This is a genomic window from Streptococcus mitis subsp. hohhotensis, assembly GCF_020089495.2.
Classification (GTDB): Bacteria; Bacillota; Bacilli; order Lactobacillales; family Streptococcaceae; genus Streptococcus; species Streptococcus hohhotensis.
The window spans coordinates 1-57,671 of sequence record NZ_JAIRCA020000007.1; the positions used below are offsets into that span (position 1 = coordinate 1).

Below are 57,671 nucleotides of genomic sequence, written 5' to 3' on the forward strand. Positions count from 1 at the left end.
CTGGATCAAAACGATAAAGATTATGATATTAAAGCTGAAATTCAAGCTATTTTTACCGAACAAAAAGGAAATTACGGATATCGTCGAATCCATTTAGAATTAAGAAATCGTGGTTATGTGGTCAATCATAAAAGAGTTCAACGCTTGATGGAAGTACTCAATTTACAAGCTAAAATGCGACAGAAACGAAAATATTCTTCTCATAAAGGAGATGTTGGTAAGAAGGCAGAGAATCTCATTCAACGTCAATTTGAAGGCTCTAAAACAATGGAAAAGTGCTACACAGATGTGACAGAATTTGCCATTCCAGCAAGTACTCAAAAGCTTTACTTATCACCAGTTTTAGATGGCTTTAATAGCGAAATTATCGCCTATAATCTTTCAACTTCACCCAACTTAGAACAAGTAAAAACAATGTTGGAACAGGCATTCACAGAGAAGCACTACGAGAATACGATTCTCCATAGTGATCAAGGCTGGCAATATCAACACGATTCTTATCACCAGTTTCTTGAGGGTAAGGGAATTCAAGCATCCATGTCACGTAAGGGTAACAGCCCAGACAATGGTATGATGGAGTCCTTCTTTGGGATTCTGAAATCGGAAATGTTTTACGGTTATGAGAAGTCGTTTCAGTCGCTTAAGCAATTGGAACAAGCTATTGTAGACTATATTGATTACTACAACAATAAACGAATTAAGGTAAAACTAAAAGGACTTAGCCCTGTACAATACAGAACTGAATCCTTCGGATAAATTAATTGTCTAACTTTTTGGGGTCAGTACATCCTCTACAAAGGCTTTTAATTTTTCTAAAGAGATCTTCCGCTTTTTAACGACTCGCTTTTTCCGCTCTAAGTATCCTTGTTCACGTGTTTCTTTTCCCACGTGAAGAGAGTTCTGCCGCCAACATCAAAAACTTTAGCTGCCTCGACATGGCTGTGTCCTTCTTTGATGTAATCTAAATGCCTTAGCTTTATTATAAGCTGCTTATTTTAAACTAAGCAACTATACCATCCAATCTAAAGAATTGTGAAGAGCTACAGTAGTTGTCCCAAAAGTTGTCCCAAATTTCTTCTGAATTTTCTTTGGTTTATTGTTATTTAGTAGACCATCTAGAATACAACAAACAATGGATTTTTGGTGGACATCAATACCACAACACGTTTCAATCATGACTTCCATTATAAAAACCTCCTGTTAACTATTTGAACAATAGAACAAGAGGCTACTAGTAAGATATTTTCATGCTCAAGGCATATTCGAGTTATTTCATGACTCTGGTTCATCCAGTTTTTTGTACAGGCTAGGAAAAGCCCTATTAAACACCACTGATTGGTATTGTTCATCTTCATTATAAGATAAACTTCTTTTTCTGTCATGAGTTAGCAGGCTCTGCCTGCTTAGAGTTTGTTATGAACTTGGTTTGCTTTTTAAAACACGCGATACACATAGGGATTCTCTGGTTTATCGACTTTGGTAAAGCTATCGATTTCCAAGGTTGGGAGGTTTTGTTTGAGTTCTTTATGATAGTGATTGACCAGTTTTCCTTTGGCCGTTATCCAAGTGTTATTTTCATACTGACGGGTATTTCCCTTGGTCAGCAATCCATAGACACCAGAATCCGCGATACAGTGAATAATGCCGAAGCGGAACAGAAATTGACTATTGGCATGACTGGGGTCATTATAGACAAAGCCAGTGAACTGGACTGTCTTGCCCTCAAACTCATCTGGATAGTCGTAGATAGCCTCCATGACTTCCATATAGTTTTCGTTGGTGATCTGAATACTATCTTGCGACAAGTATTTATCCGCCGCGGTTCTCATTTCCTTTTCATAGGCTGATTTTGAAAAATAAGAACTGGTATCTGGTTTCAAATATTGGCTTGTTGTCCCTTCACTTGTCTGAATGGCTTGATCCGTTCCTTCCGATAAGGGGAAATGATAGCCTTTGGCTGAAACGGTCTGAGAATCCAAGCTAACAGTTGGAAAAGTTAAACCGACGACAATAGGAATAGCCAGAAGAGCAACACTAGTAACCTTCGCTAATCGGCTATTCAGATGACTGTGGGTTTTGACTTGCTTCATCCAGATATACAATTGAACGATTGCCAAGATAAAAGAAAGCACCATGGAAATATAGGCTAGATAGGAATAGTGCATGTTGATGTACTGGTTTAATTTTCCGGACAGATGGAGATAAATGGTCAATTCAAAATAGCCAGCTAAAACTAAAAACCGAATCATAGGATGACTCCAATCAAGAGAGCATAGACTAAGACGACAAGAGTTACAATCATTATGAAGTGACTGATAAATCGTGCTTTCAAGTAATTTTTCATCATGAGAATATTTTTGATATCCAGCATTGGGCCAATGACGAGAAAGGCCATAACTGGTGCTAAGCCGAAACTTGAGAGAAGAGAAGCACCGATAAAGGCATCCGCCTCACTACAGAGCGACAGAAGAAAGGCCAAAAGCATCAAGAGCAAGATGGCAAAAAGAGGGGTCGCACTGATAGAAGTCAAAATGCGTGTCGGAACATAGACCTGTATAACAGAGGCAAAGAGACAGCCGAATACCAAATAACGTCCCGTATCAAAAAATTCATCAATTGCTTGCACAAAGACCTGAAAAACTTTTTTTGCAGAGCTCAAGTGAGAAAAATTGTGCTCATGACAGGCCAACCGATTTTCTTTTTGAATTGGTTCTTGCCAGAAAAATCCTAGAAAAATCCCAAGTATCACAGCTACAAGAATGGAACCAAGAGCTCGTAACAGGGCGACGTGGAATGAGTTACCAAAGGCAGAATAGGTCGCAAAGAGAACAATGGGATTGATAACAGGTGCTGTTACAAGAAAGGGAACAGCCGTGTAACTAGGAACCTTCTTTTCCAGGAAACGATTGATAATGGGGACGATTCCACATTCACAAGAAGGGAAAAGTATCCCAACGAAGGTCCCAAAAAAGATTTTCCCCCAACGATTTCGAGGGAGAAAATGATAAACCTTGTCAGGTGTGATATAGACCTCAATCAGCCCTGAGACAATACTTCCTATCAGAACGAAGGGTAGGCCTTCAATGATTATAGAGATAAAAATAGCCCCAGTCTGAAGCACACTAGACGGGAGTTGTTGGAAAGCAGTCATCTAGTTTTTCTTTTCTGCTTTGGCTTTTTTCTCTTTGTCATCAGGGAAAGTGACCTGCTTCAAATCAGGGAGTTTCGCAAACTCTTCAAACATCTTGTCCAAGTCGTCTCGTTTTGTAAATTTTACAGCCATAGGTGTACCTCGATTCTAAATTCTACCTCTATTATACTATTATTTTGAGGAAAAGGGAAAAGTTAAAATTGAGTATCTAACGAATCATAGAGCTTTATAAATCCTGATTAAGTCTGGTAGATTGAGAAAGTTTGACAAAAAAAGTAGATGGTGCTAGAATAACATTAACGAAAGACATTTGAGGGCAGAAAGGTTCCTGCCGCACCTTGAAAAAGGTATCTGAGATGCTGGGTACACCGACCAGCCAAGTGTCCGTTATTTCAAAGGAGGGGCTTAAATGCTCCTTTTTTATTTAAAATTTCAAAATAGATTATCCCCACCGCAGGCTCAGGCTTGTGGTTTTTTATTTGCTCTGAAAATTGATTCGTTAACTTCAACAAATAGCTTTATAAAGCGTTTTGTAAAAAATAAAAACAGTACATTAATCACTAGTCCTTTTGTAAACTATTAGAATTAAATTGCAACCTTCTCAATAAATAGAATATTGAAATGAAGTAAATTTATTCCCCAACTTATATTTTTAAATTGTAAGAGCTAATTTGAAACGTTTAGCTTGTGGTATAATAGATTCATGGATAAAAAATATGAAAAAATCTCCCAAGATTTGGGAGTGACGTTAAAGCAAATTGATACCGTTCTAAGTTTGACAGCTGAAGGGGCGACTATTCCCTTTATCGCGCGTTATCGCAAGGACATGACTGGTAGTCTGGATGAGGTGGCAATTAAGGCTATTATTGACTTGGATAAAAGTCTGACAAACCTCAATGACCGTAAGGAAGCTGTTTTAGCTAAGATTCAAGAACAAGGCAAGTTGACCAAAGAGTTGGAAGAAGCTATCTTAGCTGCCGAAAAATTAGCAGACGTAGAAGAACTCTATCTTCCGTACAAGGAAAAACGTCGAACCAAGGCAACCATTGCCCGTGAAGCCGGACTCTTCCCACTTGCTCGCTTAATCTTGCAAAATGTAGCGGACTTAGAAAAAGAGGCTGAAAAGTTTGTTTGTGAAGGATTTGCGACTGCTAAGGAAGCCTTAGCTGGTGCAGTTGATATCTTGGTTGAAGCCTTATCAGAAGATGTGACCTTGCGTTCCATGACTTATCAGGAAGTGCTGAGACACTCTAAACTCACTTCCCAAGTCAAGGATGAGAGTCTTGATGAAAAGCAGGTTTTTCAGATTTATTATGATTTTTCAGAGACGGTTGGAAATATGCAGGGTTATCGTACCTTGGCTCTCAATCGTGGGGAGAAGCTAGGTGTCTTGAAGGTCGGTTTTGAACATGCGACGGACCGCATTCTTGCCTTCTTTGCAGCTCGTTTCAAGGTAAAAAATACCTATATTGATGAAGTTGTTCAACAGTCAGTTAAGAAAAAAGTCTTGCCTGCTATCGAGCGCCGCATTCGGACAGAATTAACTGAAAAGGCAGAAGAGGGAGCTATTCAACTCTTTTCTGACAATCTGCGCAATCTCCTCTTGGTTGCTCCACTGAAAGGGCGTGTGGTTCTTGGATTTGACCCAGCCTTTCGTACAGGTGCCAAGCTAGCTGTCGTGGATGCAACAGGAAAAATGCTGACAACTCAGGTCATTTATCCTGTCAAACCAGCATCAGCTCGTCAAATCGAAGAAGCCAAGAAAGATTTGACAGATTTGATTGGTCAATACGATGTAGAGATTATAGCCATCGGAAATGGTACTGCTAGTCGTGAAAGTGAAGCCTTTGTGGCGGAAGTTCTGAAAGATTTTCCTGGGGTTAGTTATGTCATCGTAAATGAAAGTGGTGCTTCTGTCTATTCTGCCAGCGAACTTGCTCGTCAGGAATTTCCAGACTTGACCGTTGAAAAACGCTCTGCCATCTCTATCGCCCGTCGTTTGCAAGATCCTCTTGCAGAGTTGGTTAAAATCGATCCTAAGTCAATCGGTGTCGGTCAATACCAACACGATGTCAGTCAGAAGAAACTATCTGAGAGTCTGGACTTTGTTGTGGATACGGTAGTTAACCAAGTCGGTGTCAATGTCAATACAGCCAGCCCAGCACTTCTTTCCCACGTAGCTGGACTCAATAAAACTATCTCTGAAAATATCGTCAAGTACCGTGAGGAAGAAGGAAAAATCACTTCACGCGCCCAAATCAAGAAAGTTCCGCGTCTGGGGGCCAAGGCTTTTGAACAGGCAGCTGGTTTCCTTCGTATCCCTGAAAGTAGCAATATCCTTGATAATACAGGAGTTCACCCAGAAAACTATGCTGCAGTTAAAGAGCTCTTCAAACGCTTGGATATCAAGGACTTGAATGAAGAGGCTCAAGGCAAACTCAAGTCGCTATCAATCAAGGAAATGGCGCAAGAGCTAGACCTTGGTCCAGAAACTCTTAAAGATATCATTGCAGATCTTCTCAAACCAGGTCGAGATTTCCGTGATTCCTTTGATGCACCTGTGCTTCGCCAAGATGTCCTAGATATCAAAGACTTAGTGGTTGGTCAGAAGCTAGAAGGTGTGGTGCGTAACGTCGTTGACTTCGGTGCCTTCGTTGATATCGGGATTCACGAGGACGGATTGATTCATATTTCCCATATGAGTCGCAAATTTATCAAACACCCTAGCCAAGTGGTGTCAGTTGGAGATTTGGTGACCGTTTGGGTCAAGAAAATTGATACTGAACGTGAAAAAGTTAATCTGTCGCTCCTCGCTCCAAATGAAACTGACTGATTACGTCAAGCAAGTTTCGCTAGAAGACTTCGGTAGACCTTTTATCCATCAAGCCCAGTGGAATAGGCGTCTACGTTCGACAGGTGGGCGATTTTTCCCAAAAGATGGGCATTTGGATTTTAATCCCAAGGTTTATCAGGAACTGGGGTTGGACGTTTTTAGGAAAATTGTCCGCCATGAACTCTGTCATTATCACCTTTATTTCCAAGGGAAGGGCTATCAACACAAGGATCGGGATTTTAAGGAACTTTTGAAAGCAGTGGATGGATTACGCTTTGTGCCATCCTTGCCCAATAGCAACTCCAAGCCAATCAAACTCTATCGTTGCCAGTCCTGCCAGCAAAGTTATCATCGCAAGCGAAGGATTGATACCAAACGCTATCGCTGTGGACTTTGTCGAGGTAAATTACTACTGATAAATCAGCCTGAGGACTGATGAAAGCCGAGCCTACCCGTGATATACTAAGTCTAACCTAGTAGAAAGAGGTAAAACCATGAACAGTAAATTTTATAAAATGAGACGAAATCGCATGATTTCAGGAGTTCTGGCAGGTCTAGCAGACAAATGGAACTTTGATGTTACCCTTGTTCGTTTCTTGTTTGCCATTTTTACAGTCGCAAACTTTGGACTTGGTGTGATTATCTATATCATCCTAGCTTCTATCACGCCAACCAAAGAAGAAATCGAAGCAGAAATGTACGGAACAGGCCCACGAAAACGCAAAGAAGCACAAGCAATTGACGATAATGAAGGCTGGTTTTGGTGAGGTTTAACAGGAAATATTTATTATTTGCACTATGTTACTTAAAAGAAGTAGCATAAATGATGAAAATCCCTTGTGGCTATTTAGCTACAAGGGATTTTGGTATTTAATTATAATCTGTTTCGTCTTTAGAAAGCCGAATTACTTGATCAGCCATTTTCCAAATACTAGGATTGTGAGTTGCGATGATAATTGTTCTATTAGCATTACGAAGTTCAAGGAGAATTTCCATAATTTCCTTGGAATTTTTAGGATCTAGTGAGGCGGTTGGTTCATCAGCTAGAATTAAAGGAGGATTTTTTAGGATAATCTTGGCAAGTGCCACGCGTTGAGCTTCACCACCAGATAATTCATAGATTTTTTGGTTGAGACTTAGATAATCCAGTCTTACAGTTTGCAATGCTTGAAGAAGAAGTCTCTCTTTTTCTTGTTTCTTGTTCTTTTTTTTACCAATCATTCCCAGCTCAAGGTTTTCTCGAATGGTCTGACTTTCTAATAGTCCAAAGTTCTGGAAGAGATAGCCAAGTTCGTTACGATAAAATTCCTCATTTTTTATTGAAGTCAAAGGATTTCCTTTGTAAAATATTTCCCCTTTATCGAAAGTCTCTAGTTTTGCTAGCATATTCAGCAAAGTGGTTTTGCCACAACCACTATCTCCTATCAATGCATACACCATACCACTTTGAAAATTAAGACTCAAGTCTGAAAAAATGACACGAGAATCAAATTGTTTCCAAATATGTTGTAATTCAATCATACTATCCTCCTTTGATGATGCTAGCATAAGTTTTACTTTCCTTTTTATCACAGATTTTCAATAGAGAAACAGCTAAACCTGAAAAACTGAGAAATAAAATCAGGGTAATCCAGATATTCTTAGAAATAATGAAAGCTAGACTACTTCCGACAAAGAGAGCTATTATTTGAGAAATGATATATCTGCTATGTAATTCTAAGAAATAATAGCCAGCTATTTTTTTCAAGAATATGGTTTTGCGAAAGGCTTCAAAATAGAGTAAGTTTAAACTTGTAAAAAGTAAAATTGAAGTCAAGATAGCAAAAATACCACTCGCTAAATTACTATAAATTTCGATTTTAATTTTTTGATTTAACTGGAGGTAGGTCTCTCTAGCAAAGGATAATCCTGAAATCATAGGATCAAGTTGATAGTACTTCAAAAGTTCTTGTGTTTGCTGTAAATCGGTAAAATAGAGATATTCTAGATTCGTAAACCAAAATATAGAAGAACCTTTTCCAAGTGCCTTAGGAGAAACTACGATAAAAATAGGGGTTGACAACCATTGATCATAAGAAATATGGGTAGTATTATAAATGAATACATCTTTTTTTTGATCAGTATAAGTTATACTAACTTCGACTCTATGCTTTGTATCACTACTGTATAATCGATTAGTTAAATCTTCTTGTATGTTTTGTTTTATTTGTTCCTCATTTTTCTTTTGTTCTTGAGGTAGTATTACAAGGACCTGTCCATCTTTTAGATTATTGATTTTTTTAAAGGTTTCTGATGTTAACTCTATACCTTCTTTTTTGAAGTAGTCAGGTGTTACATAGAGAATATTTTTCCCTTCCAAGTCATAGGGATTTTGTTCAGAATCATTATGAGTTGAAACAGAATGTTTTATAGCTTGAATAGCGAGATTATGTTTGACTAGAAAGGCATTTCCATTTTCTAAAGAATATTGAATAAAGTCAAACCATTTATTAGCATCCATTTTGAGTTCATCTATATTTTTTCTTTGACTTGAACGACCTGTTTGAAGATTAACAATATTGGAGTGTTGTTTCCAAGTAGCTTGTCCAGCCTCATTTTTCATAAATATATGATGATAAATGGACAAGCGCCCAAATCCTACAATAACTAATAAGATAGACAGAGCTTGACCAAAGTAAAGAATACGTAAAATTGACTTAATTGGTAATTTTCCTTTAATGATAGAGATAAGATGAACTCTTTTCAAAGAAATAGTAAAAAGAAAAGCGATGAGAAGACTTAGCAAGAGAAGCAGGCTATTATAAAAAATAAATAGTATTACTAAAAAAGTCTGAATTTCATAAGGATAGCCTAGGTAAATTACTAAAACACTAGCTATTAGGAAAGCAGGCAAGCCGAAAAGAAGGATATCAAGTCCGTCTCTTATGATAGAACGAAAGAAGAGATTTCTGAGACGTTCTCCATTAATCAGTCTTATTCCTGATTGAGAGAGAGATTGAATCTGTCCGATAACAATAAGTGATAAAAAGGTTAATAAAAAAATGAAAAGACTAGTAAGTTGATTGGGTTGGGCAATGAGGGTCAATACGAAGGAGACTCTATTATTTTCAAATGTGTTAACTTTTTCTAGTCCAAGTTGTTTAAGGTGAATAGCTAATTCTTGATTTGTTAGCGATCCACTGATAATATTGTAATTGTTGAGAAGATTACTTTTATTGATACTTTCTTGACTTGCTTGAGGCATCCAGTCTGGAAGTTTCCCATCTCCAAAAACTTCGTAGTAAGTTTGTGATTTTCCATCACTATCTACTTCCCAAATGGTTCTTGCGATAAGACTATTATGTTCTTTAGCAAGACTATTTAATTCTTCTTTAACGGTAGAATAATCTGCTTGACCGCTTAATACTGCTGCACCTGGGAACAGGATTTGTGGAAGAGAGTCTTTCCAAAAGGACAAAGCACCAATCAGAAAGAGTGCCAGAAGAAGATTGCTGATGAAGAGAAATATACGTTTCATAGGAACCTCTTTCTAAAAAAGAGGGAGATCAACCTCCCTCTTCATTGCAGTTATGCGAATTATAGCTTACTACTTTTTAAAATAAGCACTAAAAAACTAAAGTTTTACAAGGTATCGAAGAAAACCCTTTCACAATTATATTTTACTCCTTTTTTAAAAATAAAACAAGTGATTATAGGACTTCGTATAGTAGATATTTTCAAAAAACTCTCCAATCTTACAAAAATGTGATTTAAAAATACTTTCAACTTAATATTGTTACTGTCCGCTTGACAAAACACTAATTTTATTTATTTCTACCCTAATCAGTCACATCTGAGAATAAAAATCATGTTTTTGAACTCATGTTTCTAATCTATTTTTGTTGCTGAGACAATACATTTTTTGAAAAATGGTGGATGCTGATAACAACTGATAGCCAGCAAATAGCATAAGCAGTAGCTGTAAATTCTGTACCGATAAAGTATGTTTTTTCAACTAAGAGCTGACCGATGAATGGAGAGAGGAGATAGAGAAGTCCGATGAGTATATGTTCTTTGTGTTTCATTAAGGCGCACCTTCTTTCCTTATAGGTAGTTCGATTTGAAAGTGTTGAATTTAATGGTATGTTATCTAGGTAAGCTTACCCAAATGATAGTTCCCACTTCCTCCTTTCCAAAGTAAGCCTTTTCACACTTATATTTTACAATTTTAAAAATAGGAAATCAAATCATTTTCTAAGTAATTTTGCCTACATTTCCCCCAATCTTACAAAAATGTAAGATTAAAGTCCTTTTTGTAAGGTTAGGTTATGGCAAGCGGTCTTTTTTTGATGTAAACTAGACTCATAAAGAATAAAGGAGTAACATCATGAAACAAATCTTACATAAGAAAACAAGAAAACCAAGCCATAAAGATATCGAGCGTGTTCAACTGGGATGCGCTATGATGCAAGCAACATTTCATTTGATGGGATATTAAGAAAGGAGATTCTCATGACACTTTTAGATGTAAAACACGTTCAAAAAATTTATAAAACTCGTTTTCAGGGCAACCAAGTAGAAGCCCTCAAGGATATTCACTTTACCGTCGAAAAGGGGGACTACGTTGCTATCATGGGTGAGTCTGGTTCTGGTAAATCAACTTTGCTCAATATTCTAGCTATGCTTGATAAACCAACACGCGGTCAGGTTTACTTGAATGGAACTGACACCGCAACCATTAAAAATTCACAGGCTTCTAGCTTCCGTCGTGAGAAGTTGGGCTTTGTCTTCCAAGACTTTAACTTGCTAGATACACTGTCTGTCAAGGACAATATCTTGCTTCCGCTTGTCTTGTCAAGAAGACCTATTACGGAGATGATGAAGAAATTGGTGGTGACAGCTGAGAATCTGGGTATCAACCAATTGCAAGAGAAGTACCCTTACGAAATTTCAGGTGGTCAGAAACAGCGTGTAGCAGTAGCCCGCGCCATCATCACAGAACCTGAAATTCTCCTTGCGGACGAGCCAACAGGTGCCCTTGACTCTAAGTCATCTGCAGCTCTTCTTGATGTTTTTGATGAAATCAATGAACGCGGTCAAACCATTCTCATGGTAACCCACTCAACAGCAGCAGCTAGTAGGGCCAAGCGTGTGCTCTTTATCAAGGACGGCATTCTTTACAATCAAATCTACCGTGGAGAGAAGACAGAGCGTCAGATGTTCCAAGAAATTTCTGATACCTTGACTGTCATGGCAAGCGAGGTGAATTAGTATGTTTCGATTAACCAATAAGTTAGCGGTATCGAACTTGATTAAAAACCGCAAACTCTACTATCCTTTTGCACTGGCTGTTCTCTTGGCAGTCACCGTCACCTACCTCTTTTACTCTCTGACCTTCAATCCTAAGATTGCGGAAATTCGTGGAGGGACAACGATTCAGGCTACACTTGGATTTGGTATGTTTGTCGTCACCCTTGCGTCAGCCATTATCGTCCTCTATGCCAATAGTTTCGTCATGAAAAACCGATCCAAGGAGCTAGGGATTTATGGCATGCTGGGTTTAGAGAAGCGTCATCTGATCAGTATGACCTTTAAGGAGTTGGTGCTATTTGGAATTCTAACTGTTGGAGCAGGTATCGGTATTGGAGCCTTATTTGACAAGTTGATTTTCGCCTTCTTACTCAAACTGATGAAATTGAAGGTTGAACTGGTCGCTACCTTCCAGATGAAAGTTGTCATTTCAGTGTTGGTAGTCTTTGGATTGATTTTCCTAGGCCTCATGTTCCTGAATGCCCTACGAATCGCCCGCATGAATGCTCTCCAGCTCTCTCGTGAAAAAGCTAGTGGGGAGAAAAAAGGTCGCTTTCTTCCTCTCCAAACCATTCTTGGATCCATTAGTTTAGGGATTGGATATTATCTTTCCCTTACTGTAAAAGACCCCCTTACAGCCCTAACAACCTTCTTCTTAGCTGTTTTGTTGGTTATCTTTGGTACTTATTTATTATTTAATGCAGGGATTACAGTCTTCCTTCAAATCTTAAAGAAAAATAAGAAATACTATTACCAACCAAATAACCTCATCTCTGTTTCCAACTTGATTTTTCGTATGAAGAAAAATGCAGTTGGACTAGCAACTATCGCTATTTTGTCAACAATGGTTTTGGTAACCATGTCAGCAGCGACAAGCATTTTCAATTCCGCAGAATCCTTTAAAAAAGTTCTAAATCCTCATGATTTTGGAGTTTCAGGGCAAAATGTTGAAAAAGAAGACTTGGACAAACTCTTGAGCCAGTTTGCAAGTGACAAAGGTTATAAGATTAAAGAGAAAGAAGTGCTTCGTTACACTTACTTTGGTGTTGCGGCCCAAGAAGGAAATAAGTTAACCCTTTTTGAAAAAGGACAAAATCGTGTCCAACCCACAACAGTTTTCATGGTATTTGACCAAAAAGATTATGAAAATATGACTGGTCAAAAACTGTCTCTATCAGGAAATGAGGTCGGACTCTTTGCAAAGAATGAGGGAGTTAAAGAACAGAAAACTCTAACTCTGAATGATCATCAATTTTCTGTCAAAGAAGAATTTAATACAGATTTTATTGTCAACCATGTCCCAAATCAGTTTAATATTTTGACTGCTGATTACAATTACCTTGTTGTACCTAATTTACAAGCCTTTTTGGATCAATTCCCAGATTCGGCTATCTATAATCAGTTTTACGGTGGCATAAATGTAAATGCCAGTGAAGAAGAACAACTCAAGGTCGCTGAGGAGTATGATAAATACCTCGATCAATTTAATGCTCAATTAAACACTGAAGGTAGCTATGTTTATGGTAGTAATTTATCAGATGCTAGTACTCAGATGAGTGCCCTATTTGGTGGTGTCTTCTTTATCGGTATTTTCCTATCCATTATCTTTATGGTCGGAACCGTTCTGGTCATCTACTACAAACAAATTTCTGAAGGCTACGAAGACCGTGAGCGCTTTATTATCTTGCAGAAAGTCGGTTTGGATCAAAAGCAAATCAAGCAAACCATCAACAAACAGGTTTTAACTGTATTCTTCCTTCCTTTGCTCTTTGCCTTCCTACATCTAGCCTTTGCCTACCATATGCTTAGTCTGATTTTAAAAGTAATTGGTGTACTGGATACGACTATGATGTTGACTGTAACCTTGTCTATCTGCGCTATCTTCCTCATCGCCTATGTGCTGATTTTCATGATTACTTCAAGAAGCTATCGCAAGATTGTGCAAATGTAAAAAAAAAGATACCTCGACTTCAAAATCGAGGTATTTCTTGTATTTTATACTCAATGAAAATCAAAGAGCAAACTAGGAAGCTAGCCGCAGGTTGCTCAAAGCACTGCTTTGAGGTTGCAGATAGAACTGACGAAGTCAGTAACCATATATACGGCAAGGCGAAGCTGACGTGGTTTGAAGAGATTTTCGAAGAGTATTAAATGCTGAAAAGTTGTCCAAGTAAGAAGGTAACTCCCATAGTTAAGAGACCAATAGCAAGGTTCCGAATCATAGCTGTTTTGGTTGGTGCTTTTCCAAGTTTGGCGCTTGTGTATCCAGTGAGAAGAAGGGCCACACCGACGATAAGGACAGTAGCAGGGATGCGGTAGTCACTTGGGAAAATGGTCACTGAGAGCATTGGAGGCAAACTTCCAAGGAAAAAGGCAACAAAGCTGGAAATGGCAGCGTGCCAAGGATTGGTAAACTCTTCATACTCTATCCCATATTTTTCCTCTACCAAAGCCTTGAGTGGATTTTTAAGAAAGGCCTTGTTGGTCAAGAGTTGAGCAGAGGTTTCACATTCTCCATTTTGGATATAGGCAGCATAGAGAGAATTTTTGGCTAATTCCATATCTTGGTCTAGCAAGAGTTGCTCACGCGCAACGGCTGCTTCCTCGGTATCTTTTTGAGTTGAAACAGATACATATTCTCCACCAGCCATTGAAAAGGCACCTGCTAAAATCGCCGCAAATCCTGATAAAAAGATAATCCAGATATTACTCGTAGCACTAGCAACCCCGATAACCACACCAGCAATGGAAATAATTCCATCATTGGCACCAAGAACACCCGCACGCAGGATATTTAAACGACCTGCAAAATTTGAATCGATTTCGTGATTTGTTTCTGACATACTATTCTCCTTTTTATCCAGTATAAAGGAAAAATATAGGGAAATCAATCTTTTAAAAGTATCTGAAAAAAGTTGCACGATTTTAATGATATAAAAATGTCGACATCTTCTCTAATAGATCAAACACCGAGGGTAAAGTGTATAGAATATCATAAAGAATTTTAAATTAAATATGAAAATCATTTTGTTCACTTTATAATCGTTTACAAGAAAATATTTATCGATATTTTTACATAAACTAAACAATTTGCGAACATATTTTTGTTTTTTATCAAAAAATGCTTTACAAGTTCTTAAAAACATGTTATAGTAATAAAGCTTAGAAAATGAGATGATGTTTTCTAGCAAATATAAACCCGAGTAAAAAATGCCTACGGACAGGCAGGGTTGAATGCCGAAGCGTGGTTGAAAAACCACATTATTGATAGGGTTAAAAGCCTACTTTTATAAGTTGATGTTAGGACGTTTGTCCTAATTCATAAATTTTTAGTGTGGTGAAAGCACACGTCATCTTGTGAAACGATCAATAAAGTACGTAATATTTGCTACTAGAGAGTTAGGAAACATCAGGAACAGACATACTCAAAAGAAACAAACATAAAAACGTCAGAAGATTGCAGAGCAGGTGAAAACCTGCTCTTTTTTCATGAGTCAACCTTTAGTTCCTTAGTTTTCATAAGGTCCTAAAAATATTGAAAGGAGTATGTCTTGAAAGAGTTAGATCAAAACCAAGCCCCAATTTATGAGGCCTTGGTGAAGTTACGCAAGAAAAGGATTGTTCCCTTTGATGTTCCAGGTCACAAGCGTGGACGGGGAAATCCAGAACTTGTCGAACTGCTAGGTGAAAAATGTGTTGGCATTGATGTCAATTCGATGAAACCCTTGGATAATCTTGGCCATCCTATTTCGATTATTAGAGATGCAGAGGAGCTGGCTGCAGATGCTTTTGGGGCTAGCCATGCTTTTCTCATGATTGGTGGAACAACCTCATCGGTGCAGACTATGATTCTGTCAACCTGCAAGGCTGGAGATAAGATTATTCTGCCACGTAATGTCCACAAATCTGCTATTAATGCGTTGGTTCTATGCGGTGCTATTCCCATCTATATCGAGATGAGTGTAAATCCTAAGATTGGTATCGCTTTAGGTCTTGAAAATGACCGAGTAGCACAGGCCATAAAGGACCATCCAGATGCTAAGGCCATTTTGATTAACAATCCTACTTACTACGGAATCTGTTCAGACCTAAAGGGGTTGACAGAAATGGCTCATGAAGCTGGTATGATGGTTTTAGTAGATGAAGCCCACGGAGCACATTTGCATTTTACTGATAAACTTCCAATTTCTGCTATGGATGCAGGGGCTGATATGGCGGCGGTTTCTATGCATAAGTCTGGTGGGAGTTTGACCCAAAGTTCGATTCTGTTAATTGGAGAGCAGATGAATCCTGAGTACGTTCGTCAGATAATCAACCTGACCCAGTCAACATCCGCCTCTTACTTGTTGATGGCTAGTTTGGATATTTCACGTCGCAATTTGGCCCTTCGTGGTAAAGAATCCTTTGAGAAGGTTATTGAACTATCAGAGTATGCTCGTCGTGAAATCAATGCTATCGGTGGATACTATGCCTACTCAAAAGAGTTAATAGACGGAGTGTCGGTTTGCGATTTTGATGTGACCAAGTTGTCAGTTTACACTCAGGGTATTGGCTTAACAGGTATCGAGGTTTATGACCTCCTACGAGACGAATACGACATTCAGATCGAGTTTGGTGATATTGGCAATATCTTGGCCTATATTTCGATTGGTGACCGCATCCAAGACATCGAGCGCTTGGTTGGTGCTCTTGCTGATATCAAGAGACTCTATTCACGAGATGGGAAGGACTTGATAGCTGGAGAATATATTCAGCCTGAGCTAGTCCTGTCTCCTCAGGAAGCCTTCTATTCAGAAAGAAAAAGTTTAACCTTGGATGAGTCTGTTGGACAGGTCTGTGGGGAATTTGTCATGTGCTATCCTCCAGGGATTCCTATCTTGGCTCCTGGTGAACGCATTACACGTGAAATTGTAGACTATATCCAATTTGCCAAGGAACGTGGTTGCTCCCTTCAAGGGACGGAAGATCCTGAGGTCAATCATATCAATGTCATTAAGAGAAAGGAGAACTAGATGGATTTATGGTTTTCTGAAGTTCATACTCCAGATGTCAAATTGTCCCTGAGAACAGCCAAGCAACTCTATGCTGGAAAAAGTGAATGGCAGGATATCGAGGTTCTTGACACTCCCGCTTTTGGAAAGATTTTGATTTTAAATGGGCATGTTTTGTTCTCAGATGCGGATGATTTTGTCTACAACGAAATGACGGTTCACGTTCCCATGGCTGTCCACCCAAATCCCAAGAAAGTATTGGTTATTGGGGGTGGTGATGGAGGTGTTGCCCAAGTATTAACACTTTATCCTGAACTGGAACAAATCGATATTGTAGAACCTGATGAAATGTTGGTCGAGGTTTGTCGTGAGTATTTTCCAGATTTTGCTGCGGGACTTGATGACCCTCGTGTTACCATTTACTATCAAAATGGGCTACGCTTTTTGCGAAACTGTGAAGATGACTATGATATTATCATCAACGATGCGACAGATCCATTTGGACATACGGAAGGGCTCTTTACCAAGGAATTTTACGGTAACAGTTATAGAGCCTTGAAAGAAGACGGTATCATGATTTACCAGCATGGGAGTCCCTTCTTTGATGAGGATGAGTCAGCTTGCCGAAGCATGCACCGCAAGGTCAATCAAGCCTTTCCAATCAGTCGGGTTTATCAGGCCCATATTCCAACTAGCCCAGCTGGCTATTGGTTGTTTGGATTTGCATCGAAAAAATACCACCCTGTCAAAGATTTTGATAAGGAAGGCTGGAAAAAACGCCAGCTTTTCACAGAATACTACACTGCAAACTTACACGTGGGAGCCTTTATGTTGCCCAAGTATGTTGAGGACATTTTAGAAGAAGAGGAAGGAAAAAAATGAGTCGTTTATTAGTTATTGGATGTGGGGGCGTTGCCCAAGTTGCTATTTCAAAGATTTGCCAAGATAGCGAAACATTTACAGAAATTATGATTGCTAGCCGTACCAAGTCAAAATGTGATGACTTGAAGGCTAAGCTAGAAGGCAAAACAAGTACAAAAATTGAAACTGCAGCACTTGACGCTGACAAGGTAGAAGAGGTCATTACCTTGATTGAAAGCTACAAGCCAGAAGCTGTTTTGAACGTAGCTCTGCCTTATCAAGATTTAACCATTATGGATGCTTGTTTGGCTACAGGTGTCCACTATATCGATACAGCTAACTACGAGGCAGAGGATACAGAAGACCCTGAGTGGCGTGCTATCTATGAGAAACGTTGTAAGGAACTTGGATTTACTGCCTACTTTGACTACTCATGGCAATGGGCTTATCAGGAAAAATTCAAAGAAGCAGGTTTGACTGCTCTGCTTGGTTCTGGTTTTGATCCAGGTGTGACTAGTGTCTTTTCAGCCTATGCCCTCAAACACTATTTTGATGAAATCCATTATATCGACATTTTAGACTGTAATGGTGGTGACCACGGTTATCCATTTGCGACAAACTTTAACCCAGAAATCAATCTCCGCGAGGTTTCTGCGCCAGGTTCTTACTGGGAAGATGGGAAATGGGTTGAGGTTGAAGCCATGTCTATCAAGCGTGAGTACGATTTCCCTCAAGTTGGACAAAAAGATATGTATCTCCTTCACCATGAAGAAATTGAATCATTGGCCAAGAACATTCCAGGTGTCAAACGCATTCGTTTCTTTATGACTTTTGGTCAATCATACTTGACGCACATGAAATGCTTGGAAAATGTCGGTCTCCTTCGTACGGATGCCATTAACTTTAACGGCCAAGAAATTGTTCCAATTCAATTTTTGAAAGCCTTGCTTCCAGATCCAGCCAGCCTTGGTCCACGCACGGTTGGTAAAACCAATATCGGTTGTATCTTTACAGGTGTCAAAGATGGTGTTGAAAAGACCATTTACATCTACAATGTTTGCGACCATCAGGAATGTTACGCAGAAGTTGGTTCACAAGCCATTTCTTACACGACTGGCGTTCCAGCCATGATTGGGACAAAATTGGTTATGAACGGTACTTGGAAACAAGCTGGAGTGTATAACCTTGAAGAATTGGATCCAGATCCATTTATGGAAGCTTTGAATGAGTATGGTTTGCCATGGGTTGTGGTTGAGAATCCACAAATGGTGGACTAATGAAGCTAGAACAAGTACCAACACCAGCCTATGTTATTGACTTAGCCAAGTTAGAAGCCAACTGCCGCATTTTACAATATGTACAAGAAGAGGCTGGTTGCAAGGTTTTGCTTGCCCAGAAGGCATATTCTTTTTACAAGACCTATCCCTTGATTAGTCGCTATCTATCAGGGACTACTGCCAGTGGTCTCTACGAGGCCAAGCTAGCTAGAGAGGAGTTTCAAGGGGAAGTCCATGTATTTGCACCTGCTTTCAAGGATGCAGACTTGGAGGAATTGCTTAAGATAACAGACCATATCGTCTTTAACTCTGAGAGACAATTGCGTAAACATGGGGCCCGTTGTCGAGATGTTGGTATCAGTGTTGGTTTGCGCCTCAACCCTCAGTGTTCAACTCAAGGAGATCACGCTCTCTATGATCCTTGCGCCCCTGGCTCCCGTTTCGGAGTTACTCTAGATAAAATACCAAGTGATTTGCTGGATTTGGTTGACGGACTACATTTTCATACTCTTTGCGAGCAGGGAGCAGATGATTTAGAGACAACTTTGAAAGCTGTAGAAGCACAGTTTGGTTCGTACTTACATGAGGTCAAATGGCTCAATATGGGGGGCGGACACCACATCACAAGAGAAGGTTACGATGTGGATTTGCTGATTTCTGAGATCAAGCGTATCCGAGAAACTTACAATCTTGAACTCTATATCGAGCCGGGTGAAGCCATTGCACTCAATGCGGGTTATCTAGCAACTGAGGTATTAGATATTGTAGAAAACGGTATGGAAATCTTGGTTTTAGATGCCTCTGCGACTTGCCATATGCCTGATGTACTTGAGATGCCCTATCGTCCACCTTTGAGAAATGGCTTTGAGGCACAGGAAAAAGCCCATACCTACAGACTTTCTTCTAATACTTGTCTGACGGGCGATGTGATTGGTGATTATAGCTTTGAAAATCCAGTTGAGATTGGAGATAGACTTTATTTCGAAGACATGGCCATTTATTCTTTTGTCAAAAATAATACCTTTAATGGTATTGGATTGCCAAGTCTCTATCTCATGGACGAACAGGGAGACTGTAGCTTGGTCAAAGCCTTTGGCTATCAAGATTTTAAAGGGAGATTATCATGATGGAAAGTCCCAAAAAATTAGGCTATCGTATGCCAGCAGAGTACGAACCCCATCATGGTACCCTCATGATATGGCCGACTCGACCAGGTTCATGGCCCTTTCAAGGTAAGGCAGCTAAAAAGGCTTTTAGCCAGATTATCAAAACCATAGCAGAAGGGGAAACAGTTTATCTCTTGGTGGAGCAAGACTATCTATCTGAAGCCCAAGACTACCTTGGAGATAGCGTTATTTATCTAGACATTCCCACCAATGATGCCTGGGTGCGTGATACAGGTCCGACCATTCTCCTCAATGATAAAAGAGAAAAGTTGGCAGTAGATTGGGCTTTCAATGCTTGGGGTGGGGATGTGGACGGTCTCTACCAAGACTATGAAGCCGATGATCAAGTAGCCAGTCGTTTTGCTGAGTCATTGGAAATGCCTGTTTACGATGCTAAGCCTTTTGTACTGGAAGGAGGCGCAATCCATAGCGATGGGCAAGGAACCATTCTCGTAACTGAAAGTTGCTTGCTTAGTCCTGGTCGCAATCCTAACCTGACTAAAGAGGAAATCGAGAATACCTTATTAGAGAGCCTTGGAGCTGAAAAAGTTATCTGGCTTCCTTATGGTATTTATCAGGATGAAACTAATGAACACGTTGATAATGTTGCAGCCTTCGTTGGTCCTGCTGAGCTTGTCTTGGCTTGGACGGACGACGAAAGCGATCCCCAGTATGCCATGTCAAAAGCAGATCTCGAACTCTTAGAGCAAGAAACAGATGCAAAAGGTCGTCACTTCACCATTCATAAATTGCCTATCCCTGCAGTTCGACAAGTTGTGACAGAAGAAGATCTTCCTGGTTATTCCTACGAAGAAGGAGAAGAAGAGCGATACGCAGGTGAAAGGCTTGCTGCTTCCTATGTCAATTTCTATATTGCTAACAAGGCAGTCCTTGTTCCCCAGTTTCAAGATAAAAACGATCAAGTAGCCTTAGATATCCTCAGTAAGTGTTTCCCAGACCGTAAAGTTGTCGGAATACCAGCCAGAGATATTCTCTTAGGTGGTGGAAATATTCACTGTATCACCCAACAAATCCCAGAATAGGAGAAAAAGATGAGAAATGTAAAAGTTGCAGCCATTCAGATGCAATGTGCTCAGGATGTGGCAACAAATATTCAAACAGCAGAGCGTTTAGTACGTCAGGCTGCAGAACAAGGTGCACAAATTATTCTTTTACCCGAATTATTTGAACGTCCATACTTTTGTCAGGAACGTCAGTATGACTACTACCAGCATGCCCAATCTGTAGCAGAAAATACTGCCATTCAGCATTTTAAGGTGATTGCTAAGGAACTACAGCTTGTTTTACCGATCAGTTTCTATGAAAAAGATGGCAATGTCTTGTATAACTCTATTGCCGTCATTGATGCAGATGGGGAAGTGCTGGGCGTTTATCGAAAAACCCACATACCAGATGACCATTACTATCAAGAAAAATTTTATTTCACGCCTGGTAACACTGGTTTCAAGGTCTGGGATACTCGCTATGCCAAGATTGGGATCGGTATCTGTTGGGATCAATGGTTCCCTGAAACAGCGCGCTGTCTTGCGTTAAATGGTGCTGAATTGCTCTTTTATCCTACAGCCATCGGTTCAGAGCCGATTTTGGATACAGATAGTTGTGGTCATTGGCAACGTACCATGCAAGGACACGCAGCAGCAAATATTGTTCCAGTCATTGCAGCCAATCGCTATGGCTTTGAAGAAGTCACTTCAAGTGAGGAAAATGGTGGACAGAGTTCTAGTCTTGACTTCTACGGTTCCTCCTTTATGACAGATGAAACAGGAGCTATTCTAGAGCGAGCTGAAAGACAAGAAGAAGCTGTTCTGTTAGCAACTTATGACCTAGATAAGGGAGCAAGCGAACGCCTGAACTGGGGCTTGTTTCGAGATAGAAGACCCGAAATGTATCAACGCATTACGGACTAGTAGGAGAGAAATGAGAGATTCATTCTGCTAGATTAACTTCTTATTTTCAACTATAAGGATACTATGTTGTCTAGTAAGTGGATTTTACATTTTAATCCTCTAAGGCTTTCTCGCGCTTTTATGCGAGGAGCTTTTCTGTTTAAGCTTTATCAATAAAACATGCTATAATAGTTGCAGAAAGGTTGGTATTTATGGCTAGGATATTGGTTATTGAAGACAATAGTGACATTCAAGAGATTTTGCGAACACTTCTTACCGAGGAGCATGAGGTGATTCAAGCCTTTTTCGGTACAGAAGGAATTATGCTTTTTGACCAAGGTGGGATTGACCTCGTTTTACTAGATATCATGCTTCCTGGGAAAAATGGGGATCAGGTTTTAAAAGCCATCAGGGAACAAAGTCAAACTCCAGTCATTATGCTAACGGCTTTGAGCGATAAGAAGCTAATCAGTCAATATCTCTTAGACGGTGCCAATGATTACATAGTCAAACCTTTTGATTTGGACGAAGTCTTTGCTAGAGTTACTGTTCAATTACGCCAAAGTGCAGAAAAACAGCCTGTGGAAATAGGAAAAACTGAAAATCTGCCACAAAATTTGAAAAATATCCAGTTTGATGCAGAAAGTTTTGAAATCAAAAATAGTCAGGAAACGATTCGTCTTGCCAAGAAAGAATGCTTAATTCTCCAAACTCTCCTTAAACACCCTAAGAAAATTTTTACCAAGGAAGAACTTTATGAATTGGTCTGGGAGGAGAGCTACCTACCTGGAGATAATACTCTCAATACGCATTTGAGTAATCTTCGTAAGAAATTAAACCAGCTTGACCCAAATCAAGAATATATTGAAACCATTTGGGGAGTTGGGGTAAGATTAAAAGGAGACAAGCAATGACCTACATGATAATCTTTGTTCTACTGATACTTCTAATTATTTTATCGATTCTATTAATTCGCTACCATCTAGCACTTAAAAACTTGAGTCAACAGATTGAAGACAAGATTCTCACAGGTAGTATGAAAAGAGTCGGAATCAGCATTTTTTCCAAACATTTTTTACATCTCTACCAGCAGATTGAGAATTTATTTCAGGAAGTAGAACAATCTCGGTTGGTTATGAAAAGAGAAAAGCAGACTCTGGATATGGCCATCAGCAATATCGCCCATGATATTCGGACGCCTTTGACTATCGCTTCAGGCTACACCCAACAATTGATAAAATCTCCTGAAGACAAAGCAGAAACCTTACAAAAAATAGCCCAGCATCTTGATTTAGTTTCCAAACGTTTGGAGGCTCTCCTAGAATACCGTCGTTTGATGGAAGGAGCTGTCAAACCGAAACTGGAAGAAGTGGATTTTTCAGCTTTTATCACCAAAAAGACTCTGGCTTATTATGATGTTTTTCAGGCGGCAAATATCACGCTTGATTTTGAGGTTGAAACTGGTCTGAAAATGAGGACTGATGAAGACTTACTGGATCGAATTTTACAAAATTTGCTTGGAAATGTCCTCAAGCATGGTAAGGAAGAAGCTCGTCTATCTTTGAGAAAGGAAAAGGAACAGCTTGTCTTAGAGATTGCAAACCTTGTCAAACAGCCCATCAAAAAAATAGAAAATCTCAGCAACCGTTTTTATTCTGAAAATCTATCTGATACGGAAGAATCCTCTGGTTTAGGCCTTTATATCACTGAGGAATTATGCCATCTTCTCGGTGCAGAGATGAAACTAAGCACAGATGGGCAGTGGTTATCGGTTTTCATTTACTTTTAACGAAAAGGAACCTCCTCTGTAGGCTAGAGGAGGTCGTTTTATTATAGACTTTTCTTTTTGAAAACTGCCAGTCCACTTAGATTAAAGATTACAATAACAGCTAAGCTAACTATAAGTGTATAGAAAATGGATTCACTATTAGCAGTCATAGCATAAGCAAACTGTAATGAGAAATATGGCAAAATTTTGATACTTGGGAAGATGAGCATTGGCATAGAAAGGATGATAGAGCTAATCAGATATCCAATAAATACTGCAAGATAAGAATGACTAACATAGAGGATGAAGGAAACAATGGAAAGCCAAGCTAGAAGGCAAAGAAATTGAAGGAAAATGGTTACCAGTAAATTGCCAATAAAGCCATCAGGCATAGTTCCAAATCCATTTAAGATCGTTGCTGGAATAAAGGCAATCACAAGGCTAATGATGACTTGCAAAAGTGCAATAGAAGCCAATACAAAAGCTTTGGCGAGGAAAAACTCGGTACGAGAAATACCCACTGTTAAATTATTTTTATAGAGTTTGCCGATTAAATCAACTCCAAGAACGAGGCAGGCTAGGATGATGCAGAGAAAAACGAGGTTTGAACCTTGACTAGATGCGTTGATCAGGGCTTGTACACCATTCCAACCTTGGGTTGGAATTTCTGATTCTTCTGCCTGGATTGCCATCAGATGACCCGTAGCTCCTATACTTGCACCCATTAGCATGAGAGCAAAGAGAATGAACTCTGTAATCCAGAATCCTTTTGAACGGAAAAGACGGTAAAAGTCTGCTTGAATGGTATGTATCATGATTTTCCTCCTATTCGACCAATTGAGTGAAGTATTCTTCTAGGTTTTGACGAGCATAGTAAATCTCGTCAATAGCAACATCTGACAAGGTTAATTCTTTGAGAATCTGTTTGACATCTTGTTCCTGACCAAAGATGTGGATTTCATTCTCAGGATTGACAACCTTGAACTGGAGCTGGATTTGTTCTTTCAATACTTGACAAGCTTTCTCTTTGTCAGCTGTCTTAAGCACAATATAATCCTCACTTAGTGTTTCAAATTCAGCTTTACTGATTTCACGGATAATCTTTCCTTGATCTAAAATACCAAAACGATTGGCTAGGAGATAGAGTTCTGACAAGATATGGCTAGAGATGAGAATGGTGATCCCTTTTTCTTGATTGAGTCGTTGAATCATCAAACGAAATTCTTTTATACCGATTGGGTCGAGACCATTGATAGGTTCATCTAAAATCAGGAAGTCTGGTTTGGAAAGAAGGGCAATAGCGATGCCAAGTCTTTGCTTCATTCCAAGAGAGAAATCACGAAAGACTTTTTTACCTGTATCGGACAAACCTACATAGTCCAGTGTTTCTCGAATGACTTGATCAGCATTTGGAATATGACGAATCATACAGTAATATTTCAGATTTTGATAGGCTGTTAAGTGATTATGAGCTACAGGTGATTCGATAACAGAACCTACTCGAGTTAGAGCCTTGGTCCACTCATTTTCCGATTGACTAGAAAAGAGGGAAACAGTTCCTTTATCCGCAAACAGCAGTTGCGTAATAATTTTTATTAAGGTAGTCTTCCCAGCTCCGTTCTTCCCTATAAGCCCATAAATATCTCCCTCTCTTATCGTTAGATGAAGATCCTGAAGAATAGCTTGTTTGTCAAAGTTTTTGGACAATCCATGAATGTCGAGTACTGTTTTCATGATTCTCTCCTTTTGATTTATTTTGATAATTCTAGTATAAAGCATAGAAATCAAAGAAAGCTCAAGGATTTCTAAAGAGTTTCTAAAGTTTTAGGAATTCTTAAATATCAAAACCCAGTTGATATGAACTGGGCTTTTTAATTATAAAATATATTTCTCAATGGCACGCGCAACGCCGTCTTCTTCGTTGCTTACTGTAACGGCATCCGCAAGAGATTTGACATAATCGCTGGCATTTCCCATTGCAATACCCAGCCCTGCAAACTGGAGCATTTCGATATCGTTATTGGCGTCGCCCATGGCCATAATTTCTGATGGCTCGATATTCAAAATCTCTGCTAGTCGAGAAAGAGCGGTAGCCTTTGTAGTACCAAGTGGCATAGCTTCATAAATGACAGGTTGTGAACGAACTCCACTGAATCGTTGGCAGAGTTCCCCAGCAAAACGCTGTTCAAAATCGTCTGTTTGCTCTTTGGTGCCCAAAAACATACCTTGGAACATGCGGTACTTGCCACTAGTCGCTTCCTCAAGGGGAATTTCAGTCAGGTCTGAAAAGACTAGTTTAGCATCATTTTGAATGATTTCATTAGGTTTGCCACCGAGGACAAAATAATGTTCCTCATCAAAAAGAGTCAACTGAACCTCACTTTTTTCAGCAAGCTCATAGAGATATTCAATGTCAGCTGGACTGAGTTCTTGCCAATCAACCAGACTCCAATCACTTGTCTGGTGAGTTGAGCAACCGTTGTTAACAATCACATACTCATTCTGGAGGTCAAGCCCCAGTTTTTTGTAGTAGGGGAGAACACCGAAAAGTGGGCGACCTGTACAGAGAACCAGTTTGACACCTTTTTCAATGGCTTGATGAATAGCAGTAATATGAGCTTGTGGGATTTCCTTGGCTTCATTGAGGAGGGTTCCGTCCATATCCAAGGCTAATAGTTTAATCATAAGTCTTCCTTCTTTATCTTTTGGTATTATTATAGCATATTTTAGAAAATAAAATGGTAAAAGGAACGAGACTAATTGATTTTACAGTTTAAGATATTTGGAGAACATTTATTAGAAAAGGTTACACGTTATTCAATTAAGTAGATAATTATATTTAGCAAGCAGGTCAAAAAAACAGAGGATTTAAGATGAATAACACATTTTTTACCTTAAATCCTCTGTTTTCCTTAATTTTTTACAAATCAACTTGATTAGACGTGGGGTATGATTTATCTTCTAAATTTTCGTTTGATAATAGAGCGTTGGACTTTTAAAACAAGTAAGCTAAATCCGATTGCTGCGACAAATGCAAGAGCAGTTGATAATTTTAATGCTAAAAAGATAAAACTAAAGATAGCAATACAGATACAAAAAACAGCAATATTAACAAAAAATAGGATTTCCTTGAGATTGGCATCAGATTGCGCTTCAGGTGTATAATCTTGATAGCGAGGAACCTGATGGTTTAATTCTTCTTGATAGTCTACCTCATAGGATTGTAATTTTCTTACAGGCATTATTCTCTCCTTAACAGTACATACCTATTTTATCATTTTTTCAGCAGAGAATTATTACAGAAAGGTTACAAAAAGAATAAAGTACCTTTTCATTTTCAAACTATTGTTCAGGACACGATAGTTTGAAAATAATAGTACGCATAATATTAAGGTTGTTAAACACCTATTGAAAATAGATTAGCAGAAATTGAAACAGTACATTAATACTCTTCAAAACAAGTTAGCGTCATCTTGTATTAGGTATATGTTACTAATTTAGTTAGTTTTATATACAATCAAAAAGCTGTTCTTTGATTTTTATTGAGTATATAGACTGCAAATTGCGCTTAAAAATGGTATAATGGTAAAGTTATATAGTCCCGATAAGATGGTAGGTATTCATTACTAAGGAGTTTTCCTACCAGTACTTTGTAACTCTATAACACTATTTTTAAGGGGGGACATTTTTATGTCAGAACGTAAATTATTCACGTCTGAGTCTGTATCTGAGGGGCATCCAGATAAGATTGCAGACCAAATTTCAGATGCTATCTTGGATGCTATTTTAGCAAAGGATCCAGAGGCGCATGTTGCTGCTGAGACAGCTGTATATACTGGTTCTGTCCATGTTTTTGGTGAAATTTCTACAAATGCCTATGTGGATATTAACCGTGTAGTTCGTGATACCATTGCAGAGATTGGCTATACCAATACAGAATATGGATTTTCTGCTGAGACGGTGGGAGTTCATCCGTCACTTGTTGAGCAGTCACCAGATATTGCTCAAGGTGTTAACGAAGCCTTGGAGGTCCGTGGGAACGCAGACCAAGATCCGCTTGATTTGATTGGTGCTGGAGACCAAGGGCTCATGTTTGGATTTGCAGTGGATGAAACAGAAGAGCTCATGCCTTTGCCAATTTCACTCAGTCATAAATTGGTTCGTCGTTTGGCAGAACTTCGTAAGTCTGGTGAAATCAGTTATCTTCGCCCAGATGCTAAATCACAAGTTACAGTTGAGTATGATGAAAATGACCGTCCAGTACGTGTGGACACAGTCGTTATTTCAACTCAGCACGATCCAGAAGTCAGCAACGAACAAATTCACAATGATGTCATTAATAAGGTTATCAAAGAGGTTATTCCAGCCTCTTACTTGGATGCGCAAACAAAATTCTTCATCAATCCTACTGGTCGTTTTGTAATCGGTGGACCTCAAGGGGACTCAGGTTTGACTGGTCGTAAGATTATCGTAGATACTTATGGTGGCTACTCTCGTCACGGTGGTGGTGCTTTCTCTGGTAAAGATGCGACTAAGGTGGACCGTTCTGCGTCATATGCAGCTCGCTATATTGCCAAGAACATCGTTGCAGCCGGTCTTGCTAAGAAGGCAGAAGTTCAATTGGCCTACGCTATCGGTGTTGCGCAACCTGTTTCTGTTCGTATCGATACCTTCGGTACAGGAACAGTAGCTGAAAGTAAACTTGAAAAAGCGGCTCGTCAAATCTTTGACCTTCGTCCTGCAGGAATTATCCAAATGTTGGATCTTAAACGTCCAATCTACCGTCAAACAGCAGCTTATGGACACATGGGACGTACAGATATCGACCTTCCATGGGAACGTTTGGACAAGGTAGATGCTTTGAAAGAAGCAGTCAAATAAAATCTTGAGAGGGGGACTTCCCCTCTTTTTTACTGATAAAACATTTCACATACAAATAATTGAACTTTGGTAAAAATAAGACTATATATAGCTCTTCAGTTGTGTAGTATTAACAGAAGTTTAGTGGGTGAGTTCTTTATCATTTTCCTTATTCTGTTGACTATTTCATTCTGGTTTAGTATTTGGAAACTAGAAAAAGCACTAGCTAATAATTCACAATAATAACTCAAAAGATTTAGATCTGTTTTGTTTGCAGGTCTAAGTCTTTTTATCACTTTAAAAAAACTCCCATAACATCTTTCCGAAAAACTATAATTTTCTTGAAAAATAAATAAGTCTATGCTATACTACTTGTAGGCTTATTTATGGAGAAAATACATGAAACGTGAGATTTTACTGGAACGAATCGACAAACTAAAACAAATCATGCCCTGGTATGTTTTGGAATACTATCAATCTAAGCTGGCTGTACCTTACAGTTTTACAACCTTGTACGAATACCTCAAGGAATACGATCGATTTTTCAGCTGGGTCTTGGAGTCTGGTATTTCAAACGCTGATAAAATGTCCGATATTCCTTTATCAGTTTTGGAAAATATGTCTAAGAAAGACATGGAATCCTTTATCCTTTATCTACGTGAACGTCCTTTGCTGAATGCTAATACAACCAAACAAGGTGTTTCTCAGACAACCATCAATCGGACTTTGTCAGCACTTTCTAGTCTTTACAAGTATCTGACTGAGGAGGTTGAAAACGACCAGGGCGAACCTTATTTCTACCGTAATGTAATGAAGAAAGTTTCAACCAAGAAAAAGAAAGAGACACTTGCTGCCAGAGCTGAAAACATCAAACAAAAGCTCTTTCTAGGTGATGAAACAGAAGGATTTCTGACTTATATAGACCAAGATTACCCACAACAGCTCTCAAATCGTGCTCTATCATCGTTTAATAAAAATAAAGAACGTGATTTGGCCATTATTGCCCTTCTCTTGGCATCGGGTGTTCGCTTATCTGAAGCTGTTAATCTGGATCTAAGAGATCTCAATCTCAAGATGATGGTTATTGATGTCACTCGAAAAGGTGGCAAACGTGATTCGGTTAATGTTGCTGCCTTTGCTAAGCCTTATCTAGAGAATTATTTAGCCATTCGAAATCAACGCTATAAGACTGAAAAGACGGATATTGCACTCTTTCTAACTCTCTATCGAGGTGTTCCCAATCGTATTGACGCTTCCAGCGTTGAAAAAATGGTTGCTAAATACTCTGAAGACTTCAAAGTTCGTGTAACCCCCCACAAACTGCGCCATACCCTAGCAACTAGGCTCTATGATGCTACTAAATCGCAAGTTTTGGTCAGCCATCAGCTAGGACACGCCAGTACACAAGTCACTGACCTCTATACCCATATCGTTAATGATGAACAAAAAAATGCCTTGGATAGTTTATAGATTGCATAAATTAAATTATGTAATATATGAGAAAGGGATTCAATAAACTATTAATATTATTTGATCAAATCACATGCAATATCTGAGCTAGTAAATAGTTTTAAATAATTTGAATTAAAATTTATGTGACTACTAACTTATCTTCCTTTGTAATATACCGGATATGCAAATCATTTGTCATTGATATTTAACTTAAAATAAGAGGTTTCCACTAAAAATAAATCAAATTGAACACCTATAAAAACATGCTGACAGATATGTCCAATATTTTAGCTGAAAACATCGGTCATTCTGATTCTGAAGTCACCACTTCCATCTATACCCACGTCACAAAGAATATGAAAGATGAAGCAATCAACGTTCTTGATAAAGTAATGAAGAATATTTTATAAAAAGATTGCCTCTTTTTTTGCCGCCTGAACAGAAAAAAGCCCTTCGGATAAAATCCGAGGGGCTTAAAACGTTATTAAACCAACGATTATTTTTTAAGGTTGTAGAATGATTTCAATCCACGGTATTCAGCTACTTCACCAAGTTGGTCTTCGATACGAAGCAATTGGTTGTATTTAGCGATACGGTCTGTACGTGAAAGTGAACCAGTCTTGATTTGTCCTGCGTTAGTTGCAACTGCGATGTCAGCGATTGTTGAATCTTCAGTTTCACCTGAACGGTGTGATACAACGGCAGTGTAACCAGCTTCTTTAGCCATTTCGATAGCGTCAAATGTTTCAGTAAGAGTACCGATTTGGTTAACTTTGATAAGGATTGAGTTAGCAGCACCTTCAGCAATACCTTTTTCAAGGTAAGCAGTATTTGTTACGAAGAAGTCGTCACCAACCAATTGAACTTTACCACCAAGACGTTCAGTAAGAGCTTTCCATCCATCCCAGTCGTTTTCGTCCATACCATCTTCGATAGTGATGATTGGGTATTTGTTTACCAATTCTTCAAGGTAGTCGATTTGTTCTGCAGAAGTACGAACAGCAGCTCCTTCACCTTCGAATTTAGTGTAGTCGTAAACTTTACGTTCTTTATCGTAGAATTCTGATGATGCACAGTCAAATCCGATAAATACGTCTTTACCTGGAACATAACCAGCAGCTTCGATAGCAGCAAGGATAGTTTCTACTCCATCTTCAGTTCCTTCGAAACGAGGAGCGAATCCACCTTCGTCACCTACAGCTGTTTCAAGACCACGACCTTTAAGGATTTTCTTAAGTGCGTGGAAGATTTCAGCACCCCAACGAAGAGCTTCTTTGAATGTTGGTGCACCAGCAGGTACGATCATGAATTCTTGGAAAGCGATTGGAGCATCTGAGTGAGAACCACCGTTGATGATGTTCATCATTGGAGTTGGAAGAACTTTAGTGTTGAATCCACCAAGGTAGCTGTAAAGTGGGATTTCAAGGTAGTCAGCAGCAGCGCGAGCTACAGCGATAGACACACCAAGGATTGCGTTCGCACCCAATTTACCTTTGTTAGGAGTACCGTCAAGTGCGATCATAGCACGGTCGATAGCTTGTTGGTCACGTACATCGTAGCCGATGATTGCTTCAGCAATGATGTTGTTTACGTTGTCAACAGCTTTTTGTGTACCAAGACCACCGTAACGAGATTTGTCACCATCGCGAAGTTCAACTGCTTCGTGTTCACCAGTAGAAGCTCCTGATGGAACCATACCACGTCCGAAAGCACCTGATTCAGTGTAAACTTCTACTTCAAGTGTTGGGTTACCGCGTGAGTCTAGGACTTCGCGAGCGTAAACATCAGTAATAATTGACATTTTTTACTCTCCTTATGAGTTAAATTTTTTACACCTCTATAATACCTTAAATACCCTCCTTTTTCAAGAAAAAACGTTATCTTTGTGCAAATTTTCCTTAACTTTATAAAGTAATCGCTTTCTTTTGTCTGTTTTATTCTAACTTTTATGATATACTGTTTTCATGACAGATTTATCAAAACAATTACTTGAAAAAGCTCATGGTGGGCCAAAATTAAATCCGGATGAGCAAAGACGCTATCTTGGTACTTTTGAGGAAAGAGTTCTTGGATATGCTGATATTGACACAGCAAATAGCCCTCAGCTAGAAAAAGGCTTTTTATCGATTTTAGAAAACCTTCAGGAAAAAGCAGATCCACTATTTGTGAAGATTTCGCCAAATATCGAATTTGATAAGCAAGTTTTCTACTTAAAAGAAGCTAAAGAAACTGATAGTCAAGCTACCATAGTATCTGAAGAGCATTCTACTTCTCCTTTTGGCCTGATTATCCATAGCAATGCACCAGTTCAAGTAGAAGAAAAGAACCTTCGACTTGCTTTTGCAAAACTTTGGGAAGTTAAAAAGGAAGAACCAGCCAAAACATCCTTCTGGAAGAGATGGTTTGGCTAAATATTGCGCATACTTAATAAACGCCCAATATTGGCAGCCGTGTGCTCCAGATAGAGACTGGCATTTTGCAAACTATCTTCCAAAGGTTCAGATTTCTCCAAAATAGAAAAGACAGCTTGGATATTTTCAAATGGTAGGGAAGGTAAATCTTCAGCAAGACTACCGCAAATAGCAATGACAGGAACTCCAATAGGGGTTCTTTTTGCAACACCTATAGGCGCTTTACCTGCTAGACTTTGACGATCTAGCCTTCCCTCTCCAACAATAACCAAGTCAGCATCTGAAACTTTATTATCAAAGTTGATTAAATCCAAGCAGGTATCAATTCCAGACACGATACTTGCCTGAGTAAAGGCACACAAGCCACCAGCAAGGCCTCCACCAGCTCCTGCTCCTTTAATTTCCAATGTTGAAGGTGAAACTTTTTCATAAAAATCTTGGATTGCCTGATCTACAGTTTCAAACATAATAGGATCTAGACCTTTTTGTTTGCCAAAAGTGTAAGTCGCACCTTGATGACCACATAAGGGACTCACAACATCTGCTAAAATATTAATTTGAACTCCTTCAGGAATTTCATAGCAATTTTCTGTTGAAACAGAAGCTAATTTTAGTAAGGATTGACCGCATGCAGGCAAGACATTTCCATCCCTATCATAAAATCGATAACCCAAACCAGCAGCAATCCCCAGTCCTCCGTCATTACTAGCCGTACCACCAACGCCGATATAGATATTTTTAATACCTTGAGCAATGAGGTGGCGGAGTAATTCCCCTATTCCACAAGTTTGGATTTGAAGTGGATTTCGTTTCTCTAGCGGAATCTTTCCAAGACCAACCAAATCAGCAACTTCAAATAGTGCCAGTCCCCCTTTTTGAAAATAGCACATGACTTCTTTTTGTCCAAAAGGTCCTGTCACTTGGATCCATTTTTCTTCAAGGTCAAGAGAATGTCGAATGGAATCTACTGTACCTTCGCCACCATCACCAACAGGGCAGAGGAGGCATTCTACATCTGCTATCGATTGTTGGAAGCCTCTTTTTATTGCTTCAGCTACCTCTTCAGCGGTCAAGCTTTCCTTAAATGAATCTGGTGCAATTACAATTTTCATATTTTTCCCTCATTCTAAACAGTCAATCAAAGGAAGAACCTCTAAAAAATCCCTCTTGTCAACATGATTCGGTATTTCTTGTTTCAGCACTTCTTTGGCACAAAAAGCAATTCCCAGTCCTGCTGACTTCAACATTAATAAGTCATTAGCCCCATCACCGATTGCAACCGTTCTTTCTTTAGGAAGATTTAGTTTCTCTCTCCATTTTTCCAGAGTCTCTTTTTTGACCTGGGGACTGATAATTTGTCCAATCAATTTTCCAGTTAAAAGACCATCTTTGACTTTAAGTTGGTTGGCAGAGAAATAGGCAATTCCAAGAGATTTTGCTAATCTGTCAACTATTGGTGTAAATCCACCGGACACCAGACCAACTAGGATGCCATTCTTTTGGAGAATAGAGATAAATTTCTGTGCATTTGGCGCTAGATGAATAGAGTTGAAGACTGTATCAAAGACCGAAACAGGAAGACCTTCCAACAAGGACACTCTTTTTCTTAAACTGCTTTCAAAGTCTAACTCTCCTCGCATTGCACGACTTGTAATCTGCGAAATTTCCTCCTCACAAGCTGCCTCTCTTCCCAACAAATCAATCACTTCTTCTAGGATTAAGGTTCCATCAACATCCATGACACACAAACATTTTACTTGAGACATCAGTTCTCCTCTCTAAACAGCCCAAAAATCGTATGAAGTCATCATACGATTTTATCTATTAATTAACTAAACTATGGTACAAGTCAAGATATGACTTGCAAGCTGTATCCCATGAGAAATCACACTCCATAGCTTGTTTTTGTAAATTTCTCCAAACATCAGGATGGTTTCTATACAAGTCCAAAGCTGTTTGGAAAGTCCAATTTAACCAGTAAGGAGATAGATTGTCAAAGCTAAAGCCAGTACCGCTTCCTTCGATTGGATTGAAAGCGCGAACTGTATCTCGCAAGCCTCCAACTTCATGGACCAATGGCAAGGTTCCGTAACGCATAGCCATCATCTGAGACAAGCCACACGGTTCAAAACGACTCGGCATGAGGAAGAGGTCACAAGCAGCGTAGATTTCTTGAGCTAGTTTGACATCAAAAGTGATATTTGCTGATAGCTTGTCTGGATATATTTGAGCAAACCATGAGAAAGCTCCTTCAAAGGCTGGATCTCCAGTTCCCAAAAGAACAATCTGAACATCATTTTGCAAGATATGGTGAAGACTTTCTACCGCCACATCAAAACCTTTTTGACGTGTCAAACGAGAAACAATTCCCACCAGTGGAACGTCAGCTCTAACGGGCAAGCCAACTCTTTCTTGCAATTTTGCCTTGTTTTGGGCTTTCCCAGACAAATCTTCCTGATTAAAATGATAGTCTAAAAGGTCATCCGTTTGAGGATTATAAAGATCAGCATCAATCCCGTTCACGATACCAGACACCTTGCCAGACTCCATTCGAAGAATTTGATCCAAGTTACATCCGAACTGACTGGTCATAATTTCATGAGCATAACTAGGTGAAACGGTTGAAACACGGTCAGCATAAAGAATACCAGCCTTCATCCAGTTCAGACAATTGTTCCAGCGAAGGGTACCATCAGCATAACGCTCAAAGCCAACTCCAAACAAATCCCATAACATTCCTTCTGAAAATTGTCCTTGGAATTCCAAATTATGAATGGTTAAAACAGTTTTTATTCCTTGATAGGCTTGAATCCAACGGTATTTTTCCTTTAACAAGAAAGGAATCATAGCTGTATGGTAGTCATGAACATGGAGAAGGTCAGGAATAAAGTCAATCCTTTCCATGGACTCAATGGCAGCAAGTTGGAAAAAGGCAAAGCGTTCTCCGTCGTCAAAATCACCGTAAACATGACCACGGAAGAAATAATATTGGTTGTCAATAAAGTAGAAGGTTACACCGTTTAAGACGGTTTTCTTAATCCCACAGTACTGTCTGCGCCAACCGACACTCACCTCAAAATGAAGAACATCTTCAATTTGATTTCCAAATTTAGTCTCTACCATGTCATAGTAGGGTAAAATCACTGCAACTTCGTGCCCAGCTTTTACCAGTGATTTTGGAAGAGCGCCAATAACGTCTCCCAAACCACCTGTTTTTGAAAAGGGTGCACCCTCTGCTGCTACAAATAAAATTTTCATGAATGAATATCCTCTGTTACTTTGCTACCTTTCTTAACGACAACTGGATGTTCTGCAGTTCCTCGAATCACAACGCCATCCGCAACTTCCACACCCTTGTCCAAGATAGCATATTCGACCTGAGCACCTTCTCCAATAACAACGCGAGGGAAGAGTAGACTATCTTTAACCAAGCTATCCTTATGGACATGAATATTACGTGATAGAACAGAATTAGCCACTTGACCTTCAATGATACTACCAGAAGCAAACTGAGAAGTACTTACCTTAGATGTATTAGCATAATAAGTTGGCTCTTCGTTTTTGACCTTTGTATAAATCTTTTGGTTTGGTGAGAAGAGAGAGTAGAATTTTTGTGATTCAAGCATATCTTTGTTAGCTTGGTAATAAGACTCTACAGAGTGAATATTTGCAAGGTAGCCTGTATACTCGTAGGCAAAAGCTCCTTCTTTAGCAGCTAAATCACGTAAAACATAGCGCAATTTCTCTGGATGGTCTTTTTTAGCCTCTTCTTGCAAACGTTCAATCAACCAAGGTGTATCAACAACAAAAATATCTGTAGACATATTGAATATTTCTTCTGTTGATTTTCTATCAAATAGCGTGTGAGAACGAACATGGTCTGTTTCATCCACTTCCAAGATTGCGTTTACTTCTGAAATATCTTTTTTAGGTAGTTTTTTATAAACTACAGTGATTGGACCTTTTGTTGTACTGTGTAGATGGAATACTTGATTCAAATCAATGTTAATCAAGACATCGCAGTTGAGGGCAACCGTTTGGTTTGAGCCAGAACGTTTCAAATAAGTAAGAAGCTGTTGGTAGTATTCTTTTCCAACTGTACTACTTTCCACACGGGTATTGTAAATACCTAGATAATAGTGGCTAAGAAGGGTTGATAAGCCCCACTCACGTCCTGAACGGATATGGTCAAAGACAGAACTGATATTATCTTGTTGGAAAATACCAAAGATACTACGGACACCTGCATTAGCAAGACTGGAAAGTGGGAAGTCAATCAAACGATATTTACCACCAAATGGCAAACTAGCTACTGGACGGTGGTCTGTCAGTGTTGACATATCATGAAAACCAACTGTATTTCCTAAAATGGCTGAATATTTATCAATCTTCATCTGTTGCTACCCCCACTACTTCATTATATCCTACAACTTGTACTTCTTCTGTTCCATCAATTTCGACACCGTCCGAAATAACTGCACCTTCACCAATAATGGCACGTTTGATTTTAGCTCCCTGACCAACAATTGCACCACTCATGATAACTGAATCTACTACTTCTGCCCCTTCGCGAACTTGCGCACCTGTTGAAAGGATAGAATGTTTAACAGTTCCATCTACAAAACAGCCATCAACAACCAAGGAATCTTCCACATGAGCATTTGCCCCAAGGAAGTTTGGTGGTGAAATTAAGTTTCTTGAGTAAATCTTCCATTGACGGTTACGGCTGTCCAAGGCATTCTCTGGAGAAATGTACTCCATATTTGCTTCCCAAAGTGACTCAATGGTACCAACATCTTTCCAGTAGCCATTAAACTCATATGCATAGACACTTTCACCTGACTCAAGGTAATTTGGAATGACATTTTTACCAAAATCTGACATATCTACATTGCTCTTTTCAGCAGCAACAAGCATATTGCGCAGACGTTGCCAATCAAAGATGTAAATACCCATAGAAGCCTTTGTAGATTTTGGTTGTGCTGGCTTTTCTTCAAATTCAACAATGCGGTTATTGGCATCTGTGTTCATAATTCCAAAACGGCTAGCTTCTTTTAGAGGAACATCAAGAACTGCTACTGTCAAACTAGCATTATTATCCTTGTGTGACTGGAGCATATCATCATAGTCCATTTTATAGATGTGGTCCCCAGACAGAATCAAGACATACTCAGGATTGACACTGTCGATATAGTCGATATTTTGGTAAATAGCGTGACTAGTCCCTTCGAACCAACGATTTCCTTCACTTGCAGAATACGGTTGAAGAATAGAGACACCAGAATTGATACCGTCTAGTCCCCAGCTTGAACCATTCCCAATATGGTTATTGAGAGCAAGAGGTTGGTACTGTGTAATGACTCCAACATTGTGAATCCCTGAGTTGGCACAGTTTGAAAGAGCAAAGTCAATGATACGGTAGCGCCCACCAAATTGCACAGCTGGTTTTGCAAGGTTTTGAGTGAGTTTTCCGAGACGAGTTCCTTGCCCACCAGCAAGAATCAAAGCTAACATTTCATTCTTCATTTTCTACTCCTTTTTGGTTTTTATTTGTGACGGTTTTTGCAGATTTCAAGCGGCGTTTGATTTTCCAAACACTTGCTCCCATAGCCGGTAGGGTAAAGGTCAAGGTCTGCTCATAATCTTTCCATAGTCCTTCTTGCGTTTGAACAGTTTGATTATGTTCTTTCCAAACGCCTCCCCACTCTTCTAACTCAGTATTCCAGACTTCTTCATAAATCCCTGCAATAGGCAGTCCAATTGTAAAATCTTTTCGTTCAACTGGTGCCATATTAAAGACACAGACTAACATATCATCTTTCTTGCCTTTACGGATGAAGGAGAGAACACTCTGGTCTCGATTATCCGCATCGATGATTTCAATACCATCATAGCTGGTATCAATTTCCCACAGACAGCGGTGATCTTTGTAAAACTGGTTTAGCTGAGAAGTGAAATACTTCATCTTAGCATTCATAGGGTCTTCTAGATTAGACCATTCCAACTGCTCTTCAGATCTCCATTCTAGGAATTGGCCGTATTCACTTCCCATAAAGAGCAATTTCTTACCAGGGTGACAAATTTGGTAAGTGTAGAGATTGCGTAAGCCTGCGAATTGATTGTAACGATCTCCCCACATCTTATGCATCATACTCTTCTTACCGTGAACCACTTCATCGTGCGAGAATGGTAGGAGATAGTTTTCCTTGAAAACATACATAAAGCTGAAAGTCACCAGATTAAAGTCATACTTACGGTAAATAGGGTCTTCTTCGTAGAATCGGAGGATATCATTCATCCAGCCCATATTCCACTTGTAGTCAAATCCTAGACCACCAAGCTCTTTCATTCCCGTAATCTTGGTTACTGACGAACTTTCTTCTGCGATCATCATCACATCTGGATGTGCTAGTTTAATGACATCATTCAAGCGTTGAAGGAAATAATATCCTTCATAGTTGAGATTGCCACCATCTTTATTAGGTGTCCATGGAGCATCATCGTAGTCAAGATAGAGCATGTTGCTAACTGCATCCACTCGAATACCATCTAGATGGTAAAAGTCAATCCAAAACTTAATGCTAGAAATCAAGAAAGACTGGACTTCATTCTTTCCAAGGTCAAAATTGAGAGCGCCCCAACCATAGTTATGAGCCTTATTATGGTCTTGGTACTCAAAAGTCGGTGTCCCGTCATAATAAGCTAAGGCATCATCATTAATGGTGAAATGACCAGGTACCCAGTCTACAATAACCCCAATATTGTTTAAGTGACATTCCTCAACAAAATCTTGAAACTCTTCAGGGCGACCATAGGCATGCTCTAAAGCGAAGTAACCCATAAGCTGATAGCCCCAACTCAAACCGAGAGGGTGAGACATCAAGGGCATAAACTCAATGTGAGTATAGTTCATCTCAACTAGGTAAGGAATGAGTTCATCTTTCAATTGAGCAAAACTATAAGGACTTCCATCTGGATTTCTCTTCCAAGATCCAGCATGAACTTCGTAGATATTGACAGGACGTTCAAAGAAAGTCCAACGTTTTCTGCGAGCTAACCAAAGCCCATCCTTCCATTTCTTTTCTGGAATCTCTGTTAAAATAGCTCCAGTACCCGGACGTGCCTCATACCGTACAGCCAAAGGATCAATCTTCATCAACTGATGACCATTTGCGCGTGTGATATGATACTTATAAATTTGGCCTTCTTGAGCAAGAGTAGTGAAGACTTCCCAGACTCCAAATTCATTTCGTTCCATCGGAATTTGATTTTCTACCCAATTCGTGAAATCTCCCACCAAGTGGACAGTCTGAGCATTGGGAGCCCACACACGAAATGTATAACCGTATTCTCCATTTAGTTCTTCCCTATGTGCTCCTAGATAATGCTGAAGGTGAAAATTTTCTCCTGTCATAAAGGTTTCTAAAGCTTGTTTCTTATCCATACACCCTCCTAATTCTGTAAGCGTTTTCTATGTTTTTATTATACTACCTTTTTAGAGAAGATTCAAGTGAATTACTATATTTGGTAAAAATTCTTTTGAAAATCTTCAACAAATTCACTGATGTGTTCTCTTGTAAATCAAGAATTTTTCAGAAATGCTTTGAAAACGAATTGTTTTTTTACAATACTATCATAAAGTTCGTTAATTTACTAATAAAATTATTGATTTAAAGTAAAAAAAGAAAACAGGAAAAGAATTTCCTGATTTTATCTTTTATTTCACATCAAAAACAATGGATTTGACATTTGTCATCGCTTCAATGCTATATTTAATTCCTTGAACACCAGCACCAGAACCTTTGACACCAAGGAATGGGAAATTATCTGGACCACGCTGGGTTTTATTATTAATGTGGACCGTACCCACTTCAAGTTTTTTAGCGATTTCAAAGGCCTTTTTGAAATCATTTGTAAAGACTGAGGATTGAAGTCCGAATTCAGATTCGTTGGCAAAGGCAATAGCTTCATCTACACTAGTAACACGAATAATTGGTAAAACAGGACCAAATGGCTCTTCCCATGCTACTTTCATATCTTTTGTAACTTGGTCAAAAAGTACTGGCCAGAGAAGATTGCCCTCACGTTTGATTGGTGTAAGAACCTGAGCACCTTTTTCTTGCGCATCCTCAATCAAGCCCCAAATGAAGTCAGCCGAAGCATTGTCAATAACAGGTGTAATATCAGCATTGTCAAATGGATCACCAACTGTTAATTTAGCAACTTCTTCTTGAAGCAAAGTAACTAATTGATCTGCTACACTTTCAAGAACAATGACACGTTTAATGGCCGTGCAACGTTGGCCTGAGTAGCTAAAGGCACCCACAACAATTTGCTTGGTAGCATGTTCCAAATCTGCTTCATCTAGTACAAGAGCCGCATCTTTTCCGCCAAGTTCCAACATGATAGGACGCATACCAGCTAAACGACCAATACGTTCTCCGATAGGAGTTGAACCTGTAAAGTTGATGAAGTTGACTTCTTTGTGCTCAATGATATAATCCCCAATTTCTGAACCACGTCCCGTAATGGTATTGAAAACACCTGCTGGAATCCCTGCTTCTTCAAAGGCTTTAGCCAACAAGAGACCAGAAATAGAACCTTGTGTTGGTGGTTTAAACATAACCACATTCCCTGCAATCAAGGCCGGAGCAATCTTAGATCCAGAAAGGTTGACTGGATAGTTAAAGGGAGCGATCGCTAGCACGACTCCAACCGGCTCACGACGGACAACAGCCAGTTTGTTTTTACTTGCTGCCTCAAAACCACCACCTTCCATTGCTTGTCCAGTGATACGGAGACCTTCTTCAGCAGCATAACGAATCAAGTCTGCTGTACGCACTACTTCTCCAATTGCTGCTTTAATCCCTTTTGCTACTTCTTTGGCAAGGATAGTACCAATTTCTTCCTTATCACATTCTAAAATAGCTGCTGTCTTATGCAAATAAGCCGCACGTTCAACTGCTGATAAAGCTCGCCATGCTGGCAGGGCTGCACGCGCAGCTTGCATAGCCTCGTCTACTTCCGCTTGGCTCATAGCGGGTACTGCCCCTAATTCTTCTTGATTGATTGGTGAATAAATCGTAATTTCTTTTTCAGATGATTTCCATTCTCCATTTACTAAATTCTTATATCTTGTCAAATTCTCGCCCTCCTGAAAATGATTAGATATATTTTACCAAATTTTCAGAAAATTACAACCTTTTTTACAATATTTTTGAGATTTTTTTCACAAGCTTGACTTTTCAAACTATTTAAACTCTTTTGTTAAGCAGTCAGTACAAGAAGAAAAGGCTTAGATGAACTAAACCTTTTTCATGCTATGTTATTCTTTATTGAGTTTTATAATTTTTAGTAAGAAGATATCCTAGAAATTATACGACACAATTAAAAACTTTTGATTTTTTCTACAAAACTTTAAAGACGCTGGCACTGACGCCACCAACCATGTCTTTATCACTTAAATGGCTATTGGTCACCAAGAGTTCTAGATTTCCTGCATTTTCAAACTGGAACGCATCTCCTTTTGCATTAAAGACAATCAATAGGTGTTCTTCTCCATGAATCTCATAGACAATCCAACCACTATGCTCATTTGCTGAATGAACAAAGACATGATGGTAAATCTCATCATAAGTAGGGTAAGAAAAGGCACTGGTTTCTGTCTTCAAGCGAATAATTTGACGAATAAACTCAATACTATCTTGACGATCATTGATCAAATCCCAGTTGACTTGATTCACACTGTCAGGAGCGTTATAGCTATTCATAGCACGCTCTCTATCATCATGGGTCAACTCACTATTTTCACCAGTCGCAACCAATTTGGTACGACCAAATTCTTGACCGATTTCCATAAAGGCCATCCCTTGCATGAGTAGGTTCATAGCTGTGGCTGTTTCGACTTTACGCATGATTTGCTCGGAACTTTGGTCTGGATGTAGGGTTGCCAACAAATCGTGAAGATTGTAATTGTCATGGGCCTCTACATAGTTAAGCACTTGATTTGGATGTGTATAGGTTCCTAATTCACGGCTTCCTAGGATTGCTTTGGCTAGAATTGGCTCTGTAGCAGCACCGCTAACAAAACCTGATTTGATAGCCCCGTAAACTTCTCCACCTTTGACAGCATCGCGTTGATTGTCATTAAAGAAACCAATATTTGGCATCTGGTAGGCATTGTCCTTCTTAGCCTTATCATAAGGGGCAAGACCAGTACCCATATCCCATCCTTCTCCATAAAGGATAATGTTAGGATCAATTTCATCCAAACTCTGACGAATCATCTGCATGGTTTTAACATCATGAATCCCCATCAAATCAAAACGGAAGCCGTCAATATTGTATTCCTGCACCCAGTATAGAAGAGAATCAATCATATACTTGCGGAACATTTCGTGTTCGCTGGCTGTTTCATTTCCAACACCCGTTCCATTCTGGAAGGTACCGTCTGGATTCATACGATAATAGTAATCAGGGACAGTTGTTTGGAAAGGTGCATCAACAACTGAGAAGGTATGGTTATAAACCACATCCATAATGACACCAATACCCGCATCGTGATAGGCTTGAACCATGGTCTTCAAATCACGAATGACCTGAGCTGGATCCTCTGGATTAGTTGAAAGGCTCGTTTCTGGTGCATTATAGTTTTGTGGGTCATAACCCCAGTTGTAGGTTACATTCCCATCCTCATCGTATTCTTTGTGACGGTCTGCAATTGGTTGCAACTGAACATAATTATAGCCTATCTTCTTGATGTAATCAAAAGCAGTTGACTGGCCGTACTGGTTAACCGTTCCAGTCTGAGCAGCACCCAAGAAAGTTCCTCGAAGATGTTCATCTACACCTGAGGTCGGTGATTTGGTCAAATCACGAATGTGCATTTCACAAATAACTGCCTTACATGAATTTGCCAAGCGCCAAGTAGCCTCAGAACCATGCTTGACCTCGAAGTTTGCAACTTGCTTTTCTTCATGGCTCAGGATAGCTGAACGTTTGCCATCAGGACTGGTCGCGATGGTATAAGGATCGCGTGTCACTGTTTGGTGATGAGGGAATTGAACTTGATACTGATAAGCCTTACCAGTCAAATCTTCCTCAACATCCAAACTCCAAACACCGATTGTATTGTCCTTATGATTATAAGAGTAGCTATTGCCTCTCTCCATCTCAAAAGTCTTCCAAACAGGAGCATCATTAGCAGCTGATTCATAAACGACAACCTGCACTTCTGTCGCTGTTGGAGCCCAGAGAGCAAAATGAGCCTGATTGTCCTCTACACGGCAACCCAATTCTCCTTGATACCCCCAGTGGTGGTCGAAACTAGCACTATTGATAGCCTTGTCAAAGGCAAATGGATTTTGATTTTTATAGAAAGGACTGGCAATAGCAGGATTTTCAGAATAATAAATTCTGTCATCACCTTCCAAAATCCAGACCTCTGTTAAAAGAGGATAGTGATTAAAACGGATAGCATACTCTTTACTGGTTTGGCCTGTATGAACCACAAAATTCAAACTTTCTAGTGGATGAGAACTTGGATGTTCAAAACTAAATAAGGCGCCAAAATAATCTTCTTTGTAGGTCAGCAAATCAATTCGCTGGTCCTGACTTTTTACAAAAGAGCAAGTGTCGTATTCTCCATTCTTACGATGGTAGTGAATGCGCATAGGGTAGTTATACATTTTTTATTTTTCCTTTTTACTTCTTAATTTGTTTCTATTTGACTAATAAATTCTTGACCGATTTTGTCCCGATTAACAAACTAGTTATACTGTCTAAACTCTGGTTTTAAACTATCATTACAGACTTTCTAGCCAAGCTTCATCTCGAACCTCAATACCAAGTTCTTGTGCTTTTTGAAGTTTGCTTCCAGCATCTGCTCCTGCCACAACGAGGTCGGTCTTTTTAGAAACACTGCCTGTTACTTTTGCACCCAGACTTTCGAGTTTGCTTTTAGCTTCTGAGCGCTTGAGCCGTTCCAATTTTCCAGTCAATACAACGGTCAAACCTGACAAAGCCGCATTTGCCACTACAGTCTGACCTTTATAGTCCAGATTGACCCCAGCTTCTTTCAATTCTCTTAGGAGAATTTCAGAGCCTTCTGTCGCAAAATAAGTTTGAAGACTTTTGGCAATCACACCACCCAGACTTTCAATACTAGCCACTTCCTCTGGATCTGCCTGAGCCAGATTTTCAATTGAATGGAAATGTTGGAGTAAGAGCTGACTGGCCTTGCTTCCGACATGACGAATTCCCAAACCAAACAAGAGTTTTTCGGCAGAATTTTCCTTAGATGCTTGAATGGCTTGATACAGTTTAGAAGCAGACTTTTCCTTAACACCTTCTAAAAGTAGGAAATCCTCTTCTTGTAATCGGTAAATATCCGCCACATCCTTAACCAGATTAGCAGCAAATAGTTTCTCAACGATAGATGGACCAAGTCCTGTAATATTCATGGCATCTCGAGAGGCAAAGTGGATCAAGCCTTCCATGATTTGGGCAGGGCAACGTGGATTGATACAACGGAGAGCCACTTCATCTTCAAAGTGCAACAAGTCAGAATCACAACTTGGGCAGTTTGTAGGGATATCTAGTTTCTCTTCAGAAATCCGTTTGGACTCTACGACACGCAAAACGGCAGGGATGATATCTCCAGCCTTATAAACGATAACCGTATCATCTTTGCGGATATCTTTTTCAGCAATATAATCTACATTGTGCAAAGTCGCACGGCTAACAGTTGTCCCAGCAAGCTGAATAGGAGTCAGATTTGCAGTTGGCGTGACAACTCCAGTACGACCAACTGTCCAATCAACGGATAAGAGTTGGGCTTCTTTTTCCTCAGCAGGGAACTTATAGGCTACAGCCCACTTTGGAGCCTTAACGGTAAAGCCAAGTTCTTCTTGACCTGTTAGGTCATTGACCTTGATCACCACCCCATCGATATCATAAGATAGATTGTCTCGCTCCTGTCCTATCTCTTGGATGAAATCCCATATCTCATCCATGCTTTCAGCTAAGACTCGCTTTGGATTAACTACAAAACCAAGCTGTTCTAGGTGCTTCAACACTTTTTCTTGGCTGTCACGAGTTGAAGGACTGGCTTCTTGATATAAGAAAGTCGCAAGATTGCGCTTGGCTACTACTGCTGTATCCAGCTGACGTAGTGTTCCTGCTGCCGCATTACGAGGATTGGCAAATTCAGGCTCTCCATTTTCTTGGCGAGCTTGGTTGACCTGGTCAAAAGAGGCACGTGGCATGTAACATTCCCCACGAACTGTGATATCTAGTTCTTCTGGTAAGGTCAAAGGAATGTCCTTGACACGTTTGAGGTTCTCTGTGATATTTTCTCCAATAGACCCATCACCACGTGTGGCACCTGCAACTAAAATCCCCTTTTCATAAGTAAGAGAGATAGACAAACCATCTATTTTCAGCTCACAAATATAGGTTGGATGGGCTAGTTCCTTACGAACACGCGCATCAAAAGCATCAAGCTCCTCACGTGAAAAAGCATCCTGCAAACTATAAAGAGGATACTGATGACTGTATTTTTCAAAACCATCTAAAACCTTGCCACCAACACGATGGGTCGGACTGTCTGCTAATACTTGATCTGGATAGGCAGCCTCCAACTCAACCAACTCACGGTAAAGTCGGTCATACTCACTATCTGAAACCGACGGATTGTCACTGGTGTAGTACTCGGTCGCATAGCGATTGAGCAAGGCAACTAACTCATTCATTCTTTTATTCATAAAACCATTTTACCATAAACTAAGCCCTCCTCACAAACGAGAAGGGCGGAAAAAAACACTTAGATTGGAATTATTTTTAAAACTCAAACAGACTTATAGTTCTTTTTTAAAATGAGTTCGAACATAGCCTAGAGCTAATAAGGATAAGATGACAACTCCTAGTCCTATAATCAAGAAAGAATAAAAATGGACACTTGGAAGCCAGGTCATTAAACCTGTTGCTATAGGCATAAATAGTATAGCTAGGGTATAAATCGAGCTAAGTACTCTACCCAGATATTCACTTTCAACCTTGGTTTGTACTTGAGTAAAAAAGTGAATATTGAAAATTGTCATAAACAGTTCACAAATGAAATTTCCTGAAAAAGCAAGATAGGAGGGGAGGGTGAAACCCATTATCATCACTCCAAGCCCAGTCAGAGACAACAAAAACAGAAGCATTTCCATACTAGCTTTAATCTTACTAGCGAACAAGGCCCCAACAATAGATCCGATAGCTCCCATTGTTAAAATAGTGGCATAGGCACCTTGAACCCCATAGAGCTGATTTGAAAAGGGGAGGAGGTAATTAAAAGCTGCAAAGAAAAAATTGACACTTGAAGCTATGACTAACAAAAAGAAGATTTCTTTTTGCTTCACAATATAGTGAACTCCCTCCTTGATATCAGAAAAAATAACCTTGAATGTAAGTTTCTTCTCACCCAAAGCCTTCTCTTCTTTCTTTGGAAGCAAGGCTACCAAGCCAAAAGCGAGAAAAAAACTAAGAGCATCTAATACCAAGGTAATGCGGAGACTTGCAAATTGTAAAACAAGGAAGGAAAGAACAGGAGAACTAACACTTACAACCTGCAAAACCAGCTCTAAGCGAGAATTATAGGTTACAACCTCCTCTTTCTCTACAACCTCAATTATAATGGCTTTATTGGCAGTACGAGAAAAGGCAAAAGCAATCGCCTGCACAATATTAGCAACAATCAAAGCCCCAATCATCCAGCTGTCATTCTTTATGAACGAAATAGCCAGACAAAGAATCCCACAAACAAGGTCTGCCGCCATTAAAATCTTACGGCGAGAAAAACGGTCTGAAATGACTCCACCGAAGGGATTGACGAGAATGGATGTGACGAGCTCAGAAATCTGATACATTCCTAAAACAGTCTGTCCGATAGTCCCCATGGAAGCCAACCAGACACTATTTCCATAATCATAGAGCATATTCCCTATCTTGTTAACAGCTCCGCGACTAATCAGCTGTACTGCGTAACGATTCATATAAAAACTCCTCTCAAATTTTGAAACTATTGTATCAAAACCGAAAGGAGCTTTTTCATTTTTCCCTTATTTGGGAAAATTAATCTTTGACAAATTTTTCGTAGTGTTCTTGATAGTAGGCTACTTGCTCTGGAAGACCTAACACATCAAAAATATGCATGGCCTCTTTCATTTGGCTACAACCTTCTTTACACTGTCCTTTTTGGTACAAATCAAAGCCTTTTAGATAATGGAAAATATTACGCTCATAAAGCTTGATCCCTTTTCCAATAATCTTCTCTGTATAAGTCTCGAAATAGCTTGCATTGTCAAAAGAAAGATGCTCTAAACAATGCTGGTAACAATTGAGGGCCAAAATCAAAACCAATCTCTTATGGCGCCCAATCTCTTGGTAAAATTCTTCCCTCTCCATAACTTCTCTACCAATCCGTGTGACATAGTCCACATCGTAGAAACTATAGAGGTTACCAAACAGAATCAACTCATACATGGTCCATTCTTCTGTTTTGAAGAGATAATCTGCTACCTTATCCAAATCATCCTGCTTCATATCATAACTCGCATCTCTTTGACAAATCAGACCCTGTAACAAAATCCAGTTCAGCTCAAAATAAAGGGGAGTCGTCGAACTCTTAGCCTTTTCAAGTTGTTCTCTTTGAAGCTTTTGAAAACCTGCAATATCATTTGAATAGTAAAGAGGAACAATTTGTCCCATCATGGCAACATGTTCATGATTATGAAAATTCCTTGCCTTATCCATGAAATTTTCGATTGTGACATGAATGTTATCCAAAATCTCAAAGAAACGTGAGACTGCTAGGTCAGACTCCCCAAGCTCAAATCGAGATAACTGGGAGGTAGAGCAGGACTCGCCTGCAGCCTCCTTTAAAGAATAATTTCCACTTGTCCGAAATTCACGAAATACTTTTCCAAGATGTTCCATCTTTACACCTGCTCTGATAATTCTTCCCACTCAAGCATAGCTTCTTCCTGACTATGGCTGATTTTGTCCAGCTCAGCCTGCAATTCCATGAGTTTACCTGCATCGTTTGTTTCCAACATTTGTTCAGAAATGGTTTGGCTTTGACTTTCTAACTCTTCGATTTCAGCTTCTAAATTTTCGATTTGTCGCATGAGCTTGCGGGCTTCTTTTTGACTTTCTTTCTGAGCTTGATAGTCATTAACTGGGTTTGCTTCTTTTGCTTGATTACTGGTTAAAGCTTCCTCTGTCAGACTGACTTCCATTTCAGCCTTTTTATCGACATAATAGTCGTAATCTCCAAGATAGAGAGTCGAACCATTTTCAGATAATTCCAGTACATGAGTTGCCACACGATTGATAAAGTAACGGTCATGGCTGACGAATAGAAGAGTTCCATCAAAGTCAATCAAGGCATTTTCCAACACTTCCTTGCTATCAATATCCAAGTGGTTGGTCGGTTCATCCAGAATCAAGAAATTGTTGTTTTCCATAGAGAGTTTAGCCAAAAGCAAACGAGCTTTCTCGCCACCTGACAGCATGCCAACTGATTTTTTAACATCATCACCAGAGAAAAGGAAGGCACCAAGGCGGTTACGAATTTCAACTTCCGGTGTCAGTTTAAAATCATTCCAGAGTTCATCCAGTACAGTATTACTTGGTGTCAGCTTGCTTTGGGTTTGGTCATAGTAACCAACCTCAACATTGACGCCAAAGCGCTTTTCACCCTTGATAAAAGGAATCTGGTCCACAATAGACTTGATAAAGGTTGATTTCCCAATACCATTGGGACCAACAATAGCGACAGCATTCATCTTACGAAGATCCAGATTGATAGGCTCTGACAATATTTCCCCATCATAGCCAATAGCCGCATTTTCAACAATCAAAACAACATTGCCCGATGTTTTCTCAGACTGGAAGGTCATATTTGCTGATTTCTTGCCAGCTTCAGGCTTGTCCAAACGCTCCATTTTTTCCAGTTGTTTACGACGAGATTGGGCACGTTTGGTCGTCGAAGCTCGGACTAGATTGCGATTGACAAAATCTTCCAGAGCTGCAATTTCCTTCTGTTGCTTTTCATAGTTTTTTGCCTCAGTAGCTAGCTTTTGCTCCTTCAACTCGACAAAACGAGAGTAGTTCCCCACATAGCGATCCAAGGAATGCTTGGTCAAATCCAGCGTAATCGTTGCAACCTTGTCCAAGAAATAACGGTCGTGGCTGACAATAATGAGGGCACCGCTATAGTTTACTAGGTAACTCTCTAGCCAGGCAATGGTTTCAATATCCAAGTGGTTGGTTGGCTCGTCCAATACCAAGAGATTGGGCTTTTCAAGTAGCATTTTGGCAAGTGCCAAACGAGTATTTTGACCACCTGAAAGTTCAGCTATTTTCATCTGCCACATAGACTCGTCAAACTTGAATCCATTCAAGATCGCTCGAATATCAGCTTCATAGGTAAAGCCACCTGCTTGGCGAAAATTCTCAGATAAGCGGTCGTAATCTGACATCAGCTTATTCAAGTCCTCACCAGACTTTTCTCCCATTTCCAACTCCATCTGACGCAGTTGTTTCTCCGTCCGACGCAAATCATCAAAGACATGAAGCATTTCATCATAGATGGTATTTTCAGACTCAAAACGGCTATCTTGGGCTAGGTAAGACAGAGAAATATCTTTTTTCTTATTGATTTCTCCACTAGTTGGCTCCTCTTCTCCAACCAAAATCTTCAAAAGAGTAGACTTACCTGCACCATTTTTCCCAACAAGGGCAATCCGATCTCGTTCATCAACTTGTAGGTTAATATTATCAAAAAGAACCTCTCCTGCAAAAGAACGTTCAATTTTATTAGCTTGTAAAATAATCATACAAGTAGTATAGCATGTTTCCCTAAGGCATTCAAGACTTGATAAACCAGTATATGACACCACTTTTCTGAAAATTATGCTACCGTTTTACTAAAACGCTAAAAAGTGCTATAATGTGAACGGTTAAAACAATTTACAAAAAGGAGAATTTTAATGTCTTACCAAGAAAATTACCAGAAATGGGTTGATTTTGCGGAGCTTCCTGACTACCTTCGTCAAGATTTGGAAAATATGGACGAAAAAACAAAGGAAGATGCCTTCTATACAAATCTTGAATTTGGTACTGCAGGGATGCGTGGCTTGATTGGTGCTGGTACAAACCGCATCAACATCTACGTTGTTCGCCAAGCTACTGAAGGTTTGGCTCGTTTGATTGAGTCAAAAGGTGGAAACGAAAAAGAACGTGGTGTCGCAATCGCCTACGATAGCCGTCACTTCTCACCTGAGTTTGCTTTTGAATCTGCGGCAGTTCTTGCTAAACACGGCATCAAATCTTATGTATTTGAAAGCCTTCGTCCAACTCCAGAGCTATCATTTGCAGTTCGTCACCTCAACTGTTTCGCAGGTATCATGGTCACAGCCAGCCACAACCCTGCACCATTTAACGGTTACAAGGTTTACGGTGAAGACGGTGGACAAATGCCTCCACACGACGCGGACGCTTTGACTACTTATATCCGTGCAATCGAAAACCCATTTGCAGTTGAAGTTGCTGATGTGGAAGCTGAAAAAGCTTCTGGCTTGATTGAAGTTATCGGTGAAGCTGTTGATGTTGAATACCTCAAAGAAGTTAAGGACGTTAACATCAACCCAGCCTTGATTGAAGAATTCGGTAAAGACATGAAGATTGTCTACACACCACTTCATGGTACTGGTGAAATGTTGGCTCGTCGTGCTCTTGCCCAAGCAGGATTTGACTCTGTTCAAGTCGTTGAAGCGCAAGCAACTGCTGACCCAGACTTCTCAACTGTAAAATCGCCAAACCCAGAAAGCCAAGCAGCCTTTGCACTTGCTGAAGAACTTGGTCGTCAAGTTGGTGCAGACGTTCTTGTCGCAACTGACCCTGATGCTGACCGTGTTGGTGTTGAAGTTCTTCAAAAAGATGGTAGCTACCTCAACCTTTCAGGTAACCAAATCGGTGCCATCATGGCTAAATACATCTTGGAAGCCCACAAAAACGCTGGAACTCTTCCTGAAAATGCAGCCCTCTGCAAATCTATCGTATCAACTGACTTGGTAACGAAGATTGCTGAAAGCTACGGCGCAACTATGTTCAACGTTTTGACAGGTTTCAAATTTATCGCTGAGAAAATCCAAGAATTCGAAGAAAAACACAATCACACTTACATGATGGGATTTGAAGAAAGCTTCGGTTACTTGATTAAACCATTCGTACGTGATAAAGATGCTATCCAAGCCGTTCTAGTCGTTGCTGAACTTGCTGCCTACTACCGTTCACGTGGTTTGACACTTGCTGACGGTATCGAAGAAATCTACAAAGAGTACGGTTACTACGCAGAAAAAACAATCTCTGTTACTCTTTCAGGTGTGGATGGTGCAGAACAAATCAAAGCGATTATGGCTAAATTCCGTAACAATGCTCCAAAAGAATGGAACGCAACAGCTATCACTGTCGTAGAAGACTTCAAGGCGCAAACTGCTACTGCTGCTGACGGAACTGTTACAAACTTAACAACTCCTCCAAGTGATGTGTTGAAATACACACTTGCTGACGGTTCATGGATTGCTGTTCGCCCTTCAGGTACAGAACCAAAAATCAAATTCTACATTGCAGTTGTAGGTGAAACCAACGAAGAATCACAAGCTAAGATTGCTAATATCGAAGCAGAAATCAATGCTTTTGTAAAATAAAATCCTATAAAAGATGAGACCAAACAATCTCATCTTTTTTTCGTATCAAATCTAAGCAATTTTAGAAACTTTATGGCATACTAGACTTATCAATGAAAGCGAGGTAATCTCATGGAACAATTTTTAGATAATATCAAAGACCTTGAAGTAACTACAGTTGCGCGTGCGCAAGAAGCTCTTGATAAAAAAGAAACTGCAACCTTCTTTATCGGTCGCAAAACTTGCCCTTACTGCCGTAAATTTGCAGGTACTTTGGCAGGTGTCATAGCTGAAACCAAAGCTCACATCTACTTCATCAATAGTGAAGAACCAAGCCAACTCAATGAGTTGCAAGCATTCCGCTCACGCTACGGAATCCCAACTGTACCAGGCTTTGTTCACATTGCGGATGGACAAATCAATGTCCGTTGCGACTCTTCAATGTCAGCACAAGAAATCAAAGAATTTGCAGGATTGTAAAAAACCAGCTAACAAGTTTTAAAATCACAAAAACGCATAATGGAGCCGAAGAACGCTTTGTGAAGTACATAGATTTTTAGGATACGACAAAAATGTTGTATCCTTTTTTCGCAAAGGAATACCAAAGACAAAAATAAAAAACGTTGATTTAACAACGTTTTACCAAGGAATGCAAAAGAATGCAAAGGAATAATGGAGCCGGTGGGAGTCGAACCCACGTCCAAACACCTGCCAACATATTTGTCTACAACCATAGGTTATGTATTAGTTTAACAGTCCCTCGACACATAACTCAAGCCTAGAAACTGCGAGTCTATCAATCTCTTATCAAGCCACTAGACAAGACTCAATCGTATCTCGCTAATAATAAGACCTGTCATTGAACACGAGCAATCCAAATCGGGTCACGCCTGCTGGTTTTTAGGCAGCTAGAGCGTAAGAAGTGTTATTTTTTGCAGTTATATTTAACTGAGCGTTTACGTCGCCACACGAGTCGCAAAATATGCCTCATAATGCCTGTCGAATCCGTAACGACCCCAAAAGACAATAAAACCATTATACCTTATCTAACTAAAAAATGCAAAAGGGAAATCAACTAACTAAAAAAGATAGTCTTTCAAGGCTTTTGACAAAACCTGATAACCAGCAACACTGAGGTGCAGCCCATCAGTTGTGTAGTCTTTTTTGAGTTGGCCTGCTTGGTCTGTCAAACTATCAAAAACTGGTACAAATTCCACCTGCATATAGGCAGAAGCAAGCTCTTGATAGGCTTGATTCCATTTCTGAATTTTTTCATTTGTGCGGATATAGACTGTCTGCTTGTACTCCTCTCCCTCATTGACTGGCAAAATAGAAAGCAATTTAATCTCAGTCAATGGATAATCGTGAGTAATGGATTGTATGATAGCTTCGAGATTATTGAGAGTCTCATTCACAGGCACATCTTTTCCAATATCGTTCGTCCCAATTAAAAGGACAATTTTATCTACCGCCCCACCGTACAGATGCGCATCCAGATTCTCTAATAACAGTCCTGTCTGATAACCTCGAATGCCTCGATTGACAATCGTCTTCGAAGTCCCAAATAGTTCCTGCAGAGGATAATATTCGACAATGGAATCCCCAATAAAAAGAATGTCTGGCTCTACAACAGAAACCTGATTTAAGTGACGATACTTGGTTTGGATTTTTTCTTGTTCCTTTAGTAACCAATTTTCTAATAACTGTACTGCCACTTCATTCTCCTTTTTCTAACCAGTTTTCCAAGACTTGATAAACTCCGCTTTGGCTGTTGGCTGGCGCTAGAGCAGTCGCCACAGCTTTGGCTTTCTCATCAGCATTTTCCATCGCATAGGCAATTCCAGCCATTTCAAGCATTTCAACATCATTTTCACTATCGCCAAAAGCCATAATTTGTTGGGGCTTCAAGTCCCAACGCTTGAGTAATTCTTCCAAGCCCCATGCTTTATGAATCCCAGCTTGGAGGATATCAATACAACCATAGCCACTCGATACAGCCCGAACACGGCCATCAAAGAGATCATTGATTTCTTCCAAAACCGAACTCAAACGTTCCTCACCAACAACCATACTCATCTTGAGCACACCACCAAAGAGGTCAGAGGTTAATTCATCCACAAACTGCATCCGTTGGTAGAATTTCTCAATCATTTCTGGAGTCATAAAACTTTCAAGGTCTGTAAAAATCGTACCTTCTTTGACAAAACCACCTTTCATAGCCGTCACAACAAACTGATCCTGACACGCTCGACCCTTGAAATGAGCCAAAGCCTTATCGACAATGGCATCATCCCAAGTCTGAGCCTGAATCAGTTCATTGTTTTCAAAAATACGAGCACCGTTTGCAACAACCAGAACCACTCGATTGACCAAGTGCTCCAGTAGTTGCCTCATGCGGTGAATTTCATTGCCCGTCGCGATGACAAAACGAATACCCCTTTGATCCAACTGATCTAAAATCTTTTCCAATCGTGGGAGATTAAGCTGGCCTCTAGCATCCAGCAAGGTCCCATCCATATCTGTCGCAATTACTTTAATCGTCATTTTCTTTCCTCTGGATTCAAGCTAGTCCCACTTCAATCCAACATGTTCGTTCATTTCTTTGTAGGCTGTATCAATTCGTTCCTTAGTCACTTCATCTAACTGGTCACGATGACTGCCACCCTCTATGAAATCTTCCAAGATATAGGTTTGATAATGATATAAAGGATAGCCCTCTGGTGAAAAGGTTCCCTTTGGTGTTCGATTGACCCAAGTAGGATGAGCTTTAGCTGTTCCGATAGTTGTTTTTCCATCCTTCTTCTTAATGGTCACGTCCATGAGAACACCCCGTTCAGTCCACTTAGCATTTTCTACCCCTTGCATGGTCTCAATTCGTTGATTGGAAATGAAGTTCCCCATTGAATAGATAATGAGTTTCTTGTCCCCATCTTTTTCAACAATTTCAGACGGTTCAACTACGTGTGGATGCCCTCCAAAGATAATATCTGCTCCCCAATCAATCATCTTGTGATAAAGAGCTTTTTGCTCTTCAGTCGGTTCTATGCGATACTCAACACCCATTTGTGGCATGATAATGGTGATATCTGCTTCCTTTTCCGCCCGTTCAATTTCAGACTTCATTTTATTCTCATCTAAATCTGAAAGATAGTGATTATAATCCTCTTGAGAAATATTTTGCTCAATTCCATTAAATCCATAAGAATAAGCCAAAAGTGCAACCTTGATACCATTCACTTCCTTAATGACCAGCGGAGCCTGATCACGTGGCTCGTGCGTATAAACTCCAATTGGTGTTATTCCTGCTTTTTCGATAGCATTTGCCGTTGAAATAACCCCCTCAATTTGCGAATCCAAAATGTGATTATGAGCCAAATCTAGAACATGGTAACCTGCATCCTTAATGGCATCCATAACTTCAGCAGGAGCATTAAAGAGAGGATAACCTGCTAAATAATGATCCTTATTAATGGTTCCTTCAAAGTCACCAATAGCTAAGTCTGCTTGCTTAAGCCAAGGAGTAACATACTCAAAATTCTCATGAAAATCATACGTTCCATCATCCTTTTTTGCTGAAAAGTAAAGAATATCATGATAAAGCAAATCACCATGAGCCATAATTCTAGCAGTTTTTTCCTCTTCCTGCTCCTGAGAATTTTTCTTAGTTCCTTCTTGAGAAATAGTATCTCGTTTTTGACTGGTCATAGGCATGCCTTGGAAGCTTTCAAACAACAAGACCAAGCCCATTGATAAAGCAACTGCTAGCAAGAGTATCGCCACAAATCCTTTATTGCTCCACCTGCGATAACTCCTAAAAAAGTTTACCAAGCCCTTCATAAAACGAAAAGCTAAACCACCCTGATTTCTATCTTGTCTTCTTTTCATCTTCATTCTCCCTACTTTCTTATGCAAGCCTTTTCTTTTTATTATATCACAGATAAGTAATTCTTTCACAATTGATACTCTTCGAAAATCAAATTCAAACCACGTCAGCGTCGCCTTACCGTACTCAAGTACAGCCTGCGGCTAGCTTCCTAGTTTGCTCTTTGATTTTCATTGAGTATGAATTGAACATACTATCTATTTTCTATAAATCCTAAAGGCTGTAATACTTTCAATCCTTGTCATTTTGTGTTATCATGTAGAGGTAATGAAAGGAGAGAAAATGTCTGCTATAGAACGTATTACAAAAGCTGCTCACTTAATTGATATGAACGATATTATCCGCGAGGGGAATCCTACTCTACGCGCAGTTGCTGAGGAAGTCACTTTCCCCCTATCTGACCAGGAAATTATCCTAGGCGAAAAGATGATGCAATTCCTTAAACATTCCCAAGATCCCGTCATGGCTGAAAAAATGGGGCTCCGCGGTGGGGTTGGACTTGCTGCTCCTCAATTGGATATCTCAAAACGCATTATCGCTGTTTTGGTACCTAATATTGTTGAAGAAGGCGAAACTCCACAGGAAGCCTACGACTTACAAGCCATTATGTATAATCCAAAGATCGTCTCTCACTCTGTTCAAGACGCTGCTCTTGGCGAAGGAGAAGGTTGCCTATCTGTTGACCGTAACGTGCCTGGCTATGTAGTTCGCCATGCTCGCGTCACTGTTGACTACTTTGACAAAGATGGAGAAAAACACCGCATCAAACTCAAAGGCTACAACTCCATCGTTGTTCAGCATGAAATTGACCACATCAACGGAATCATGTTTTACGATCGTATCAATGAAAAAGACCCATTTGAAGTTAAAGATGGTTTACTGATTCTTGAATAAAGAAAATCCCGTTGCAAGACGGGGTTTTGTGTTATAATAGAGGCATGAAAACAAATGATATTGTCTATGGCGTTCACGCCGTTACCGAAGCCCTCCTTGCAAACACAGGAAACAAACTTTACCTCCAAGAAGATCTCCGAGGTAAGAATGTTGAGAAAGTCAAGGAACTAGCTACAGAAAAGAAGGTCTCCATTTCTTGGACCTCAAAAAAATCCCTCTCTGAGATGACTGAAGGTGCTGTCCACCAAGGTTTTGTTCTACGAGTGTCCGAATTTGCCTATAGTGAGCTGGACCAAATCCTTGTCAAAACACGCCAAGAAGAAAATCCTTTGCTATTAATTCTGGACGGGTTAACCGACCCCCATAATCTGGGTTCTATCTTGCGAACAGCCGATGCGACCAACGTTTCAGGTGTCATCATTCCCAAACACCGTGCTGTCGGTGTTACTCCTGTCGTTGCCAAAACGGCCACAGGTGCTATTGAACACGTTCCGATTGCCCGAGTAACCAACCTCAGTCAAACTCTAGACAAACTCAAGGATGAAGGCTTCTGGACCTTTGGAACAGATATGAACGGTACTCCTTGCCACAAGTGGAATACAAAAGGAAAAATCGCCCTCATCATCGGAAATGAAGGAAAAGGCATCTCTAGCAACATCAAAAAACAGGTTGATGAAATGATTACCATTCCTATGAATGGACATGTTCAAAGCCTCAATGCCAGTGTTGCTGCGGCCATTCTCATGTACGAAGTTTTCCGAAATCGCCTATAAAAGAGGCTGGACAAAAACTAACTTCTAACTAAAAGCACACAGTGATTTTTAAATAACTGATTTGTAGATTAAATTCTTGGACAATTTTGTAAACCCCATGCTGATTAAGATGAATCCAAGCTCTACTACACTGGCCTACTTGTCTCTAACACACACTCTGAGTTCACCAAAAATATTCTCTAATTTACGAAAAACGAGATCAGTTGCCATCTTACATTTTGCATAGATTCTAGATTCTTCTTCGATATATCATGTGTTCTGAACGAAGTTTCCTAAAGAAATTCTAATACTCAATGAAAATCAAAGAGCAAACTAGGAAGCTAGTCGTAGGCTGGACTTAAGTACGGCAAGGCGAAGCTGATGCGGTTTGAAGAGATTTTCGAAGAATATAAGTTGTATCATAACAAATTGATTTCTGAGTT

49 protein-coding genes, 1 other RNA gene and 2 pseudogenes are annotated in these 57,671 nt (G+C 39.7%); 22 read left to right on the forward strand and 30 right to left on the reverse strand.

Annotation, left to right across the window (positions count from 1 at the left end; genetic code table 11):
• The coding region (locus K4Z77_RS04040) for an IS3 family transposase (protein WP_224218528.1) at positions 1–756 on the forward strand (756 nt) is incomplete at its 5' end.
• 33 nt (positions 757–789) lie between these two features.
• On the opposite strand, the pseudogene K4Z77_RS04045 reads toward K4Z77_RS04040, so the two are convergent.
• The 5 genes and pseudogenes from K4Z77_RS04045 to K4Z77_RS04065 all read right to left on the reverse strand — a co-directional run.
• Positions 790–983: pseudogene (locus K4Z77_RS04045) on the reverse strand (IS630 transposase-related protein); the annotation flags it as partial.
• Positions 984–1,008: 25 nt separating this feature from the next.
• The gene (locus K4Z77_RS04050) at positions 1,009–1,185 is read right to left on the reverse strand and encodes a hypothetical protein (RefSeq protein ID WP_224218529.1); all 177 of its coding nucleotides are present in this window, start codon (positions 1,183–1,185) and stop codon (positions 1,009–1,011) included.
• 248 nt (positions 1,186–1,433) lie between these two features.
• A complete protein-coding gene (locus K4Z77_RS04055; protein WP_060805517.1) occupies positions 1,434–2,249 on the reverse strand; it encodes a TIGR03943 family putative permease subunit in 816 nt (271 codons plus the stop codon).
• Positions 2,246–3,151, reverse strand: coding sequence for a permease (locus tag K4Z77_RS04060; protein WP_224218530.1), 906 nt, complete (start codon positions 3,149–3,151; stop codon positions 2,246–2,248). Before K4Z77_RS04060 ends, K4Z77_RS04055 begins: the two co-directional genes overlap by 4 nt.
• Positions 3,152–3,283 carry an SPJ_0845 family protein gene (locus K4Z77_RS04065; RefSeq protein ID WP_000268685.1) on the reverse strand — a complete coding sequence of 44 codons (132 nt, stop codon included), beginning with the start codon at positions 3,281–3,283 and terminating at the stop codon, positions 3,152–3,154.
• A gap of 571 nt (positions 3,284–3,854) precedes the next feature.
• Here K4Z77_RS04065 and K4Z77_RS04070 point away from each other — a divergent pair.
• From K4Z77_RS04070 to K4Z77_RS04080, 3 genes are read left to right on the forward strand one after another with little or no spacing between them, the layout of a single operon-like run.
• Positions 3,855–5,984 (forward strand): Tex family protein, encoded by a 2,130-nt coding sequence (locus tag K4Z77_RS04070; protein ID WP_224218531.1) that lies wholly within the window; start codon positions 3,855–3,857, stop codon positions 5,982–5,984.
• The gene (locus tag K4Z77_RS04075; RefSeq protein WP_153193420.1) at positions 5,971–6,420 is read left to right on the forward strand and encodes a SprT family protein; all 450 of its coding nucleotides are present in this window, start codon (positions 5,971–5,973) and stop codon (positions 6,418–6,420) included. Before K4Z77_RS04070 ends, K4Z77_RS04075 begins: the two co-directional genes overlap by 14 nt.
• 58 nt (positions 6,421–6,478) lie before the next feature.
• Positions 6,479–6,751 (forward strand): PspC domain-containing protein, encoded by a 273-nt coding sequence (locus K4Z77_RS04080; protein WP_224218532.1) that lies wholly within the window; start codon positions 6,479–6,481, stop codon positions 6,749–6,751.
• Positions 6,752–6,854: 103 nt separating this feature from the next.
• Here K4Z77_RS04080 and K4Z77_RS04085 read toward each other — a convergent pair whose 3' ends face one another.
• The 3 genes from K4Z77_RS04085 to K4Z77_RS04095 all read right to left on the reverse strand — a co-directional run bounded on the left by K4Z77_RS04085 (position 6,855) and on the right by K4Z77_RS04095 (position 10,048).
• A complete protein-coding gene (locus K4Z77_RS04085; protein ID WP_224218533.1) occupies positions 6,855–7,505 on the reverse strand; it encodes an ABC transporter ATP-binding protein in 651 nt (216 codons plus the stop codon).
• A 1-nt stretch (position 7,506) separates the two neighbouring features.
• A complete protein-coding gene (locus K4Z77_RS04090) occupies positions 7,507–9,501 on the reverse strand; it encodes a DUF1430 domain-containing protein (protein ID WP_224218534.1) in 1,995 nt (664 codons plus the stop codon).
• 355 nt (positions 9,502–9,856) lie between these two features.
• Positions 9,857–10,048 carry a hypothetical protein gene (locus tag K4Z77_RS04095; RefSeq protein ID WP_050105956.1) on the reverse strand — a complete coding sequence of 64 codons (192 nt, stop codon included), beginning with the start codon at positions 10,046–10,048 and terminating at the stop codon, positions 9,857–9,859.
• 427 nt (positions 10,049–10,475) lie between these two features.
• On the opposite strand from K4Z77_RS04095, the gene K4Z77_RS04100 reads away from it, so the two are divergent.
• Entirely contained in the window at positions 10,476–11,234 is a 759-nt protein-coding gene (locus K4Z77_RS04100; RefSeq protein ID WP_000173372.1) for an ABC transporter ATP-binding protein, read from the forward strand.
• 1 nt (position 11,235) lies between these two features.
• A complete protein-coding gene (locus tag K4Z77_RS04105; RefSeq protein WP_224218535.1) occupies positions 11,236–13,224 on the forward strand; it encodes an ABC transporter permease in 1,989 nt (662 codons plus the stop codon).
• Between the two features lie 196 nt (positions 13,225–13,420).
• Here K4Z77_RS04105 and K4Z77_RS04110 read toward each other — a convergent pair whose 3' ends face one another.
• Positions 13,421–14,116, reverse strand: a complete 696-nt coding sequence (locus tag K4Z77_RS04110; protein ID WP_224218536.1) for a VIT1/CCC1 transporter family protein — start codon at positions 14,114–14,116, stop codon at positions 13,421–13,423.
• 708 nt (positions 14,117–14,824) lie between these two features.
• Between K4Z77_RS04110 and K4Z77_RS04115 the strand changes: the two genes are divergently transcribed.
• The 8 genes from K4Z77_RS04115 to K4Z77_RS04150 all read left to right on the forward strand — a co-directional run bounded on the left by K4Z77_RS04115 (position 14,825) and on the right by K4Z77_RS04150 (position 23,264).
• Positions 14,825–16,285, forward strand: a complete 1,461-nt coding sequence (locus K4Z77_RS04115) for an aminotransferase class I/II-fold pyridoxal phosphate-dependent enzyme (protein ID WP_224218537.1) — start codon at positions 14,825–14,827, stop codon at positions 16,283–16,285.
• Positions 16,286–17,146, forward strand: a complete 861-nt coding sequence (speE, locus tag K4Z77_RS04120) for a polyamine aminopropyltransferase (protein WP_000366713.1) — start codon at positions 16,286–16,288, stop codon at positions 17,144–17,146.
• Positions 17,143–18,402 carry a saccharopine dehydrogenase C-terminal domain-containing protein gene (locus K4Z77_RS04125; protein ID WP_153226186.1) on the forward strand — a complete coding sequence of 420 codons (1,260 nt, stop codon included), beginning with the start codon at positions 17,143–17,145 and terminating at the stop codon, positions 18,400–18,402. The genes speE and K4Z77_RS04125 overlap by 4 nt, the downstream gene beginning before the upstream one ends.
• Entirely contained in the window at positions 18,402–19,529 is a 1,128-nt protein-coding gene (gene nspC / locus K4Z77_RS04130; RefSeq protein WP_224218538.1) for a carboxynorspermidine decarboxylase, read from the forward strand. The genes K4Z77_RS04125 and nspC overlap by 1 nt, the downstream gene beginning before the upstream one ends.
• A complete protein-coding gene (aguA, locus tag K4Z77_RS04135; protein ID WP_224218539.1) occupies positions 19,526–20,611 on the forward strand; it encodes an agmatine deiminase in 1,086 nt (361 codons plus the stop codon). Before nspC ends, aguA begins: the two co-directional genes overlap by 4 nt.
• Before the next feature lie 9 nt (positions 20,612–20,620).
• Positions 20,621–21,496 (forward strand): N-carbamoylputrescine amidase, encoded by an 876-nt coding sequence (aguB, locus tag K4Z77_RS04140; protein WP_224218540.1) that lies wholly within the window; start codon positions 20,621–20,623, stop codon positions 21,494–21,496.
• A gap of 191 nt (positions 21,497–21,687) precedes the next feature.
• Positions 21,688–22,389, forward strand: coding sequence for a response regulator transcription factor (locus K4Z77_RS04145; protein ID WP_224218541.1), 702 nt, complete (start codon positions 21,688–21,690; stop codon positions 22,387–22,389).
• A complete protein-coding gene (locus K4Z77_RS04150; RefSeq protein ID WP_224218542.1) occupies positions 22,386–23,264 on the forward strand; it encodes a sensor histidine kinase in 879 nt (292 codons plus the stop codon). Before K4Z77_RS04145 ends, K4Z77_RS04150 begins: the two co-directional genes overlap by 4 nt.
• A gap of 41 nt (positions 23,265–23,305) precedes the next feature.
• Here K4Z77_RS04150 and K4Z77_RS04155 read toward each other — a convergent pair whose 3' ends face one another.
• The 4 genes from K4Z77_RS04155 to K4Z77_RS04170 all read right to left on the reverse strand — a co-directional run bounded on the left by K4Z77_RS04155 (position 23,306) and on the right by K4Z77_RS04170 (position 26,485).
• Positions 23,306–24,058 (reverse strand): ABC transporter permease, encoded by a 753-nt coding sequence (locus K4Z77_RS04155; protein WP_224218543.1) that lies wholly within the window; start codon positions 24,056–24,058, stop codon positions 23,306–23,308.
• 10 nt (positions 24,059–24,068) lie between these two features.
• Positions 24,069–24,977 carry an ABC transporter ATP-binding protein gene (locus tag K4Z77_RS04160; RefSeq protein ID WP_224218544.1) on the reverse strand — a complete coding sequence of 303 codons (909 nt, stop codon included), beginning with the start codon at positions 24,975–24,977 and terminating at the stop codon, positions 24,069–24,071.
• A 141-nt stretch (positions 24,978–25,118) separates the two neighbouring features.
• A complete protein-coding gene (locus K4Z77_RS04165) occupies positions 25,119–25,928 on the reverse strand; it encodes a Cof-type HAD-IIB family hydrolase (RefSeq protein WP_224218545.1) in 810 nt (269 codons plus the stop codon).
• Positions 25,929–26,197: 269 nt separating this feature from the next.
• Positions 26,198–26,485 (reverse strand): DUF3270 domain-containing protein, encoded by a 288-nt coding sequence (locus K4Z77_RS04170; protein WP_224218546.1) that lies wholly within the window; start codon positions 26,483–26,485, stop codon positions 26,198–26,200.
• A gap of 448 nt (positions 26,486–26,933) precedes the next feature.
• On the opposite strand from K4Z77_RS04170, the gene metK reads away from it, so the two are divergent.
• The 3 genes and pseudogenes from metK to K4Z77_RS09760 form a co-directional block, all read left to right on the forward strand.
• Positions 26,934–28,124 (forward strand): methionine adenosyltransferase, encoded by a 1,191-nt coding sequence (gene metK / locus K4Z77_RS04175; protein ID WP_224218547.1) that lies wholly within the window; start codon positions 26,934–26,936, stop codon positions 28,122–28,124.
• Between the two features lie 378 nt (positions 28,125–28,502).
• Positions 28,503–29,573, forward strand: coding sequence for a tyrosine recombinase XerS (xerS, locus tag K4Z77_RS04180; RefSeq protein WP_000817858.1), 1,071 nt, complete (start codon positions 28,503–28,505; stop codon positions 29,571–29,573).
• A gap of 281 nt (positions 29,574–29,854) precedes the next feature.
• A pseudogene (locus K4Z77_RS09760) lies at positions 29,855–29,993 on the forward strand (integrase); the annotation flags it as partial.
• Positions 29,994–30,051: 58 nt separating this feature from the next.
• On the opposite strand, the gene eno reads toward K4Z77_RS09760, so the two are convergent.
• Positions 30,052–31,356, reverse strand: a complete 1,305-nt coding sequence (gene eno / locus K4Z77_RS04190) for a surface-displayed alpha-enolase (protein ID WP_224218548.1) — start codon at positions 31,354–31,356, stop codon at positions 30,052–30,054.
• A gap of 163 nt (positions 31,357–31,519) precedes the next feature.
• Between eno and K4Z77_RS04195 the strand changes: the two genes are divergently transcribed.
• Positions 31,520–31,966, forward strand: coding sequence for a YueI family protein (locus K4Z77_RS04195; protein WP_224218549.1), 447 nt, complete (start codon positions 31,520–31,522; stop codon positions 31,964–31,966).
• On the opposite strand, the gene K4Z77_RS04200 is transcribed toward K4Z77_RS04195, so the two are convergent.
• From K4Z77_RS04200 to K4Z77_RS04255, 12 genes are all read right to left on the reverse strand, one after another.
• Positions 31,963–33,078, reverse strand: a complete 1,116-nt coding sequence (locus K4Z77_RS04200) for a glycerate kinase (RefSeq protein ID WP_224218550.1) — start codon at positions 33,076–33,078, stop codon at positions 31,963–31,965. The two genes, K4Z77_RS04195 and K4Z77_RS04200, sit on opposite strands and share 4 nt — an antisense overlap.
• 9 nt (positions 33,079–33,087) lie before the next feature.
• On the reverse strand, positions 33,088–33,732 hold the full coding sequence (gene serB / locus K4Z77_RS04205; protein WP_224218551.1) for a phosphoserine phosphatase SerB: 645 nt from the start codon (positions 33,730–33,732) through the stop codon (positions 33,088–33,090).
• 58 nt (positions 33,733–33,790) lie between these two features.
• Positions 33,791–35,224 (reverse strand): glycogen synthase GlgA, encoded by a 1,434-nt coding sequence (gene glgA / locus K4Z77_RS04210; RefSeq protein ID WP_224218552.1) that lies wholly within the window; start codon positions 35,222–35,224, stop codon positions 33,791–33,793.
• Positions 35,221–36,360 (reverse strand): glucose-1-phosphate adenylyltransferase subunit GlgD, encoded by a 1,140-nt coding sequence (glgD, locus tag K4Z77_RS04215; RefSeq protein WP_224218553.1) that lies wholly within the window; start codon positions 36,358–36,360, stop codon positions 35,221–35,223. Before glgD ends, glgA begins: the two co-directional genes overlap by 4 nt.
• Positions 36,350–37,492 carry a glucose-1-phosphate adenylyltransferase gene (locus K4Z77_RS04220; protein ID WP_000787247.1) on the reverse strand — a complete coding sequence of 381 codons (1,143 nt, stop codon included), beginning with the start codon at positions 37,490–37,492 and terminating at the stop codon, positions 36,350–36,352. The genes glgD and K4Z77_RS04220 overlap by 11 nt, the downstream gene beginning before the upstream one ends.
• Positions 37,482–39,410, reverse strand: coding sequence for a 1,4-alpha-glucan branching protein GlgB (gene glgB, locus K4Z77_RS04225; RefSeq protein ID WP_224218554.1), 1,929 nt, complete (start codon positions 39,408–39,410; stop codon positions 37,482–37,484). The genes K4Z77_RS04220 and glgB overlap by 11 nt, the downstream gene beginning before the upstream one ends.
• A gap of 273 nt (positions 39,411–39,683) precedes the next feature.
• On the reverse strand, positions 39,684–41,108 hold the full coding sequence (locus K4Z77_RS04230) for an NADP-dependent glyceraldehyde-3-phosphate dehydrogenase (protein ID WP_224218555.1): 1,425 nt from the start codon (positions 41,106–41,108) through the stop codon (positions 39,684–39,686).
• Positions 41,109–41,373: 265 nt separating this feature from the next.
• A complete protein-coding gene (pulA, locus tag K4Z77_RS04235) occupies positions 41,374–43,653 on the reverse strand; it encodes a type I pullulanase (protein WP_224218556.1) in 2,280 nt (759 codons plus the stop codon).
• A 117-nt stretch (positions 43,654–43,770) separates the two neighbouring features.
• Positions 43,771–45,729, reverse strand: coding sequence for an NAD-dependent DNA ligase LigA (ligA, locus tag K4Z77_RS04240; protein WP_224218557.1), 1,959 nt, complete (start codon positions 45,727–45,729; stop codon positions 43,771–43,773).
• A 93-nt stretch (positions 45,730–45,822) separates the two neighbouring features.
• Positions 45,823–47,001, reverse strand: a complete 1,179-nt coding sequence (locus tag K4Z77_RS04245; protein WP_049539297.1) for an MFS transporter — start codon at positions 46,999–47,001, stop codon at positions 45,823–45,825.
• 79 nt (positions 47,002–47,080) lie between these two features.
• Complete coding sequence (locus K4Z77_RS04250) at positions 47,081–47,944, reverse strand: Rgg family transcriptional regulator (RefSeq protein ID WP_224218558.1); 864 nt, start codon at positions 47,942–47,944, stop codon at positions 47,081–47,083.
• 2 nt (positions 47,945–47,946) lie between these two features.
• Positions 47,947–49,848, reverse strand: a complete 1,902-nt coding sequence (locus K4Z77_RS04255; RefSeq protein WP_224218559.1) for an ABC-F family ATP-binding cassette domain-containing protein — start codon at positions 49,846–49,848, stop codon at positions 47,947–47,949.
• Between the two features lie 153 nt (positions 49,849–50,001).
• Here K4Z77_RS04255 and K4Z77_RS04260 point away from each other — a divergent pair, with 153 nt between their 5' ends.
• A complete protein-coding gene (locus K4Z77_RS04260; RefSeq protein WP_000121686.1) occupies positions 50,002–51,720 on the forward strand; it encodes a phospho-sugar mutase in 1,719 nt (572 codons plus the stop codon).
• A gap of 111 nt (positions 51,721–51,831) precedes the next feature.
• On the forward strand, positions 51,832–52,179 hold the full coding sequence (locus K4Z77_RS04265; protein ID WP_101784839.1) for a DUF6568 family protein: 348 nt from the start codon (positions 51,832–51,834) through the stop codon (positions 52,177–52,179).
• Positions 52,180–52,369: 190 nt separating this feature from the next.
• Here K4Z77_RS04265 and ssrA read toward each other — a convergent pair.
• The 4 genes from ssrA to K4Z77_RS04285 form a co-directional block, all read right to left on the reverse strand.
• Positions 52,370–52,717, reverse strand: a transfer-messenger RNA (tmRNA) gene (gene ssrA / locus K4Z77_RS04270).
• Between the two features lie 61 nt (positions 52,718–52,778).
• Positions 52,779–53,414 (reverse strand): SGNH/GDSL hydrolase family protein, encoded by a 636-nt coding sequence (locus tag K4Z77_RS04275; protein ID WP_224218560.1) that lies wholly within the window; start codon positions 53,412–53,414, stop codon positions 52,779–52,781.
• 1 nt (position 53,415) lies between these two features.
• A complete protein-coding gene (locus K4Z77_RS04280; protein WP_224218561.1) occupies positions 53,416–54,243 on the reverse strand; it encodes an HAD family hydrolase in 828 nt (275 codons plus the stop codon).
• Between the two features lie 21 nt (positions 54,244–54,264).
• Positions 54,265–55,584 (reverse strand): CapA family protein, encoded by a 1,320-nt coding sequence (locus tag K4Z77_RS04285; RefSeq protein WP_343236528.1) that lies wholly within the window; start codon positions 55,582–55,584, stop codon positions 54,265–54,267.
• A 280-nt stretch (positions 55,585–55,864) separates the two neighbouring features.
• On the opposite strand from K4Z77_RS04285, the gene def reads away from it, so the two are divergent.
• Both def and rlmB read left to right on the forward strand, forming a co-directional pair.
• Positions 55,865–56,476: a peptide deformylase gene (gene def / locus K4Z77_RS04290; protein WP_045611905.1), complete on the forward strand. Its 612-nt coding sequence runs from the start codon at positions 55,865–55,867 to the stop codon at positions 56,474–56,476.
• 44 nt (positions 56,477–56,520) lie between these two features.
• Positions 56,521–57,249, forward strand: a complete 729-nt coding sequence (rlmB, locus tag K4Z77_RS04295) for a 23S rRNA (guanosine(2251)-2'-O)-methyltransferase RlmB (protein ID WP_084890185.1) — start codon at positions 56,521–56,523, stop codon at positions 57,247–57,249.
• The last annotated feature ends 422 nt before the right edge of the window (positions 57,250–57,671 follow it).

What these genes read in the sequence shown, in the direction of transcription:
- K4Z77_RS04065 (WP_000268685.1), bottom strand. Translation starts at nt 3,283, where the DNA reads ATGGCTGTAAAATTTACAAAACGAGACGACTTGGACAAGATGTTTGAA.
- K4Z77_RS04200 (WP_224218550.1), bottom strand. Translation starts at nt 33,078, where the DNA reads ATGAAAATTGTAATTGCACCAGATTCATTTAAGGAAAGCTTGACCGCT.
- K4Z77_RS04075 (WP_153193420.1), top strand. Translation starts at nt 5,971, where the DNA reads ATGAAACTGACTGATTACGTCAAGCAAGTTTCGCTAGAAGACTTCGGT.
- metK (WP_224218547.1), top strand. Translation starts at nt 26,934, where the DNA reads ATGTCAGAACGTAAATTATTCACGTCTGAGTCTGTATCTGAGGGGCAT.
- K4Z77_RS04255 (WP_224218559.1), bottom strand. Translation starts at nt 49,848, where the DNA reads ATGATTATTTTACAAGCTAATAAAATTGAACGTTCTTTTGCAGGAGAG.
- eno (WP_224218548.1), bottom strand. Translation starts at nt 31,356, where the DNA reads ATGTCAATTATTACTGATGTTTACGCTCGCGAAGTCCTAGACTCACGC.
- K4Z77_RS04095 (WP_050105956.1), bottom strand. Translation starts at nt 10,048, where the DNA reads ATGAAACACAAAGAACATATACTCATCGGACTTCTCTATCTCCTCTCT.
- nspC (WP_224218538.1), top strand. Translation starts at nt 18,402, where the DNA reads ATGAAGCTAGAACAAGTACCAACACCAGCCTATGTTATTGACTTAGCC.
- speE (WP_000366713.1), top strand. Translation starts at nt 16,286, where the DNA reads ATGGATTTATGGTTTTCTGAAGTTCATACTCCAGATGTCAAATTGTCC.
- K4Z77_RS04150 (WP_224218542.1), top strand. Translation starts at nt 22,386, where the DNA reads ATGACCTACATGATAATCTTTGTTCTACTGATACTTCTAATTATTTTA.
- ligA (WP_224218557.1), bottom strand. Translation starts at nt 45,729, where the DNA reads ATGAATAAAAGAATGAATGAGTTAGTTGCCTTGCTCAATCGCTATGCG.
- rlmB (WP_084890185.1), top strand. Translation starts at nt 56,521, where the DNA reads ATGAAAACAAATGATATTGTCTATGGCGTTCACGCCGTTACCGAAGCC.
- K4Z77_RS04280 (WP_224218561.1), bottom strand. Translation starts at nt 54,243, where the DNA reads ATGACGATTAAAGTAATTGCGACAGATATGGATGGGACCTTGCTGGAT.
- K4Z77_RS04195 (WP_224218549.1), top strand. Translation starts at nt 31,520, where the DNA reads ATGACAGATTTATCAAAACAATTACTTGAAAAAGCTCATGGTGGGCCA.
- K4Z77_RS04105 (WP_224218535.1), top strand. Translation starts at nt 11,236, where the DNA reads ATGTTTCGATTAACCAATAAGTTAGCGGTATCGAACTTGATTAAAAAC.
- K4Z77_RS04055 (WP_060805517.1), bottom strand. Translation starts at nt 2,249, where the DNA reads ATGATTCGGTTTTTAGTTTTAGCTGGCTATTTTGAATTGACCATTTAT.
- glgB (WP_224218554.1), bottom strand. Translation starts at nt 39,410, where the DNA reads ATGGATAAGAAACAAGCTTTAGAAACCTTTATGACAGGAGAAAATTTT.
- K4Z77_RS04165 (WP_224218545.1), bottom strand. Translation starts at nt 25,928, where the DNA reads ATGATTAAACTATTAGCCTTGGATATGGACGGAACCCTCCTCAATGAA.
- serB (WP_224218551.1), bottom strand. Translation starts at nt 33,732, where the DNA reads ATGTCTCAAGTAAAATGTTTGTGTGTCATGGATGTTGATGGAACCTTA.
- K4Z77_RS04125 (WP_153226186.1), top strand. Translation starts at nt 17,143, where the DNA reads ATGAGTCGTTTATTAGTTATTGGATGTGGGGGCGTTGCCCAAGTTGCT.
- xerS (WP_000817858.1), top strand. Translation starts at nt 28,503, where the DNA reads ATGAAACGTGAGATTTTACTGGAACGAATCGACAAACTAAAACAAATC.
- pulA (WP_224218556.1), bottom strand. Translation starts at nt 43,653, where the DNA reads ATGTATAACTACCCTATGCGCATTCACTACCATCGTAAGAATGGAGAA.
- K4Z77_RS04070 (WP_224218531.1), top strand. Translation starts at nt 3,855, where the DNA reads ATGGATAAAAAATATGAAAAAATCTCCCAAGATTTGGGAGTGACGTTA.
- K4Z77_RS04145 (WP_224218541.1), top strand. Translation starts at nt 21,688, where the DNA reads ATGGCTAGGATATTGGTTATTGAAGACAATAGTGACATTCAAGAGATT.
- K4Z77_RS04155 (WP_224218543.1), bottom strand. Translation starts at nt 24,058, where the DNA reads ATGATACATACCATTCAAGCAGACTTTTACCGTCTTTTCCGTTCAAAA.
- K4Z77_RS04245 (WP_049539297.1), bottom strand. Translation starts at nt 47,001, where the DNA reads ATGAATCGTTACGCAGTACAGCTGATTAGTCGCGGAGCTGTTAACAAG.
- K4Z77_RS04250 (WP_224218558.1), bottom strand. Translation starts at nt 47,944, where the DNA reads ATGGAACATCTTGGAAAAGTATTTCGTGAATTTCGGACAAGTGGAAAT.
- aguA (WP_224218539.1), top strand. Translation starts at nt 19,526, where the DNA reads ATGATGGAAAGTCCCAAAAAATTAGGCTATCGTATGCCAGCAGAGTAC.
- K4Z77_RS04160 (WP_224218544.1), bottom strand. Translation starts at nt 24,977, where the DNA reads ATGAAAACAGTACTCGACATTCATGGATTGTCCAAAAACTTTGACAAA.
- K4Z77_RS04260 (WP_000121686.1), top strand. Translation starts at nt 50,002, where the DNA reads ATGTCTTACCAAGAAAATTACCAGAAATGGGTTGATTTTGCGGAGCTT.
- glgA (WP_224218552.1), bottom strand. Translation starts at nt 35,224, where the DNA reads ATGAAAATTTTATTTGTAGCAGCAGAGGGTGCACCCTTTTCAAAAACA.
- glgD (WP_224218553.1), bottom strand. Translation starts at nt 36,360, where the DNA reads ATGAAGATTGATAAATATTCAGCCATTTTAGGAAATACAGTTGGTTTT.
- K4Z77_RS04090 (WP_224218534.1), bottom strand. Translation starts at nt 9,501, where the DNA reads ATGAAACGTATATTTCTCTTCATCAGCAATCTTCTTCTGGCACTCTTT.
- K4Z77_RS04285 (WP_343236528.1), bottom strand. Translation starts at nt 55,584, where the DNA reads ATGAAAAGAAGACAAGATAGAAATCAGGGTGGTTTAGCTTTTCGTTTT.
- K4Z77_RS04220 (WP_000787247.1), bottom strand. Translation starts at nt 37,492, where the DNA reads ATGAAGAATGAAATGTTAGCTTTGATTCTTGCTGGTGGGCAAGGAACT.
- K4Z77_RS04060 (WP_224218530.1), bottom strand. Translation starts at nt 3,151, where the DNA reads ATGACTGCTTTCCAACAACTCCCGTCTAGTGTGCTTCAGACTGGGGCT.
- def (WP_045611905.1), top strand. Translation starts at nt 55,865, where the DNA reads ATGTCTGCTATAGAACGTATTACAAAAGCTGCTCACTTAATTGATATG.
- K4Z77_RS04050 (WP_224218529.1), bottom strand. Translation starts at nt 1,185, where the DNA reads ATGGAAGTCATGATTGAAACGTGTTGTGGTATTGATGTCCACCAAAAA.
- K4Z77_RS04265 (WP_101784839.1), top strand. Translation starts at nt 51,832, where the DNA reads ATGGAACAATTTTTAGATAATATCAAAGACCTTGAAGTAACTACAGTT.
- K4Z77_RS04110 (WP_224218536.1), bottom strand. Translation starts at nt 14,116, where the DNA reads ATGTCAGAAACAAATCACGAAATCGATTCAAATTTTGCAGGTCGTTTA.
- aguB (WP_224218540.1), top strand. Translation starts at nt 20,621, where the DNA reads ATGAGAAATGTAAAAGTTGCAGCCATTCAGATGCAATGTGCTCAGGAT.
- K4Z77_RS04080 (WP_224218532.1), top strand. Translation starts at nt 6,479, where the DNA reads ATGAACAGTAAATTTTATAAAATGAGACGAAATCGCATGATTTCAGGA.
- K4Z77_RS04100 (WP_000173372.1), top strand. Translation starts at nt 10,476, where the DNA reads ATGACACTTTTAGATGTAAAACACGTTCAAAAAATTTATAAAACTCGT.
- K4Z77_RS04085 (WP_224218533.1), bottom strand. Translation starts at nt 7,505, where the DNA reads ATGATTGAATTACAACATATTTGGAAACAATTTGATTCTCGTGTCATT.
- K4Z77_RS04170 (WP_224218546.1), bottom strand. Translation starts at nt 26,485, where the DNA reads ATGCCTGTAAGAAAATTACAATCCTATGAGGTAGACTATCAAGAAGAA.